The organism is Bacillus sp. FAU20 (genome assembly GCF_056033865.1).
In genome coordinates, this window is record NZ_JBVYHY010000011.1 from 1 (window position 1) to 57,671 (window position 57,671).

Below are 57,671 nucleotides of genomic sequence, written 5' to 3' on the forward strand. Positions count from 1 at the left end.
TTGCTGCGCCTGCTTTATTTGATATGCACCATCATTACTAACTATTTCAGCGGTCAGCTTATATAGGAAGTATAGAAAATGAAGGAATGTTAGCAATGTAAATTTTTTATGAAGAAAGTCTAAAGAAATGTTGAATGACCGACATTTCTTTTTTTATTTGTTGTATAATCAAAATGTAAATGAGATTCATTTTCAATTTCGTTCATTGCCTCTTTTGAAATTACCTGTAATTTTAGCCATAATTAGCTGTTTTTCATTATCGTTATTTGCATGATTTATTTTATTTAAAAGTTTTTCAGCATCATTTCCTTTTAATATCATAATCTGTTTTCTGTAATATTAAATTAATACCATGTTATTTTTTGTTATCCGATAATGAAACACCTTATCATCTAAACGATTGCGTTTATCGGTGTTTTTCATATTACATCTCCATTCTTTTTAGTATGTAACAAATGTTACAAAAGAATTTGAAATTATAGTGTAATGCATCCGATTGTATGTTGGAAATTTTGCAAGAAAGAAATACAATAGAGAGTAGTCAAAATTGAAAATGAGAAAAAGGAATCTAGTTTTAACAGAGTGAATATTAAATAATATTATAATATACTTGATAATTAAAAGATAGAATGGATATACGTTAAGTGAAACTAGATAAAAGAGGGTTCCTAGTATGTTAAAGAAATGGTTAATCATTTTCTTTATTTTTGCTGTTTTTTGTGGAAGTGTTGTTACACTAATACATGCAAATAAAGGAAAAAAATATGATGCAAAGGCATTTTCTAATGTAAATAGTAAGCAAAAAGATGTTAAGCAGGAAGTTGATGCGAATGAGAAAAAGCGTTATGAAATTGCAGCTGGAAAATTAGATCAGTATTTAAAAGATAAAGGATTTAATGGGAGTGTTCTTGTAGCAAGTAAAGATCATGTCATTTTACGAAAAGGCTACGGTTATGCGAATGTGAAAGATCAAGTATTAACAACGCCAAGAACGAAATATCGCATTGGTTCTATTACGAAAACAGTTGTTGCAATATCTATTATGCAATTAAAAGAAAAAGGGAAGTTGAACATTGAAGACAATGTAAATAAATATATCCCATCGTTTCCAGCAGATAAAAACATTACGTTACGAAACTTGTTAACACATACGTCTGGATTACCAGAACAGGGACAAGGTAGTGTTGACGCAGCATCACGGTTAAAATTAGTAACGTGGATTGGGGCACAAACGTTACAATTTCCAGCAGGGACAGGATGGAAATATACAGATTATAATTATATGGTGCTTGCATATATTGTAGAAAAAATATCGAATAAACCACTTGCTGAATATGTGAAAGAAAATATTTTGACTCCTGTTGGAATGCATGAATCTGGAATGGGCGCAACACTCCCAGAAGATATTTTCTTAGCAGAAGGGTATACGAAAAAAGATAATAAGTTAATAGCCACGCCTCGCTTAAAAATGAACTGGCTGTATGGTTGTGGTGAAATGTATACGACTGTTGAAGATATGAAAAAGTTAGATGAAGCTATTATGGATGGTAAACTACTTTCTAAACAAAGTATATTAGATATGTTTTCTGCATCACCTGCAAGAAAATATGGATTTAGTTTTTATATTTACCCAGATTATTATCATAACCACGGTGTATTAGCTGGCTGGAACACTTTTAATAATTTTAACTGGGATAAACGAACGTTCGTCATATTATTTTCTAACGTCCAAAATGGTATGAATGATGCATTTAATCAAGAATTTAGGAAAATGGCGAATGATTTAATAGAAGGAAAGGGAATATAAAAAAGAGCCTCTAGCGAGAGGCTCTTTTTTATAGAGCTGAAAACTCCTCAACAAGTTGAGTGAATTGTTTCAATGCACTTTCAATCGGTTCTCGCGTTGTTAAATCGACGCCAGCTTTTTTCAATAAGTTTAATGGGTAGTCTGAACTTCCGCCTTTAAGGAATTCAATATAATTTTTCTGAGCATTCGGATCACCACGTAATAGTTTATCAGCGATTTGAATGGCAGATGCGAATCCAGTTGCATATTTGTATACGTAAAACGGGCGGTAGAAATGAGGGATTCTAGCCCATCCGTATTTTACTTCTTCATCAAATACAAGTGAATCACCGTTATATTCTTTAAATAGCTTTTCATAAATTTCACTGAAGACTTGGGCATTTAATGGTTTACCTTGCTCAGCCATTTCATGTGTGATTTTTTCAAATTCTGCAAACATGATTTGTGTAAAGAAAGTACCTTTAAATTTCTCAATAAAATGGTTAACTAAATGGTTACGCACGTTCGTTTCTTTTGCTTCTTTTAATAAATAGTGAATTAATAACACTTCATTTACTGTAGAAGCGACTTCTGCGACAAAGATAGAATAATGTGCAGAAATTCTTGGTTGGTATCCATGTGAATAGTGCGTATGCATACCGTGCCCGCATTCATGAGTAAGAGTGAACAGGCTGTTTAAATCATCGTGATGATTTAAAAGAATGAAAGGATGAACACCGTATACACCAAAGTTATAAGCACCAGAACGTTTTCCTGGTGTTTCTCTTACGTCTATATATCGTTTATCTTTAAAACTTTTTAATGTCTCAATATATTCTTCTCCTAAAGGAGCTAGTGATGCAATCATAATGTCAAATGCTTCACTATATGGAATGTCTTGTTTTGCACCCTCTACTAAATCGACGCCTAGGTCGTATTGTCTTAGTTCATCTACGTTTAATTTTTCTTTTCGAATTTCATTGTATGTATGTAATGTTTGAATGTTTTTTTTCGTTGTATCAATTAGGTTTTCATATACTTCTTTCGGAACCATATCGCCAAATAATGATTTCTCTAACGCCGATGGATAGTGTCTTAGCTTCGAAACAGTAACATTATTTTTAATAGCAGCGGATAAAGTAGATGCGATGGAATTCTTTAACTGAACATATGGTTTGTAATATGCTTTATAAGCTTCTTTACGCTTTTCACGATTCGTATCTTCTATTAATTTTGCATACATTCCGCGTGTTAAGTTCACTTTCTCTCCATCGTCAGTCGTCACTTCACCAAATAATATATCTGCATTATTCAACATACCAAATGTGTGCTGTGGAGAGGAAAGAGCTTCACCCATTTGTGATAAAATTTCTTCTTGGTCCTTATTCAATACGTGTTTTTTATAACGATATAATTCAAACAAGTCTTCTTTATAATATTGTAAGCCTTCTGTTTCTTCTATGTAAGAATGTAATGTGTTTTCGTCTATGCTAAGTAAGAAGGGGGAAAAGAAAGATTTAGCTGCACTTACTTTCACGTGTAATTGTGATACTTTATCGACAAGAGATTGCGCGTCAGTATCGCGTGTATCAAGGTCAGATTGTAATCGTGCATAAGCGAACATTAAAGATATTATGCTAGAAATTTCTTCACTCTTCGTTAAATAAGCTAATAAACTATTGCCATCGTGAATATTTCCATTAAACTCGTGTAATTCCTTCGTTAATACTTCAATTTTATGAAAATCACTTTCCCAATCTTCAATTGTATGGTAAATGTCTGTTAAATCCCATTTTTCTATATCAGCTACTTGTAATCGATCTTTAAGTTCTGTCATAATCATTTCCTTTCTAAACATGTAGTTATATTTCTATATAACTATGAAATACAACAAATTGCAAAAAATCCCTGCTGAAAATTGAAAAGCCCTGCTAAAATAACAAGGCTTACTTACTTATAGTGTAATTCCGAATTTTGAATGTAAAAGGTTTGTATATTGCATGTCTGTAACGGTTTCTTTCGTTTTTTTACCATTTTTCGCTACTGTAAGGCTATCCTTCGTTAAAGAGGCATGCCCATCTTCAGTTAGTTTTACAATGAGAGGTACTTTATTAAAGGGTGATCCTTCATGTTCAACGATAATTTTTTGTGCTGTATTTGCTTTTTCTTCATCCACTTCTTCTATATAAAATGCATAGCCTAACGTCCAATCATCAGCAGAAGATTGATCCAAGAACTCATTGTTTTTCCGCATCTCTAAAATGTAGTTTCCCTTTTCGGTCATTTCTTTACGAATACGATAATCTCCTGTAACAGAGTGAATGACTTCACCTGAGAAAGGGACAGGGGCAAGAGGTAAGTATGATCCAAATCCTACTTCAATTAAATAAAGTTCATTATGATGTGTTAAAACGGTTGCGATATGGCCAGAATCAACAGCCCATATGGAGTTTGCAGCGTTATAAACTGTTCCTGAAACGAGATGAACATCGAATCCTGAATCTTTCAGGAAGTAATACATAGTAGGATTGAGTTCATAACAAAGACCGCCACGGTTATTTACTAAAATTTTCTCCTTCAAATTTTCTTTTGATATTTCTGTAAAATTCTTTTCGAGAATATTTAAGTTTTCAAAAGGAACAGTTTGTGCCATTGCGTACATAATGTTAGATAAATCTTCAAATAAAACTGTGTCTTTTTCTTCTATATGTAATCTTGAAAAAAAATGTTTTTGAAAGTCGGTCATAGAAATCCCTCCATTATGCTTATATAGGTAAATTGTAAACAATCTTAGATGGGATGTGAAATTAAAACTACGCTGAATATTTGAAGGGAAATTTAAAATAATGTGGGAGAGTGAGAGATTGATACTTTACTAACAGATGGGTGTAATATTATAATAATTCTGACAAACTATGCAAACGCTTTCTTGGAAAGGGATGGTGTACAGATGTTTAAAAGAATAACAATAGTCGGATTGTCGATTGTTATGTTTTTACCTAGTATATATGGAGGGAGTAGAGCATATGCAGATACAGTTAACAATGGAACGCTAATGCAGTATTTTGAGTGGTACGCTCCGAATGATGGGAATCATTGGAATCGTTTGCGTACTGATGCTGAAAATTTAGCGCAAAAAGGAATTACATCTGTTTGGATACCACCTGCATATAAAGGAACTACGCAAAATGACGTAGGATATGGAGCATATGATTTATATGATCTGGGGGAATTCAATCAAAAGGGCACAGTGCGGACGAAATATGGGACGAAAGCACAATTGAAATCTGCAATTGACGCTTTACATAAGAAAAACATCGATGTATACGGTGATGTAGTTATGAATCATAAAGGTGGGGCTGATTATACAGAAACTGTCACAGCAGTTGAGGTAGACCCGAGCAATCGGAATATTGAAGTATCAGGTGATTATGAAATTAGTGCGTGGACGGGATTTAACTTTCCAGGGCGTGGAGATTCTTATTCTAATTTCAAATGGAAATGGTATCATTTTGACGGAACGGATTGGGATGAAGGAAGGAAATTAAGCCGAATTTATAAATTTAGGGGCATAGGTAAAGCATGGGACTGGGAAGTGTCTAGCGAGAATGGGAATTATGATTATTTGATGTATGCGGATCTTGATTTTGATCATCCAGATGTTGCGAATGAAATGAAAAAATGGGGAACGTGGTATGCGAATGAATTAAATTTAGATGGTTTTCGTTTAGATGCTGTTAAACATATTGATCATGAATATTTGCGCGATTGGGTAAATCACGTTAGACAGCAAACAGGGAAAGAAATGTTTACAGTAGCTGAATATTGGCAAAATGATATCCAGACTTTAAATAATTATTTAGCGAAGGTTAATTATAATCAATCTGTGTTCGATGCACCACTTCATTATAATTTTCATTATGCTTCAACAGGAAATGGAAATTATGATATGAGAAATATTTTAAAAGGAACAGTAGTTGCGAATCATCCTACACTTGCGGTTACTCTAGTTGAAAATCATGATTCACAGCCTGGTCAGTCATTGGAATCTGTAGTGAGCCCTTGGTTCAAGCCGCTGGCATATGCATTTATTTTAACGCGTGCAGAGGGGTATCCTTCTGTTTTCTATGGTGATTACTATGGTACAAAAGGAAATAGTAACTATGAAATTCCAGCGTTAAAGGACAAAATTGATCCGATTTTGACGGCACGAAAAAACTTTGCATATGGTACGCAGCGTGATTATTTTGACCATCCAGATGTGATTGGCTGGACAAGAGAAGGTGATAGTGTACATGCTAATTCTGGTTTAGCAACATTAATCTCTGATGGACCAGGAGGGGCAAAGTGGATGGATGTTGGAAAGAATAACGCAGGGGAAGTATGGTACGATATTACGGGTAATCAAACAAATACTGTAACAATTAATAAGGATGGGTGGGGGCAGTTCCAAGTAAGTGGAGGATCAGTTTCCATATATGTTCAACAGTAATTTTGTGATGAAAAAGAAGAGGTAGACTGAAATATAAGTTTTCCTCTTCTTTTTATATTGTTATCATTCTTAAATTTTTATTTTCATAAACGAATTAGTCGACTTTTAAAACAACGAGAGATGCGTTGGAATAAATAATATCACCTGTGGCTTCTCTTATTCGTACTCGAAGAACATCCCCTTGATTTAAAGATAGTAAATCAGTTCTGGCAGATGTTGATCTTACCCCAGAACCACCACTAACTCGCGTTTCAATTGCGAATTGGATGGAATCGTTTATTGTAAGATTTAATATACTAGACGATATAGCTTGTATTACAAATACAATTGAAAAGGATACAGAGTACACGCCAGTGGTATCAATTGTAATAGAATTATTTAATGGATTTAGAGTAGTTCCATTAGCAGGTCCTGGGATTGTAAAATTAACATTTGTATTAACTACTGCTGAAAAACCGATTCCTACTTCAGAAGTTATTGTTCCAAATACGGGAAGAATCCCTAAACCAGTAACCCCAGTGGGACCAGTTATTCCAATTCCGGTAGGGCCAGTAACCCCAGTGGGACCAGTTATTCCAATTCCGGTAGGGCCAGTAACCCCAGTGGGGCCAGTTATTCCAATTCCGGTAGGACCAGTAACCCCGGTGGGACCAGTTATTCCGATTCCGGTAGGACCAGTAACCCCAGTGGGACCAGTTATTCCAATTCCGGTAAAACCTGTCGCACCGGTAGGGCCTGTGATTCCAGTAGGTCCAGTAGGTCCAGTAGGGAAAGTAAATGGTGGAATTGATGGTAGTGTGGGACCGATTAAATTTGGTTCCAGAGCAGGTCCATGTAAAATATTATATTCTTCATTCATATAGTAACCTCCTATCATTGCTTGTCATAATTATTAAATGTATTAGGGGAAGGAAATGACATTCGCAATAGCGGAGGCGCTTCTTATAATTTCTCCTCAGCGAATATAGGTCTAATTTAAGAAATATTGAAGTGTAGAGTTGCGTACTACTGAAGTATGGCACCTTTACTTCTCACGTAACATATAGTATGATGATTTCAATAAATTAGATTTCAATGACTATAATATAACTTAATGAGAGGTGCTTTTTGTGAGTGCGGTAGGTATTAAATAGGAAAAATTTAATGAAATAAATCGGATAAGACCAGGGGATTTTTATGTACATCATACCCCTAATTTTGTCATGCATTTATTTCAAAACCTATGAAGATACCTACAATACTTTATAAAGCGTGTAATAAGGGACTGCCATCTATTTTTTATGGCTTATTTCCTCATATGTTATTACACATGCCTTGTAAATGTAAAAGCTGCGGTATCCCCGCAGCTTTTTTGTATATGTTTTTATTGTATAATTATGGAATTTTATATATGGCTCATTGGAATCTAATGAGTAGGTATCTTCATTTATGATAAAAATCAATCATAGTGAGGAGAAACAAAATGAATACGATGACTTTTGAAAAGTTACAATATAACGAATTAAAGGATATAGTGAAATCTTATTGTGTAAGTGGATTAGGTAAGGAATTATTAAACAAATTAGAGCCTAGTACGAGTATAAAAGTAGTGAGAAATCGCTTGAATGAAACGACAGAAGCACGAGCTATATTAGATGCAGAAGGGCATGTTCCTTTCTTCGGCATTTCTAATATTGCTAGTACAATTCAAAAATTAGAAAAAGGGATGATTTTAGATCCAGAAGAATTAGTCAGTGTTTCAGACTTTTTACGCGGATGTAGAAAGATTAAAAAGTTTATGTTAGATAAAGAATTTTTTGCGCCAGTATTAGCTTCTTATGCAAATTCGATGACTGAATTTAAAAGTATTGAAGAGGAAATTAATTTTTCAATAAAAGGAAATAGCATTGATTCTGCTGCTAGTAAAGAGTTAAAACGAATTCGAAATAACATCGATTCGGTAGACGGGAAAATAAAAGAACGTTTAACGAAGTTTTTAAATAGTAGTGCAAATAAGAAGTATATTCAAGAATTCTTTATTAGTAAGAAGGATGATAAGTATACGATTCCAATTAAATCTTCTTATAAAAATCAAGTTGCGGGAAGTATAGTTGAAGCGTCTGCTAAAGGTTCTACTGTATTTATAGAACCACACACGGTTACAAAGTTAAATGTGGAACTCGCAAGTTTGAAAGCAGAAGAAGCGATGGAAGAGTATCAAATTTTAGCGACTTTATCAGGCATGGTAGTAGAAAATATTTATCATATAAAAATTAACATGGAATTGATTAGCCAATATGATATGGTATTTGCGAAAGCGAAGTTTAGTAAATCAATCGATGGAATAGAGCCGAAATTAAATGATCATGGCTACATGCATTTAGTAAATTGTAAGCATCCGCTTTTAAGTGGAAAAGTAGTACCGTTAAACTTTGAAATCGGTCAAAATTACCGTAGTTTAATTATTACAGGACCAAATGCAGGCGGGAAAACAATCGTGTTAAAAACAATTGGATTGTTAACATTAGCGACAATGTCAGGCTTGCACATTGCCGGAGATAAAGAAACAGAAATTGCTATTTTCGAAAATGTATTTGTAGATATTGGTGATAATCAAAGTATCGAAAATGCATTAAGTACATTTTCATCTCATATGAAAAATCTATCTGAGATTATGAGGATGTCAAATAATAATACGTTACTATTATTTGATGAAATAGGAAGCGGGACAGAACCGAATGAAGGGGCAGCACTTGCAATTTCTATTTTAGAGGAGTTTTATCTTGCAGGATGTATTACAGTTGCGAGTACGCATTACGGTGAAATTAAACGCTTCTCAGAAATGCATGATGATTTTATGAACGCAGCGATGCAATTTAATAGTGAGACACTAGAACCGCTTTATAAATTAGTGATTGGTAAATCAGGAGAAAGTAATGCACTTTGGATTGCGAATAAAATGAGCGTAAAAGAACATGTGCTGAAAAGAGCGAAAGAGTACATGGGAAATAAAGAGTACGCTTTAGAAAAAGTGAATGAAAGTAAAATTAGAAAACCGAAATTTGTACAAGAAAAAAGAGAATTTCATTATGAGTATAAAATCGGCGATCGTGTGAATTTATTAGATTATGATGATTTTGGTATTATCTATAAGGAAAAAGATAATTTTTATAACGTTGTTGTATATTATAACGGTGAATTTGTTGAAGTGAATATAAAACGTATTACGTTAGAGGTAGCAGCAAAGGAATTATACCCAGAGGGATATGATTTAAATACACTATTTGTCGATTATAAAGAAAGAAAAATGCAACACGATATTGAGCGCGGATCGAAAAAAGCGCTTCGTAAAATCCAAAAAGAAATAAGAAAGAATAGAGGATAATATAGAATGGTAACGATTAGACAAGAGCAAAAAAACGATTATAGAAAAACAGAAGAAGTGGTACAACAAGCATTTTTACATGAAGAATTTAGTGATAAAACAGAACATGCACTTGTAAAACGTATTAGAGAATGTGACGCGTTTGTTCCGGAGTTATCAATTGTTGCGGTAGATGAAGATATAGTTGGTCACATTATGTTATCGAAAATTACAATAGAACAAGGTGGAACTTCTGTAGAATCGTTAGCACTTGCACCAGTTTCAGTTGTTAGGGACCATCAGAAGAAAGGAATTGGTGGAAAACTGATTACGGTTGCTTTAGAAAAAGCGAAAGAACTTGGATACGGATCAGTTGTAGTGTTAGGACATCCAGGGTACTATCCGAAATTTGGCTTTAAGAAAGCAAGTGAGTGGAATATAAAAGCACCATTTGAAGTGCCAGATGAAGTGTTTATGGTGATTGAGCTAAGCGAGAACGCTCTGCAAGGTGTAGAAGGAGTTGTGCAATATTCGAGTGCTTTTGCTGAGTAAGAGTATCGGTTGAAAATATAATCATAAAAGATGCTATCTTTTTGTAGGGATATACAGAAAGATAGCTTTTTTTATTAAGTAAATCTACTTACGTATATTTTGCTCAATGAATAATTAAGGTGGTAAAATTGATATAGAAATGTAAAGGGAGAGAATTGAATGAAGAATCGAGAAACAGATAGCAATGAGAATGTAGTTACGTTATATGTTACAAGGCACGGTAAAACAATATTAAATACGAACCATCGCGCGCAAGGTTGGGCAGACTCTCCGTTAGTAGAAAAAGGTGTGGAAGTTGCCTCTAATTTAGGAACGGGATTAAAAGATGTTCATTTTGCGAATGCATATAGTAGTGATAGCGGCCGAGCGATTGAAACTGCTAATTTAGTATTAAAATATAGTGAGCAAACAAAGTTAAAACTTAAGAAAAGAAAAAATTTACGAGAATTAAATTTTGGTATTTTTGAAGGTGAAAAACTTGAAAACATGTGGGATGCGGTTGGAAAAGCAGCGGGCGTTGCATCACCAGAAGAACTTATGAAGTTTTCTATTCAAGAAGTGATTAATCTTATTAGAGCAGCGGACTCTACAAAACAGGCGGAAGATTGGGAATTATTTTCTACTCGTATAAAAGCAGAGATTGATAAAATTAGTGAAGAATCTGCTGCAAATGGTGGCGGTAACGTTTTAGTTGTCGTTCATGGGCTTTTGATTACTACCTTAATAGAAATGTTAGACAGTAGCAAAACAAAACTTGGAGTAGAAAATGCTAGTGTGACGAAGATTGTATATAAAGACGGAACATACACTGTCGAGTCGGTTGGAGATATGAGCTATGTTGCAAAAGGGAAAGAAAGTGTGGAAATATAAAAATAAGGAAAGGAAGGTAGAGAAATCTAGCTTCCTTTCCTTATTTTTTAATATATCATTTATTAATTCAAATCGGAATATTCCGTTAGAAATGAACTATGAAAATTATTGTAATGGTATAATTAGAGAGTAGGAACAACAAATTAGTTTGCAGTGTATTGGAGGGACATTAGCCTTACATTTCATCTCGGAATCTAAAGTAAGTATACGAGAAATAAAACAAAGTAAGGAATGTGTGAAGATGGATGGTACACGGTATGTGATTTATGTTCAATTCTAAGAAGAAAAGAATATTAACAATTATATGGAGAAGTGATTATGTTGATTAAATTCGTTCATTTGTTATTTGGAAAACCGTGTGAAAAAGGTGATTCGTTCCAAACTAAGTTTCCACGTTTTATTTATTGGAGTGCAATTGTATTTTATTTTTTTGGAATGCTATTATTTGGGATTCTTTCTTTTATTGATACTGTATTTATTGGATCGTTGATATCAGGAGGTTTGTTCTTTCCTTTAATATTTAGATTCGTTTATTATATAAACTTAAAAATGAGGGGCCTAGAAAGAGAAGCGTAGAGAAAAAATATAAATAACAGGGTTATTGAAAAGAAGCGAGATTGAACATAAATAACGTTAAAAAAGGAAGCAAAGAAATACATTCTAGCTTCCTTTTTTTATTGGAATAATTATGGGATTAATAAAATCTTCCCTGTGCTTTTTCTGTTCTCTAATAATTCATGAGCACGGGCACCATCTTGTAAAGAGAAGGTAGTAGGACTTGCGATCTTTAATTTTTCGGTCGTAATCCATTCGAATAATTGAGAGGAGCGTTCTTTTCTCTCTTCATAAGATGTAAGCACGTTCCAAAGGTCTCCGCCAGTTAATGTTTTTGAAGTATCCATAAGCATACGTGGATCAACGGGCGCAGGATTACCACCGGCCATTCCGTAAAATACGACAGTGCCACCAGTTTTAGTAGCGTTAAAACTTTCCTCTAGCGTAGAACCTACTGATTCATATACAACATTTACTCCATCACCGTTTGTTATTTCAAGTACTTTCACAGGCCATGCTACCTTATATAAAAATACGTGATCAGCACCAGCTAATGTAGCTATTTGTGCTTTTTCTTTTGATGACGTGAGGCCGATTACTTTTCCGCCTAGTAGTTTAATTATTTGGATAAGAAGTTGCCCAACACCTCCAGCAGCAGCGTGTACTAAAGCTATATCACCTTGTTTTATTTGATAGCTATCTTTCGTTAAATAATGTGCTGTTAATCCTTGTAATAAGACAGAAGCGGCTGTTTTAAAAGAGATAGAATCTGGAAGCTTAATTGCTTTCTTCGATGGAACGGAAACTAGTTCTGCATTTGCAAATGGAACGTCAGCAAATGCAATACGATCTCCAGGATTAATATTCGTAACGTCAGCTCCTACTTTTTCTACAATGCCAGCCCCTTCATAACCTAATATATACGGTGGGTTGCCAGCGAGATGATAATCACCGCGACGTCTATAAATGTCGGCGAAATTTAAACCGATTGCTTTCGTGCGGACAAGAATTTCATTTGGATTTATGATTGGATCATTTAGTTCTTTATATTGTAGTACATCCGGATTTCCGAACTGTTCGAAACAAAGTGCTTTCATATGGAATACCTCCATTTTTATTGTTTGTCGATGCTCTTTATCATACAATACAAATATCAATAGACAAAGAGGATTATTTCGATGAAATCAATCGGGAATATCGATTGAAAAGAGGGACGATAAATGGAGATAAAACAATTAATTACATTTAAAGTAGCGGCGGATACTTTGAACTTTACACAAACTGCGAAGAAATTAAACTTTGCTCAATCGAGTGTGACAGCGCAAATTAAAACGTTAGAAGCTGAGCTAGGTACGCCGTTATTTGAAAGATTAGGAAAACGTCTTTTCTTAACTGAAGCAGGTAGGAAGTTTCAACTATATGCCGACAAGATGATTGCGCTCAGCAACGAAGCAAAAATGGCTGTGAAAGATGATGAAGAAATAGCAGGTACGTTAATAATTGGTGCGCAAGAAAGCCAATGTACATATAGACTTCCTTCTATATTAAAGAGGTTTAAAGCACAATTTCCTCAAATAAAGCTTATATTTAAACCAGCGCATTCCAATAAAGATGCGAAGGAACAATTGATGGAGGGAAAAGTCGATCTTGCCTTTATTTTGGACGAATGTAAAACAGAAGATGCTTTACATGTGGAGCCGCTTATGAAAGAAGAATTAAAAGTAGTAGCTGCTTCAGGACATCACTTACTCGAGAAAGCTTCCGTTTTTACAAAAGATTTAGAAAGTGAGACGTTATTGCTAACAGAGCTAGGATGCTCGTACCGGACTTTATTTGAAGAGCTATTTCGTACAGAAGGTGTGTATCCAGCAAATAAAATTGAGTTCGTTAGTGTCGAAGCAATTAAACAATGTGTTATTGCAGATTTAGGAATAGCTGTGTTACCAGCAATAGTAGTAGAAAAAGATATACGAGAGGGGACGATAAAAGAGTTACATTTAGAAAATGAAATCTCACCGATTTATACACAAATTGCTTGGCATAAAGATAAATGGATGACAGCGCCACTGCAGCAATTTATTGATGTGACTAGGGAGTTTTTTACAACAGATTAAGTGGAGAAATATTTATTTTATATAAAAGAAAAAATGGCAATTTTGTATAAAGAACCGATGCTTGCATGTAACAAGTATCGGTTCTTTTATGTTTTAAATAAAGGATGCTATAACATGTGTATTTCTCAACTTTTTTTCTTAGACGGTTACGTAAATTTCTTCGTATATTCCAATAATCATAAGGAAATTTACAACGTTTATTCGTTTTTGTAAGATGCCTCTAGGAAGCATGAAAGGAGGGGCGTACATAGGGGATAGATTGTCATTATTATACGTACTTCTTTTGAGGGAGGAAATTGAAAATGTTTAAAAAGTTAATGAAAGTATGTGTATTAAGTGTAGCGAGTGTAGGGGTATTATTTAGTTTCCAAGGAAGTACATTTGCAGCTACTGATTTAAGTAGTTATTATGACGGGAAAAATCCAGCAACAACGAAAGTATACGGAGGAAGTACAACGTGTGATGCAGATGGATTTAATGCAAAGTCTACAGCGGTGTACGAAGGTAGTAAAAAAGTAGGGACAGTGTATTTACGTTACAGTAATAAATGTCATGCAGCTTGGGCTAAGTTTGTTTTAGATCAACCAGCACCAGCTGTTTCTGGAGGAGTGTATGCGTACGCTGTTGTGAATAAATATAAAAATGGTGTATTCCAAAAATCAGTCACTTCCAATCAGGGGAACGGGACAATAAAAACAGGTCAAACGAGTACGTATACAGGAATGGTATTTGATTTAACTGCTGATTTCGGATACACAGCAGATGCTGAAGCGGTTACTTTTAATAACGGTTATGGAAAAACTGGACGCTATTAAAAAGGAGCGGAGTGCTATGAAACTTTTAATAAAGGTAAGTACATGTTTCTGTCTATCATTGCTCGTTTTAACTAGTATGTTTAGCACGACGAATAATGATAAAGCATATGCAGAAGACCATTCATATGATGGGAAAAGTCCATATTACAATAGCTGCGATCAATCAGCAGTAACGAAAGAAAAGAAGTGGATTGATTCCAATTCTTATGTGGAATTAAAATTTAGCACAACGTGTAAGACAGCGTGGGCAAAAGTTACAGTAACTCGTGCAGCAGTATATAATAACGAAGCTGATGCAAGAATCGTAAGAAAAACAGATGGAAAGGCATATACTTGCGGGAGTGCTGGAGGAAATGGTGTTGTGAATAAAGGGCAAACATCATGCTATACACCAATGGTATATGATTTAGATCCAAGAAAGGCGCAAGCGCAAGGGAAACATGCTATTCCAAATAGTGATGCATATAATTATGCGGAGACTATTTGGTATTGATCATATTATAAAAAATTTAAGATAGCCTATTTAAAGAGCATGTTTTGATTAGGTTTCAAAGCATGCTCGATCTATATTCCTTCTAAGCTTTTAGGTAATCAACTAATAAGGTATGTATGAGGAGGAGTGTACCCAAGGTGACGAGCCATAGATACAATTTGCCCTTTATGATGAAACTCATGTGTTTCAGTATGAGTTAAAAGCCATAGCGGTGTTGTGCTCCAAGGTTCTTTTTGCCATTTCACTTCATTTGCTATATTTTCGAGCCAACGTTCATTGTATTCATCTAAAAAACGTTGTACAGTCTCATCGGCTAACTTAAATCTAGCACGGACTTTCTCGACATCAGCATGCTCAATCTCATCATCACTAGCAAATGAAAAATCTGCCCTTTTTTGCTTGAATGCAAATGATCCAAGCCAGTATCGATAGCAATCAGCTACATGAATATGTGTCTTTATAATGCTACCGCTCCCGAAGTTAGGAACAGCGTTATGTAACTTTTCTAATGGGATTTCTTCTAAAAACGAAAATAGAGTTTCTCTTGTAGAGCTAATAAGATTATATTGTTGTTTTAAAACATCAAACATGCAATTAACACTCCTCTTTTATTTATTTAACTATTTGTCTAGTAAGTAATTCTATATGTACGAGAGGTGAACCTTTTTATTATTTTTACTAGGCATATTAGGTGTATTTCTTCATTGTTTCTGATAGATTAAACAAGGTGAAACTTTAATAAGTTGAACATTCTTAGTTCATAATAAATGGTACATGAAGAAGGAGAACGATCAAATGAATAGACTAGTTGGCTTAAAACAATTTGAAATAACGCGTGGAGAATTGCTTAAATTTATGGAGACGTTAGACGATAAAACTGTAGATACACAGCCAGAGGGTTTTAACAATACAATTCGCTGGCATATCGGTCATGTATTAACGGCAGCAGAAGTTTTCATGTTTGGAAAAGAATTTAAACAATTACCAACTGAATATCCAGGTATGTTTGGGTATGGATCAAGACCGTCTAAATGGAAAACAGAAGGACCATCATTAGACGTGTTAATGGCTCAATTAAAAGAACAAGCAAAACGTATTAACGAAATTCCAGCAGAAGCATTTGAAAATAAACTGCCAGAGCCGTTCTTAGGACTAGAAACAGTTGGTGAGCTTTACGGTATGATGCTTTATCATGAAGCTGATCATATTGGGCAAATGAAGGCGATGGAACGTATTATTAAAGTTCTTTAGTTCTTAATTGCATATAACAAGCAATACAGGTGTAATGTTAAATAATATATACAAAAAAGGTAGATAAATTATTATCTACCTTTTTTGTATAACTTCTTGAAGGATTAGAGAATTTTATAATTTTTTATGTTGTGATTATTAATTATAGTATTCCTAAATATGGAATATACGTATAATAATAGAGAAGAACTAGAAATAGGGGTGAATACTATGATTACATTAGAACAAAAGTTGGAGCAATATAAACATACATATGTACAGTTAAAGGGAGAACTAAAATGGAAAACGAGTGATTCTCGAACAGGAATGATGATTGCTGCTATGTATGCAGGTAGTGATAAATTGTTTGATCTCGGACGTTTTTTAGAAATTAGTAGTTATATTAAGAATGAGGTAGGGATGTTTTCATACTTAAAGTCTTATCATCGTTTTGTAGTGGCTGCAACATTAGATATTCACTTTACAGATTACAAGGAAGCTTTTCGCACGTTTTTAGATTTATATGAACAATTGGTCACTGGTGGCTTTAGCCGGAGTATATTTACTTATCTCGCAGCAGCTGTGCTTTTAACAGAAGAAAATGAACAGCATGGCGCGCACATTCAGCGTTCGATGCAAGTATATAAACGCATGAAAAAGGATCACCTCTTTCTTACAAGTACAAATGATTATCCGCTCGCGGTTTTATTAGCAGGACAATCAGAGAATGTAGAAACACTTATGGACCGAGTGGAACGTCTTTATCAGAAACTAGCGACAGCTGGTTTACGTAAAGGGAATGATCTTCAATTTTTGAGTCATATTCTTTCATTAAAGAAGGATGTCAGGGAAGAACTATTAGTTGCAAAATGCACAAATATATGGAATTTGTTAAAGCAAGAAAAGGTAAAAGTAAAACAGATGCATTACCCAGCTATCGGGCTACTAGCGTTACTCGAGGACGGAGAAAAAGAGATTCATTCTATTCGAACATTTATTGAAAAATTGCAGGGGGATAAATTGTTCCGTTGGCATACAGATACAAATATTCTTATTGCTATTCAACTGTTCGTAAGTCAGAAAGGTGAGGAAAGTAAAGCTACTAACACAGGTTTACAAACAATGATAGAAGTCCTCATACAAGCACAACAGGCGGCCATGATGGCAACGATTGCCGCTTCATCTGTAGCAACATCTTCTGCTAGTAGCAGTTCATAATGTGTAATTGCTTATACTCTTGTAAATTATAACTCCCTTGATAAGGACGGTTTAAAAAATATTACTAAAAACAATTAGCTCATCACTCTCTAATGAGTGATGGGCTAACTGTTTTTACATAATCAGCATTATCTTTTTGATTCCTTCAAATGTTTGAGCTGCGTGACAATCATAATGCTAATAACAACGAGTAAAAACCATGAACTAATTTTGCTTAAGTGAACGAGACTCCATGCTTCCCGTTGATTTGGATATTGCCATGCTCCGAAAAATGTTGCGATGTTCTCTGCAATCCAAATGAAAAATCCGATAAGGAAAAAGGAGAGAACGAGTGGCATTTTATATGTAACGCCTTGTAATGAAAATTGTACAAATGTGCGAGAGAAAACAAGTAGCAAAGTAAAAAAATAGTTTGCTATTTAAAAAAAGTGGGGATATAATATCTAAATGAAAATGATAATTATTATCAATATTAATTATAAATAAAAAATAATTATAAAAAACAACTGAATATAAAGGATGAAATGAAACATGTTACATAAGTCTACTATACGTGCTGGCAATAACCGCTGGATACATATTAAGTTCATATGTTTTATGAGCTTAACAATTATATGTTTAATTGGATCTATATTTTTGGCCGTCGCATTTGGTGCAAAGGATATTCATTTGCAAACGGTGTGGACAGCGGTTTTTGATTACAATCCGAAATTAACGCAGCACCAAATTATTTATGAATTAAGGCTCCCGAGAGTAATTGGAGCAGCAGTTGTAGGGGCAGCTTTTGCGGTCGCTGGAGCGGTTATGCAAGGAGTAACACGAAATCCTTTAGCTGATGCAGGTGTACTTGGCATAAATGCAGGAGCGATGTTTGTAGTAGCACTTAGTTTTGCTTTTTTTCCGCATATGCCGTATTCCTATTTAATGATTGTTTCCTTTATTGGAGCAGTCTTAAGTACAGTACTTATTTTTGTTATTGGATCAGCAACATCAGGTGGGTTAACACCAATGAGGTTAACGATTGCTGGAGCTGTTATGGCAGCGCTTTTACATTCATTAAGTTCAGGTGTTGCGATTTATTATGATTTAAGCCAAGATTTAGCGTTTTGGTATGCTGGTGGTGTTGCAGGGGTTAAGTGGGAACACTTGAAATTTTTAGTCCCTATTATTCTTATAACGATTATTTTTGCAATAGTGTTAGGGAGATCTATTTCACTCATATCAATGGGGGATGATGTTGCTACAAATTTAGGAGTGAAAACGAACCGAACGAGAATACTAGGGATGATTATAGTAGTTATTCTAGCAGGTGTTTCTGTTTCAGCTGTTGGTTCTATTGGATTTGTAGGACTAGTTATCCCCCACATTGCTAGAAAATTAGTTGGTGTGAATTATAGACTCATTATTCCTATGTCAGCGTTATTAGGAGCTATGTTATTAGTTTTAGCTGATTTAGGGGCAAGAACAGTAAACCCTCCTAAAGAACTTGCGATAGGAATTATGGTAGCTCTTGTTGGAGTTCCGTTCTTCCTCTATATAGCACGTAAAGTTGGGAGGGAGCTATAAGTGAAGGGTCTTATTAACACAGATAAAAAAAGAGCCATTACTGTAACTACAATTTTTGGTTGTATTAGTATCGCTGTCATTTTACTTAGCTTAAATACAGGGACACTTAGCATTGCACCGCTCAAAGTAATTCAAACGCTTTTCGGTTATGGTGATTTTGAAAGTGCAACCGTGCTATACGATTATCGTATGCCAAGAATTATAATCACAATGTTAGCCGGTATTGGCCTTGGGATTTCCGGTGCGATTTTGCAAGGATTATCCCGTAATGCACTTGCAGACCCTGGTATTCTTGGACTGCATTCAGGTGCATCTTTCGGGCTAATTATATTCGTTACATTCTTTCATTCTATTAATGAAAGTGCATCTATTTTAATACCGTTATTTACATTTGGCGGAGGAGTATTAGCTGCATTTCTTATTATTTTACTTGCGAGTGATCGGTCAAATGGTTTACTTCCCATTAGACTTATTCTCGTTGGTATTGCAGTTTCAGCTGGTTTTAGTGCAATTTCGTTATTTTTCTCTCTCAAGTTAAATGATGAGACGTATACATTCGCTTCTAGATGGCTAGTTGGTAACGTGTGGGGAAGGGATTGGATTCATGTCCTTGCATTATTACCTTGGATTTTCATACTAACCCCTTATGCGTGGCTAAAATCTAAAACGTTAAATGCATTGTCACTAGGTGATAGTGTAGCGGCAGGACTTGGTGTTTCTGTTCAAAAAGAACGGTTATTACTTTTAGCTACAGCGGTTGGATTATCTTGCGCAAGTGTATCGATGGCAGGAGGGATTGGTTTTATCGGTTTAGTTGCTCCGCATATCGCAAGGAAGTTAGTAGGTACTACATATCAACACTTTCTTCCTTTAGCTAGCATTATCGGAATGATTATTTTAGTGCTAGCAGATACGATAGGTCGTTCTATATTTGAGCCAAACTCTATTCCAGCTGGTGTAGTAGTGGCGGCATTAGGAGCACCGTATTTTCTTTATTTACTTACAAAAACAAAATAAATACTTCAAAGAGGAGAACATATGAAAAAGAAACTTACTATTTTATTTAGCATGATGTGTATTTTAGTATTATCAGCATGTGGTCAAACTAAAGCTAATGAAGAGGCAACGAAAAAAACGGAAAAAAGTAATGATCCAAAAATCGCCTCTATGTCCATTCATTTAACAAATAATTTACTTGCATTAGGAATTACACCAGTAGGTTCTGTTATTGGCGGAGATTTAAAAGATTTCTTACCACACGCAAAAGAGCAGTTGAAAGATACGAAGAAACTTGGTGTTGTAACAGATCCGAATATGGAAGCGTTACTTCAATTGAAGCCAACTGACATTTATGTGGATGAAAAATACGCGGGCAAAGATTTAGCGAAATACGAAAAAATTGCAAAAACACATTCTTTCAACTTAGATGAAGGCACGTGGAGAGATCAGTTAAAACAAGTTGGTAAACTTGTAAACCGTGAGAAAGAAGCGGATAAATATATTCAAGATTACGAAGAGCAATCAAAACGAGTAAAAAGTTTAATAGATAAAGAATTAGGTAATAACGAAAAAGTAATGGCAATTCGCGTTACTGCAAAAGAATTACGAGTATTTAGTACGAAAAGACCGATGGGACCAATTTTATTCCAAGACTTAGGATTACAACCTGCAAATGGTGTAGAGAAAATTGATGGAAACCGTCCTTTCGAAGTCATTTCACAAGAAGTATTACCTGACTTTGATGCAGATGCTATTTTCGTTGTCGTTAACAGAGATGATAAAGCGAAAGCTGCATTTAAACAACTTCAAGAAACACCAATTTGGAAAGACTTAAAAGCTGTTAAAGGTAAGCACGTATACATTATTAATGACCAACCATGGCTTGACTATTCTGCTTTAGGTAACAAAATGGCAATGGATGAAGCGGAGAAAATGTTTACGAAATAATATAGTTTCGCTATTAGGAAAGGCCCTCTAAATTTGGAGGGCTTTTTATTATTGTTAGAATAAACGAAAAATTATACAATGAAGTTAATTTCGTGTAGAGGAGATGTGCCAATGTCAGCGCTTATTGTAAGTATCCCGTGTATAAAGCAGTTTATAGAATAAGGGGATAAATAGGCTAATAATTATCCCTGTTATTAAAAAAGGGGGAGTTTGAAATGACAATGAATCTTTTTCAAAATAAAACGATTAAATTATCAGCTATTAGAGAAGCAGATGCTGAAGTAATGGCTATGTGGCAAGAAGATAGTGAGTATTTAAGGAATGTAGATACAGATGTAGCATTCCCGCAATCGATACAAGAAATAGCAAGTGATGGGCTATTAAAGGGACGGAGATCGAATAGTGTTTCTTTTATGTTAAGGACAGTTCAAGATGATTGCTTAATTGGTTTTGTTGCAATTCATGGCATAGAGTGGAATAACAGAACGGGTTTATTAGCCATTGGTATAGGAGATGCAAATGATAGAGGAAAGGGATATGGAAGAGAAGCAATCCATCTTATCTTAAAATATGCTTTCTATGAATTGAATTTACACCGCGTCGGTCTGGATGTGATTTCTTATAATAAAGCAGCCATTGCGTTGTATAAAAAGATAGGTTTTCAGATGGAAGGGTGTATGAGAGAAGCGGTTCAAAGAGATGGGAAGTGTTTTGATCGTATCATTATGGGGATATTGCGGGATGAATGGATAGGGTTGCAAGATTAGCGAATACATTCAATATTATATATGTAGTATGCAGGAGATATAATGATAATTGGCGAAAATTTACAGTGAACTGATTGAATTTATAAGGAGTTATGTAAAATGAATTTAGAAAAAGCAAAACCAGTAAATGAAGAGGTCGCTGAATTAAAGGAACTAATTAAAGAGTTACACGGAAGTGTACATCAACTGCAAAGCGAAGTGCAGCAACTAAGGCACGAAAGACCAGTTGTTGAAGTGAGAAAAGGTGTTCAATTATCACCAACAATTGTCGGACAAATTGGTGGTATGATTTTAGGTGGGTTAGCAATTATCGGTATATTTTGGTGATGAAAAAAGGTTTGCAGCACGATGCTGCAAACCTTTTGTATTTGACGATATAATTTCATGCAATACAACTTTTACATTAAATAACGTAAATATATATAACCATGTGATAACAAGAGTGCAACAATAGTTAATGGTAAACCAATTTTTAAGAAGTCCATATAAGAGAAAGCATGTCCTTCACGTTTTGCAATACCAGCAACGACTACGTTTGCAGATGCTCCGATTAGCGTTCCATTTCCTCCTAAGCAAGCTCCAAGAGATAACGCCCACCATAGTACTTCGATTTGCGGAGAATCGACAGATAGTCCGAGTCCTGTAGCTAAGTCTTGAATAAGAGGAATCATCGTAGCGACAAATGGGATGTTGTCGATTGTCGCAGATGCGATGCCAGATACCCATAAAATAAGTATAGCTGCGAATCCGATGTCACCGTTTGTTACGCCAATTACTTCTTTTGCAAGTGAAGAGATAAGTCCGATATCAATTAACCCGCCAACGAGAACAAATAGTCCGGCGAAGAAGAAAATGGTTACCCATTCAACGTGGGCAAATACATCTTCAATATCATGTTCTTTCACGCCGATTAACATAAGAAGTGTAGCGCCTGTCATCGCGATAACAGCAGCGTCTACATGAATAATCGAATGAAGTACGAAGCCTAAAATAGTTAGTCCTAAAATCGAAATAGATTTTAAAAGGAGGCTTTGATCTTTAATGTAATCTTTTTCGTTTAATGCCATTAGTTTTTCGATTTGTTCAGGTGTTGTTTTTAGTTTGTTACGATACATGAAGTAAATAATGCCAAGTGTCACGATAGAAATAATAATTACGATTGGAGCTAAGTTAAGTAAAAAGGCGTTAAAGTCTAAATGCTTGTTTGCTGATCCAATCATAATATTAGGTGGATCACCGATTAATGTTGCTGTTCCGCCTATATTTGAAAACAGCACTTCTGAAATCAAATAAGGCACAGGATTTACTTTTAAAATACGTGTAATGGATAATGTAACAGGAACGATTAATAAAACAGTCGTTACATTGTCCAAAAATGCTGATCCGACAGCAGTTAATAGGGATAGTAATAATAAAATGCGAATCGGTTTTCCGCCAGCTGCTTTTGCCGCTTTAATGGCCACAAATTCAAAGACGCCTGATTGACTCGTAATATGTACGAGAATCATCATCCCAATTAAAAGGGTAATCGTTTCCCATTGAATATGTGATGTGAAAGCAGTATGTAAATCTACAACTCCAAAAATAATCATAATAGCAGCACCGAATAGTGCGATTACAGCACGATTCAATTTCTCAGAAATAATAAATCCGTACGTGATTAAAAATACGGCAATTGCAAAATAATATTGCCAATTTGCTACTTCATGTGCTGATTGTTCCAACCATGTCACCTTCTTTAAATTATGTATTCAATTGTCGAAATGTATCTCGCTGCAATAATGCGGGATAAAATATATTGTAGCAAATTCAAAAAAGAAAGAAAACTATTTAACAAAGTGAAGGAAAAAATGTATTTTTTACATATCATATAAAAAATATAAAAAACACAGTGCAAATTATTAGGAAAAGTGAGCGTTGTCCTCTAATATAGAGATAGCAATTTACATTATTTTTGCGTAAAATGGTTTAAAGAGGTGAATTCCGATGGAAATAGTAAAAGATAGTTCTCTTATTCAAAATGAAATTGAACGTTTTGTAAATAAAGATGTATATATTCATTTAGAAACGACAAACGGAGCGTATGCATCACACATAAATGAAAAGATGATGACAGTTGGTGCTTTCATTCGAAATGCAATTATCCGTTTTGAACGCGGGAAGATAACTGGAACAAATCCATACCGAGTTGGTCTAAAAATGGATCACGGTTGGGTATATGCTGAAGGTATTACGCACTGGGAAGTAGATGGTCAAGAGCGTTTATTACTAGCTGGACATGATAATTTAGGTCGTCTAGCAGTTGCACTTGAGTTAAGCTTAACACCATTTAAGTAAGAAGGAGGGAAACTTATGGAGAGACATGTACTTGTTGTATTTCCGCATCCAGATGATGAAGCATATGCTGCGGGAGGAACAATTCGCTTATTAACAGATCAAGGAGTACCTGTAACATATGCATGTGGTACTCTAGGACAAATGGGACGTAACATGGGTAAGAACGTATTCGCTAACCGTGAAACGATTCCAAATATCCGTGAGAAAGAATTGAAAGATGCTTGTGAAGCGATGGGCATTAAAGATTTAAGAATGCTTGGCTTCCATGATAAAACGTTAGAATTTGAAGATGTTGATTTCGTTGCTGACAAAATTGAAGCAATCATTCAAGAAGTAAATCCATCTCGAATTATTACATTTTATCCAGAGCACGGTGTACATCCAGATCATAATGCATTTGGCCGCGCTGTCGTTCGCGCTGTATCACGTATGCCAAAAGAAGAGCGCCCAGTTATCCATGCTGTTGCGATTACGAAAAATCGTGAAGCAGTATTAGGAGAACCGGATGTTGTAAATAACATTAGTGAAGTATTTGATCATAAATTAACTGCATTAGGTGCGCACCGTTCACAAACAGAAGCAATGCTGGAAGATACGCATGCAAAAATAAAAAACAAAGATGCAGCAACATTAAAATGGCTGCAACTTGAACAGTTTTGGACTTATAAATGGGAGTAGGCTAGAAGGATACCTTCTAGTTGCTCTTACATAGAAAAAGCGCCGTCACTTGTGATGGCGCTTTTTCTTGTTGAAGACTATATATTTTTTAGGGTGCTTCAAAATTTTTAAATTAACGTGCAGTATAGCCTCCATCAACAAGAAGTGTTGTACCGTTAACAAAACTAGCATCATCACTTGCTAAAAATAAGACAGCTTTAGCGACTTCTTCTGGTGTTCCAAGTCTGCCTTGCGGATGAAGTGAAGCTAAATATTCTTTCTGTTGAGGATTAACACTACCTAGTAAAGGGGTGTCAATATAACCAGGGCACACCGCATTAATACGTATTCCATATTTAGCGTAGGCAGTACATAAATTTTGAGTTAATAGTTTCACACCACCTTTTGCAGAGGAGTATGCTGTTGGGGTAGGTAATGAAACAAAACTATGAATCGAACCAGCGTTAACGATGACACCACCTGTACCTTGTTTAAGAAATTGTTCAATCGAATATTTATCAGAAAGGAATACCCCAGACAAATTAATATCAATAGTTCTTTTCCATTTTTCATAGGATAATTCGTTTGCCGGTGCATCATCAGCAACGCCGGCATTGGCATACATAATATCTAATTTACCGTATGTACTTACTGTCTCATGAATTAGCTGTTTAATATCTGCCTCTTTTGTTACATCAGTTTTAATAAATAACGTAGTATATCCATGTGCATTCAATTCATCTGATAGTTCTTTTCCACGTTCAGAAAAGTCAGCAATAATTACTTTTGCACCTTCTTCGATAAAAAGACGAACAGTAGATTTGCCAATTCCACTTGCACCACCAGTTATGATTGCTACTTTGTCTTTTAATTTCATATAAACCTCTCCATTCATCAATGAATTTAAGTCGAATTTTTAAATCTTGTTACTAAACTATTAACCTTAAATAGTAAGTTTATAGAAGAAAAAGCTCGCGTTTACTTAATCGTGAGAGTACTATTTGTGTCTTTATCCCGCTATTTGCCGGGCAGTAAGACCCGCACCTCAAAATTCAGCGGAAGCAAAGACGTTAGGTGGGGGCAGGTTACCTGTAAAAGCACGATTGATTAAAGTTTCACTTTATTGTACTTATTGATACAGTGATGCATGAAATTATTAATTTGGTCAATTTTATCATTAGATTGAATATTTGGTAAAGAGCCTTCGAACAGAGTGAGTGTGGATGCTGAAAAATTAAAATAAATATTCAGTATTATTTGTAGGGTAAGGAACAAAGGGGAGAGATAACTACTACGCTAGTTAAATAGGAGAAAGCCTTGCAGGGGGGCAAGGCTTTAAACAGGGTATTAAAAATTATTGATTTATTAAGAATAACTTCTTCTTGTGAATAAACTAATTTTAGCATGATAACTCATATATATGTGTTACGAATTTGTGAATAAAAACTCAATGATAAAAGTATGAGTGAAAGGAAATAAGGTATTTGGGATATGCATTATTACACAAAGTTCAGTTGAAATAGGGAGGAACATAAAAAAAGCGCAATGAGCAAAATAATTAAGAGACGAATTATACTAAAGATTAGTGGAACGCCTACTATTTAATTTCTTTTTGTATTTAATTCTTTAGAACTGATTGTTAATAATGTATGTAAGAAGCGTATATTTTGAATTATTTAATAGAATAATATATATTTATATTGATTTAATGATTTTAGTTTGTTAAAAATGGGGAAATCGATATGAAGGTTAAATTTGCCGTAATAAAAGATGAGAGCTTTGATTGTAGTTTATTGGAAACAAAATTATTGAAAACTTTTAAAGAAGTAGATTGTGAAGCAGATATTGTAAAGGTTGAGAATGAAATTTTTGAAAACAATGATGTACAAACGCATTTATCAGAAATAACCATTCATGTTACTGGAAAAAATATTGGATACAGATCCGTTTCAGCCAGTATATTTATTGTTCTAGAGAGTTTATCAATACAGCTATTTCGTATTCATATTAGTATATTTTAAGCAGTTCAAAAAGTGGATTCTTCAGAAAATCATACTGATTATATTAAGTTGTAAATATGAAAACAATAGAAATTATCGTAGGTGCTCCCGAATGTTGGATTGCACCTTGTTTGTTGTTAAATAAACAGGGGATTCCTTTTCTAATTTTAATGTATCTTAACGCTAATTCATAAATAGAAGAATGGAAACATGTGAGTGATTCAATTAGATTGTACAAATAATTTGGTACGCTGATATACGGAATGTATTCACAGGTAAGAGGGTTGTCTCATAATATATATAGATTTTTCTATAAAGATGAACAGAGGGTGTGAATATATGGAAGATGTTTACGCTAAAATTGACAGTCTCAAGGCGGAGCAAAAAGAAATTATGAGAGACATTCGAAATTTAGAAACGCGTACCACTATTAATGAGAAAGACATAGCAACAATCAATAAGCAATTAGAAAAAATAAGTACAAACACTACTTGGATTTTGCGAATTATTATTAGCGCGATAATAATGTCAGTTTTAGGATTGATATTAAAAGGGATGATTTAAAAGAAAGAGGGGAGCTCCCTCTTTCTTTTATGTAAATGAGAAACTATAAATTTTCCGTTTCCTTTTCGTCTGCATACTTATCCTCTAAGGAAATTAATAGAGGGATTGATATAGTTACAAGAATGATTAAAGTGGTGATAAAAGATTTAGAAAGAGAAAAAGAACCTTCAATTAAAGGTGATAAAAACTTGAATGAAAGTATACTTGTTATGAAGGAAATTACTAAAAAGCTAAAAAGAGATATATTTTTATTCTTTATAGATGTCTCTATAAAGTCTTTAACACAGGTTATTACGACAAATATAGTTAATATGATAAGAGAAACAAAATAATGTGTTAAATTCGTCATATTAATAGTAGGATCGTCTATTATGTAAGCAAGTAACTTAGATACTAATATTCCTCCAAACAATAAAATAATAAAAGCAAGTAATCCTTCCAATATATAAGTGCTGAAATTGTCTTTCTTGTTAAAGAGTTTATAGTTTAGAGTAGATTGGGTTATTTGAATTAGGAATAGGGTAATAATCCATACATAATATACAAATGGTAATTCTCCTGAGAATAGAGAAATTAGAAAGTTTACTACTGTCCTTAAAATTTCAATCATTACGAAAGTCCTCCTACTTGTTCAGCTTTATGACATTAGGAATATATGAGTATATCATTTTATAATTAGGTTTATAGATTCAAACTATTTCTAATTATTCCATAATAAGGTGGTTATATCAAGTAGTTATCTTCTATGGCGTGTATTAGTTGTTCACTAATATAAAAAGCACATTTGAACGTTAATACTAGAAAAATAAAAGTAATATGTAATATAATTGAAAAAGTATATTTAAAAATCGATGTTAATATTACCCTCCTATAAGTATTAACATACGTAATTGAGGTGTTTTCTTTGTTGTTTTATGACCGGATTTCTATAATGGCCCCTCCTGTTCCGTAGCTAAGGAAAGTCTTTTTATTTCTGAGATTTTCAAAGTTATAGGAGGGTATGAAAAATGAAAAAAGTCTCAGTACCATCACTTTTGTTAATGATTATTCTTGTCGCATTTCCGCAAATTAGTGAAACGATTTACACACCGTCTTTACCGGACATTTCAAAGGCGTTACATGTAAGTAATAATGAGGTGCAGTTAACGCTTAGTGTGTATTTTGCTGGATTTGCTTTAGGTGTATTTTTTATTGGATGGCTATCAGATATAATTGGCCGTCGCCGGGCAATGTTATTTGGAATTGTCGTATATGGCGCTGGGAGTTTCTTATGCTTTATTGCAAATTCCATTGAAGTTTTATTGGTAAGTCGTTTTATTCAAGCGTTTGGAGCAAGTGCAGGATCAGTTGTGACGCAAACGATTCTTCGTGAAAGTGTAGAAGGGCATAAGAGGCATGTTATGTTTGCTCAAATCTCGGCAGTCATTGCTTTTACACCAGCGATAGGACCGTTAATTGGTGGCTTTCTTGATCAAATGTTTGGATTTAAAATAGTATTTTTAAGTTTAGTAGTTATGAGTATCGGTATTTTTCTGTATACGTTTGTTTCTCTTCCTGAAACAAAAACGGGCTCAGTAACGAATAAAATAAATGTATTTTCAGTCTTGAAGAGGTTAATTACAAATCCGAAAGTGATAACATATGGGCTGTTAATTGGAGGAGCAAATGGTGTTTTATTTAGCTATTATGCAGAAGCACCGTTTATCTTTATTGAATACTTTCAGTTATTACCTAGTACGTATGGGTTTTTAGGAATTGTTGTTGCGTCTGCTTCTATTGTTGGAGCGAAAGTTTCAAAGCGTTTACTTGCTACTTATAAACCAGAGAAAATTATATATATCGGTTGTCTTGTAATGACAGGGGGAGCTATCCTTTTATCTGTTATTACGTTTGTTGGATCAAATCCGAATGTAATATATATGGTTGTATTTTTAATAGCGATGTTTATATTGCTATTAGGAATTGGCATAGCGTTACCTAACTGTTTAAGTTTAGCGTTAGTAGATTTTCAAGATGTCATTGGTACAGCAGGTGCATTGTTTAGCTTAGGGTACTATGTAATTGTAACGACGACAATTTGGGGAATGAGTCAGCTGCATACAGGCTCATTAATGGTGATGCCACTTTATTTTCTGGTTATTGTAGTTATAATGGCAGTGTTTACTAGGGTGTTTATCTTTGGTAAGCAAACTTCGAAATCGATTTAAATATGAAATCATAAAAGAGTCTCATTTTTTAATGAGATTCTTTTATATTTTATTCCGTTGTTTTGAGGCAGAAAGGTTTCTGCCTCAAAATTTGGCTGGGGTAAAGAAGTTAGTAGTTTATTAATATATTAAATTTCTCATTGGTATATAAATTGAATGTGTGGGAAATTACGTTATTAACAATAAAGGCTGAAGTATTTAAGATATGAAACTAAGGAAAAAATGTTCTCCTCGGTTATTTATATTGTAATAATATACATGCCGGAATCATATTGAATAGATGTATTTTATTGTTAATTTAGTTAAAAATTAATCAGACTTATGTATAATAATTTATTGAAAAAATAATTGAATTTTTCAGATTAATGAATTAATATAAGGTAAGTAATTTTAAGATTTATAGAATATTGGAAGATGAAAGGTTTTGAGAATTTTATTAGGAGCGCAAAACGATTTTAGGATAGCTTTAAAGCTAGTGTAAAATGACGTTTGCTTCATCATTTTCAGGGCCAAAGGGAATTAGGGGAAAGCATCTTGTTTTAAAATGCGACGACTATGAATCATCTAAGAGGGGGAAGTGAAGTGGCAAACAAAGAATTGAAAAGAGGTTTAGAAGCACGTCATATTCAAATGATTGCTTTAGGCGGAACAATTGGTGTTGGTTTGTTTATGGGTTCAGCCAGCACGATTAAATGGACAGGTCCGTCAGTAATGCTTGCTTATGCAATTGCAGGTATTTTCATCTTCTTCATCATGCGTGCCATGGGAGAAATGTTGTATATGGAGCCAAGTACAGGCTCATTTGCGACATTCGGTCATAAGTATATTCATCCACTAGCTGGTTATATGACAGCGTGGAGTAACTGGTTCCAGTGGGTTATCGTTGGGATGTCAGAAATTATCGCGGTTGGAGCGTATATGCAATATTGGTTCCCAGATTTACCAGCTTGGATACCAGGTATAATTGCAATGGTTATTCTTGGTGCAGCCAACTTAATTTCAGTTAAGTCATTTGGTGAATTCGAATTTTGGTTCGCGATGATTAAAATCGTTACGATTCTATTAATGATTATTGCGGGATTTGGTCTTATTTTCTTCGGAATTGGTAACGGTGGAGAAGCGATTGGTATATCTAATCTTTGGTCAAATGGCGGTTTCTTTACAGGTGGTTTTTCAGGATTCTTCTTTGCATTATCACTTGTAGTTGGAGCATATCAAGGTGTGGAATTAATCGGGATTACTGCTGGTGAAGCGAAAAATCCGAAGAAGACACTTACAAGAGCAATTCAAAGTACAATTTGGCGTATTTTAATATTCTATATTGGTGCTATTTTCGTTATTGTAACTGTGTATCCGTGGGATCAATTAAGTACAATTGGTAGCCCATTCGTAGCGACTTTTGCGAAAGTTGGTATTACGGCAGCAGCTGGACTTATTAACTTCGTTGTAATTACAGCGGCAATGTCTGGTTGTAATAGTGGTATTTATAGTGCTGGACGTATGCTTTATACGTTAGGGATAAATGGACAAGCACCAAAATATTTCACAAAACTTTCTGGAAATGGTGTACCTTTATTCGGTACAGTTGGTGTAATTATTGGTTTGGCGGTTGGTGTTGTATTAAGTTATATCGCACCGAAAAACTTATTCGTATATGTATACAGCGCAAGTGTACTTCCTGGTATGGTACCATGGTTCGTCATTTTAATTAGTCAAATTCGTTTTAGGAAAGAAAAGGGAGCAGAGATGAAAGATCATCCGTTCAAAATGCCATTTGCTCCTGTAACAAACTATTTAACGATTGCCTTTTTAATTATGGTATTAATCGGAATGTGGTTTAACGATGATACTCGTATTTCACTAGTTGTAGGTATTATTTTCTTAGCTATCGTTACAATTAGTTTCTATGCTTTTGGAATAGGGAAGCGAGCTCCGTTAGACGTTCAAAACAATAAAGAGATTTCAAGTAAATAAAGAAAAGGCTGTTCATCTGGAACAGCCTTTTCTTATTGTTGTTATTTGTCGATAAATCGGTACACCTTGTCGAATGGTTGATATAATTTGATTTGTGATAGATATATTTGAAAAATCGTTGATATATTGTACGTTATGATAGATATATTCGAAAAATCGTTAATATAATTTCACATACTATCTGTCACTATCATGATTAAAATTTCTCTAATACGATTTTCCCTATGGTGTGCCCGCTTTCAAGTAGTGCATGTGCTTTCTTTAAGTTTTCAGCGTTAATTGGTGTGAATGTTTCATTTAAAGTAGTCTTTAAAATGCCTTCATCTAGTAGTTCGCTTACTTTATTTAATAGTTCGTGCTGCGTAATCATATCGCCAGTTTCATACATCGCTTTTGTAAACATAAACTCCCAAACGAGTGTAGCACTTTTACTTTTTAAAATACCCATTTCAAGAGGGTGTTCATTTTCTACGATAGAGCAAATTTTGCCTTGTGGTTTAATAAGGTCACATATTGCTTGCCAATGTTGATCTGTATTGTTTAAGCAGAAAATATAATCTACATCGCTGAATCCAAGGCTTTGTAATTGCTCTTTTAAAGGGGTATGATGGTCAATTGTATGGTCAGCTCCAAGCTTTTTAACCCAGTCTATCGTTTCGCCGCGGGAAGCAGTTGCGATTACATTTAGTTCAGCCCATTTCGCAAGTTGAATTGCGATTGAACCGACACCACCAGCTCCGCCGATAATTAAAATGTTTTTAAATGAGTTCGTATCTTTTTTAGTATGATCAATGCCTAAACGTTCAAATAAACCTTCCCATGCTGTAATCGCTGTTAAAGGAATTGCGGCGGATTCAGCATCATGTAACGTTTTTGGTTTCTTACCGACAATTCTTTCATCAACTAAATGATATTCACTATATGTACCTTGTCTCGTAATGCTTCCAGCGTAAAATACTTCGTCTCCTTCTTTAAATAATGTACAACTTTCGCCAGTTTGTACAACAACACCACTAGCATCCCAGCCAAGTATTTTTGGTGCATCTTCTTTTTTATCTTTCGGAGAGCGGACCTTTGTATCAACTGGGTTAACGGAAATAGCGTTAATTTTCACGAGTATATCTCTTCCTGTGGCAACAGGTTTTTCAATTTCCAGATTAATTAAACTGTTTTCTTCTTCAATAGGTAAGTATTCATGTAAACCAATTGCTTTCATTTGTAATCCCTCCATTAAAGTAAGAATCATTTACCTCTATATTATAGATGGTGAAATACTGCTATGTAAAAAAATACCCTCTTTTTTATGTAAGCTGTACTGATAGTCTAGAAGGAGTTTATTTCTAAAAAGAAGAATTTTTTACGGTATTACTTTATCCAAAACTAAATGTAAAGGTGGATACATAATGACAGTAAAGAAACTTTATTTCATCTCAGCAGGTCGTTGCATGTTGGATCATTCGTCTGTTAACAGTGCGTTAACACCAGGGAAACTATTAAACTTGCCGGTGTGGTGTTATCTTCTGGAGACGGAAGAAGGTCCTATTTTAGTAGACACAGGTATGCCAGAAAGTGCAGTTAATAATGAAGGGCTTTTTAACGGTACATTTGTTGAAGGACAGATTTTACCGAAAATGACTGAAGAAGATAGAATCGTGAATATATTAAAGCGTGTAGGGTATGAGCCAGACGACCTTTTATATATTATTAGCTCTCACTTACATTTTGATCATGCAGGAGGAAACGGTGCTTTTACAAATACACCGATTATTGTGCAGCGAACGGAATATGAGGCAGCACTTCATAGAGAAGAATATATGAAAGAATGTATATTACCGCATTTGAACTACAAAATTATTGAAGGGGATTATGAAGTGGTACCAGGTGTTCAATTATTGTATACGCCAGGTCATTCTCCAGGCCATCAGTCGCTATTCATTGAGACGGAGCAATCCGGTTCAGTTTTATTAACGATTGATGCATCGTACACGAAAGAGAATTTTGAAGATGAAGTGCCGTTCGCAGGATTTGATCCAGAATTAGCTTTATCTTCAATTAAACGTTTAAAAGGAGTTGTGGCGAAAGAGAAACCAATTGTTTTCTTTGGTCATGATATAGAGCAGGAAAAGGGTTGTAGAGTGTTCCCGGAGTATATATAGTGCAAAAAGTCATGAGTTCGCGTGCTCATGACTTTTTCGTTTAAATAATTTTTTCAAATAAATTATAAACTTTTTTTGAACTATCTTCGTTTAACTGATAGTACGTAAGGTTTACATCATCAGGAGTATCTTGCTGAGCAATCATCACTTCGCTGCTGTGATGATCAACTACCCATATGAAATATTTTTTATAAGTTCCATCTTCGAAAGTAATCCACATATCACAATCTATTAAGTCTGATCCTTCTTCATCTAATGCTAATTTGCCTTTTTTTGCGGTATTCATACTGTTAATAAACGTTTTTAATTCATCTGTTTTTGTGAGAAAGATATCCTTTTTGGTTTTAATTGATTCGACATGTATATCTTTTATTTCCTGTTTTCCTAAAAAAACAGGAGGCTCATTTGGATCTCGCGAGCTTGAAATAATAGTAGCTTTCTTTTTCGGCTTATTTGCAGTATACAGATCTTGAATAGATTTTCCCGAGTTTACAAACCATACAATTCCAGAAATAATTAATACGCTACCTAACAATAAAATAATTTTTTTAATAGGATTTTCTCCTCTCTATTACTTTGTGTGAAGAGCTTTTCTATTAATATATGATAGGTAAGTGTAAAGTATTATAGTTGAACTTGGTTATGCTTCACAGTTTTTATCGGGCGATCTATGAGTAAATTGTAAGTGAGCCCAATTAATACGAAAATGCCACCGATAACTTTACCGATAGAGAGTTCATTTGTCAGGAAGAAATCAATAATAGTCCCCGCAAATAATTGTCCGATAAAGATGAGTAATGTTAAATAAAAGGCTGATATTTTAGGAGTAATATAGTTGGATAATGAAATAACGATAACGCCTACTAATCCGCCTAAGTACACGGCGATAGGAATAGATTGCAACGTATGAATAGGGATATACAATGAATCTGAACTGAAAATTAAAAATAACATAGAGAAAAATAATCCAGTAATATAATTGAAAAACGTGCCTTCCCAGTTTCCAATTTCCTTTGCTAAATTCGCGTTAATAATTCTAGCAACGACGATAGAAACACCAGCTAAAATAGCGATCGTAATATATAACATATTTTTGCCCCCATTAATAAATTGTCATGATTATAATTCCGGAAGAGATGAAACATAATCCAATTAGTTTTTTCTTTTCAAACTTTGCAACTTTCATTCCTAATAAGCCGAAATGATCAATAACGATGGAAGCGATAGATTGACCGAGTAAACTTAATGCGATCGTAATAGAGGCACCGAGGACGGAGAAACTTATATTATTAAAAAGAACAGTGAATACTCCAATCGCTCCAGCGCTATATAAAAAAAGCGGAATACCTTTATCAAAATGAATTTTATTTTTGTTTATGATTAAAATGAAGATAACTGCAATTAAACCGACAAGGTGAATGACAACGCTTGCTGTATACTTCCCAATTAACTCAGATAAAATCCCATTCAGTGGAAGCATAACGGCGATGAGCACACCAATAAAGACAGAAAGAAAGTTATACAATGTAATATCCCCTTTAATTTTCATATTTGTAATGACTGTATCATGCTGAAATTGTGTATTACTATGACATATGTCATAGTGGAAGAAGAAAATTTTGATTACAATGGGGATGAGTGGTAAAGGCGGGGGAACTATGAAGAAAGTATGTAATTCAATTAAATTAGCAAAGTATATGAAACAAAATAATATTGATTCATTTTTTAGTCATGATATGAAACCGTATATGGAACTTATATTTTTTAAAAAGAATGAGTTTATTTGTAGAGAAAATGAAGAGATAGATTATTTATATTTTTTCGTTGAAGGAAAAGCGAAAGCGTTTAATACATTAAGTAATGGGAAATCTGTATTATTATGCTTTTATGATAGTTTGCAGTTGTTAGGAGATGTGGAGTTAATTCATTCTCAAAAGACTGCTTCAAACGTACAAGTAATGGCAGATTCATATTGTGTTGGTTTACCTTTAGGAAAAGTGAGAAATCAACTATTTCATGATGCGAAATTTTTACGATGTATTTGCGGATCGTTAGCACATAAATTAAACCGACTTTCAAAAAATAGTACTATTAATTTACTATATCCACTTGAAAATAGACTTGCGAGTTACATGTTAGCAGCAGGAGAACGAGCAGTTCAGCATGAAAATAGAATTGTGTTTAGTGGGAATTTAACGGAAACAGCTGAATTGTTAGGAACGAGTTATCGGCACCTATTACGTACATTAAATATTTTTTGTGATAAAGAGATAATAAAGAAGAACGATGGATGCTATGAAGTAGTAAACGTGGATGTTTTGAGGGAATTGGCTGCGGATGTTTATAAATAGGAGATGAAGTTATAAATGATTACACCTATATTTAGAATTTTTGATATTGAAAAAGCAAAACTATTTTACATAGGTTTTTTAGGATTTAAACTGGATTGGGAACATCGGTATGAGGAAAATATGCCATTATATATACAAATTTCGTTAGATGATACTGTGATACATTTATCAGAACATCATGGTGATGCCTCACCAGGTGGTGCGATTCGGATCAAAATAGATGATGTAAAGGATTATCATTCTGTATTATTAAGTAAAGAATATGTTTATTCGAAGCCGAATATAGAAAAAACACCTTGGGGTACAATTGAATTAACTGTGATTGATCCGTTTTTAAATAGAATTATATTTTATGAGGAAAAATTGTCGGAGTAGAAAGGATTCATATACAAATATTCATGGGTTAAGTAGTGTAGTTACGTGGTAAATGGAATGAAGAGTAGTTCATAAAGTAGTGAACTGCTCTTTTTCATGTTGTTAAACAGATTGAATTATTGAAAAATAAATCGTATGATAAAATACATGAACAAATGAGCATATATTCATTTGTTGTAAGGAGGAGGGAAAAGATGTTAGATGCAATCATTGTTGGAGCTGGTCAAGCGGGATTGACAATAGGATACTACTTGAAGCAGGCAGGATATAATTTTTTATTACTCGAGGCAGGAAACCGAATTGGTGATTCATGGAGAAATAGATATGATTCTTTGCGGCTCTTTACACCGAGTGAATATAGTAGTTTACCAGGTAGGATATTAAAAGGAGCAAGGAATGAATTTCCACATAAAGATGAAATTGCAACTTATTTAGAAGAATATGCAAGACATTTTCAATTACCGGTACAATTACAAACGGAAGTTCTAAAAATAAAGAAAGAAAAAGAAATATTTGAATTACATACTCCTACAGAAATTTTACAAACGAAAAAAGTTATTATCGCATCAGGTGGTTTTCAGCATCCATTTATTCCCTCGTTTTCAGAAAATCTTTCACCACATATTTTTCAAATACATTCATCACAATATAGATCATCATCGCAAATTCCACAGGGGAAGGTACTTGTAGTAGGTGGCGGAAATTCAGGAATGCAAATCGCAGTAGAACTTGCAAAAACGCATGAAGTTACGGTGTCTATTAGTCATTCCTTAACGTTTTTACCGTTACAACTTTTTGGAAAAAGTATTTTTAATCTGCTAGAAAAAGTGGGTTTATTGTACGCTGAAATAAATACAAAGAGGGGAAGATGGTTTCAGAAGAGAAAGGACCCAATTTTCGGTTTTGAAGGTAAGAAACTTATTCGTAATGGAGCAATCAAACTACAAGAAAAAGTAGTAAGTGCATCAGGAAATAATATTATGTTTCAGAATGGTGATATTTATAGTGCAGAAAGCGTTATATGGTCAACTGGTTTTGTTCAAAATTATAATTGGATTGAAATTGAACAGGCAGTGAATGAGAAAGGGTTTCCTAATCATATAAAGGGAGTTAGTCCAGTAAGAGGATTGTATTATATCGGATTGCCGTGGCAATCTCAAAGAGGCTCTGCGCTTATTTGTGGTGTAGGAAAGGATGCAGTATATTTGCTTTCTGAAATCAAAAAAATAGATCAGTAGCAATAACTACTGATCATCCATATGTACATGAATTAGGAGAGGTCAAACATTTATTAACTTTATTATAATAGATTTTCATAGAATTAAAAACTGAAAATTCAAATTTCATATTGAGAAAGTTTTTTGTATCGAAATATATGAAAAAATAGGGATTTTCATCCCACATTAACGGACAGTAAGGCCTCCACTGATTAAAGTTTCACTTTATTAAAAGGAAAAATGATATTTATATTTTAGTAAATTATGATATAGTCTAAATAAGTGTGTTTTTCCATAAATGTAATTATTTTCATTGTAGTTTCGTTTATATAAGGGAAGGAGAAGTAATTATGAAGTTTGATGATCAACGCTTACTAGGAGTCCGATTAGGTTCTGTACTTGTGACAGAGGAAAATCAATATTTAGTAATTAAGAAAAAAGATCATTATGCACTATTAAATATACATAATTTAGAATGCACTCATGTTGAAGTGCAGTTAGAACATTTGGAAGAAATGTTACATGAAGATTTCCAGGAAAGTATAACGGAAATTATCGCACCAGAACATATAAAAATTGTTGCGAAAAATGTTATATAGATAAAGAAGCTGGAAGGAACAGCTTCTTTATTTTCATTATAAGGATAACGTTTTTACAACCTCACCAATGATCCCTTCCATTTGATGAACACCTAAATCGGAATTGGTCATAATAACAGCGCCATTCCCGCAGTATGGATAACAAACCATCATACATTGAAATCCGACGCCCCATCCGAGTGAATAAATCTGTAATTCTTCATTAGAATCATCTAGAAAAACACCTAATCCAGTCCATTTTGAGCAACCTTGAGGAGAAATCATGTCTAGTACTAATTTTTGAGAAAGTTTTAGTTTGCCCTTTCCTTGTAAGGAATGAATGATTTCAATGACTAAAGCTGATAAGTCAGTGAAATAAAACAAATGAAAGTTAGTAAGGGGGAACATTCATGGAATTCTGGATGGTTATACCGATAGTAGCCTTTGGTTTCATTTATATCGCTGAAAAATTAACTACAATTGAAAAGAAAAATGATGCGCGTTTAAAGAGAATTGAAGATAGATTACAATTAATTACGAAAGAATTGGGAATTGTAGAAAGAGAACCTGAAATTAATAAAGAACTACGCCAGCTTGTAGAAGAAGGCAAAAAAATTACAGCAGTTAAGAGAGTAAGAGAAGCTTTTGGTTTTTCCTTACTAGAAGCGAAGCAATATGTTGATAAATTATAAAAAAGATCACCCATTTGGGTGATCTTTTTCACTGCACCATGCGTGTATTTACATAAGCCGCGATTATAACGTGTCCAATTATAATGATAGGAAATAAGATTTTGGCATTAGGAGTAGTGAAGACACTACCGATTGTCGCAATGACACCAGCAATTAAATTATAAAGACCTACTATTTTTGATAGTGTCACTTTATCAAGCACGCGGCGTTCGTTGAATCCTGATAAGAGGCAAGTGTATTGTTTTACCCCGATGAAATAAGCTAGTGCAAATGAAATGATTGCTACTATGAATAATGATGGTGAAGCGAAGAGAGTCATTGCAAACACCTCCGTTAATGGGCTATAAATAAATTATAGTCTGAATGTTATAATTTAACAAAATACAATTTTGATTTTAAATGTAATAGAAAAATGGAGTATTTGTAATGAGGGGAGATTAAGTATGAATATTGTGGAGTTTCAGATTGAGACGACAAATTAACGAAGGAACTAATAGAAATGGTAGAAAAGAAATTTCAGAAGCGCGTAACGGATTTCATTATTACACATGCGCACGCTGATCGAATTGGCGGAATAAAAACGTTGAAAGAAAGAGGTATTAAAGCGCATAGTACAGCATTAACTGCAGAATTAGCAAAGAAAAATGGATATGAAGAGCCGCTTGGAGATTTACAAACAATTACGAGTTTGAAGTTTGGCAATACAAAAGTAGAAACGTTCCATCCAGGGAAAGGACGTACAGAAGATAATATTGTTGTTTGGTTGCCACAATATCAAATTTTAGCTGGAGGCTGTTTAGTGAAATCTGCGGAAGCAAAAGATTTAGGAAATGTTGCGGATGCATACGTAAATGAATGGTCTACATCGATTGAGAATGTGCTGAAGCGATATGGAAATATAAATTCGGTAGTACCTGGTCATGGAGAAGTAGGAGACAGAGGATTACTTTTACATACATTGGATTTATTAAAATAAGAAATTGTAGAAATACAAAAGAGAGGAGAAATAATTTTCTCCTCTCTTTCTTCTAACTATATTTAAATGCTGAATCTGTCGATTACGCCAGCATGTATTACTGAGATTTTAATTCCAAGTATACAAATACTAGAACTGTCATAATTGCTATAACAACGTAAGTAGCATCAAGCATTATAAGTGTTTTTAAAGTTTCAGTCATTCTAATTCACCCCTGTTATAAAAATATAACATGATCTTTTTATTGATTAGATAAGAGATCATAAAGATAAAATGTATATGAAATTTCTTAAGTAGTTTCTATATAAATATATCATATAAATAATGTAAGTAATGTTAAGATAGTGTAAATGTATTGTAAATAAAAAGCTTTACAATAAAGGCTTTAATAAAAAATGATAGTTTCTTAAAATAAAAAATACGCTATTCTTTCTATTGAATGATAGAAAAGGATGGCGTTTTTGTATGTCTATTTTCATATGTGATGAATTGCAACTATTTGTATAAGGATTCAAAAAATTTTCGTTGTATATATTTCTCCAAATTAATTATTTAGCTATTTAAAAGTATCGAAAGATGTGTGCACACTAATGTACATTTTTTAGTGTCAATAAAAATATTATGTCAACAATATGAACTGTCACAAATCTTTATATATTATTGTGATTGATATCACATCACTTTTTTTCAATGGGTATTATGCTTAAGGTGTAATGAATGATTGGGAGAGGGTGGGATGATATGTTTTGTTATCAATGTGAACAAACGCCAACAGGCGGATGTAAAGTCATGGGTGTTTGTGGTAAGAATGAAACGATTGCGAGTTTACAAGATACGATTGTGTTTGGGCTAAAAGGAATTGCAGCTTATCGCACACATGCTGCTCAGCTAGGGTATACGGATGCATTTGTAGATGCTACAACACAAGAAGCTTTATATATGACATTAACAAATTCTAATTTTAACGAACAAGAGCATATTGATATGGCTATGAAAGTTGGGAAATCAGCTTTACGGGTGATGGAGTTATTGGATGAGGCACATACGAATCATTTTGGTGTGCCAGAACCTGTACAAATTACACAAAATCGTGTAGAAGGTAAAGCAATTGTAGTTACGGGCCATAATTTAATTGCATTAGAAGAACTATTAAAGCAAACAGAAGGAAAAGACATTAATATTTATACGCATTCTGAAATGCTACCAGCACACGGATACCCGCAGCTGAAAAAATATAAACATTTAAAAGGAAACATCGGTAAGGCATGGTATGATCAAAGACGCCTTTTTGAAAAATTTACTGGTGCCATATTAGCTACAACGAACTGTGTTATGCCAATTAAAGGCTCGTACTCTGATCGATTCTTTTCATATGACATTGCAGGTTTAGAAGGTGTACAAAAAATTGAAAATGATGATTTTACAACGTTAATTCAAAAAACGCTAGAACTTCCAGAAGTACATATGGAGTCGGATGAACAGTTAGTGACAGGGTTTCATCATAATACAGTATTATCATTAGCTCCAGAAATTATTGACGCAGTAAAAAAAGGGAAAATAAAGCGTTTCTTTGTTATCGCCGGTTGTGATGCACCGGGAAAAGGCGGAGAATATTATCGTGAATTAGCAACGTCACTTCCGCCAGAAACGGTTATTTTAACAACTTCTTGCGGGAAATTCCGCTTTAATGATGTGGATTACGGTGTTGTACCTGGTACGGAAATTCCGCGTTACATTGATTTAGGACAGTGCAATAATTCAATTTCTACAGTGAAAATAGCGGCTGCTTTAGCTGATGCTTTTCAATGTGAAGTGAATGAATTGCCAGTAAGTATTGTCCTATCATGGTTTGAACAAAAAGCGGTTGCCATTTTACTAGGGCTATTTAGTCTTGGGATTCAAGATATTCGCATCGGTCCAAAGGCTCCTGAATTTATTTCAGCTGGCGTGCTTGATGTATTACAAGAAACATTTGGTTTAAAACTAATTACAAATGCAGCAGAAGATATGGCTATGATGTTATCGTAACAAAAAATGATCTGTCTTATTAAATAAGAAGAGCTAGCCATATTCATTAACTTTGGTATAGTATAGCGCCCCAAAACAAAAATGTAGAATTTTTATTTTGGGGTATTTTCTTTTCTTAGTGGGATAGGTATGGGGAAATTTAAAAAAAGAAAACAGACTGTATCGAATAGGTAATAGTTGATTTTAGAAAAAAATATAAAAATCGAGTTGACATTCATCGCTACTCAGTCATACAATGTACTTGTAATAAGCAATACTGAGTAGTGTTGTTTCTCAAAATATTTTCAGCAGACAATAGGTAATAGCGGATTTTAGAAAAAATTTGAAAATCAGTTGACATCTATCGCTACTTAGTCATACAATGTAGATGTAATAAGTGATACTGAATAGTTCGAATTCACAAAAACTGTTCAGTGAAAAATTCGCCTTAGTACTCTGTAATACTGAATATAAGTCAGACAGAATAGGGGGTAAAGGAGGATCAGAACATGGAAAATTTAACTGAAATGTTGAAAGGTTCACTGGAAGGGTGTGTGTTGGAAATCATTAGCCGCCGTGAAACGTATGGTTATGAGATTACTCGCCACTTGAATGATCTTGGGTTTACCGAAGTCGTGGAAGGAACGGTGTATACCATTCTCGTACGACTAGAGAAGAAAAAGCTTGTGAATATTGAAAAGAAACCATCAGATATGGGGCCGCCTCGTAAGTTTTATTCATTAAATGAAGCTGGTCGTCAGGAGCTTGAACTATTTTGGAGAAAATGGGATTTTGTATCGTCAAAAATTAACGTCTTGAAGTCAAACTAGCCTCATAATATAAAATGTTTCGGCTCATATTTGGAGAGTTTCTTGTTCTGCTTTATAAAAAGGAGGAAAATAACATGTTGGAAATATTCAAAAAATTAATCGGTGATAAAAAAGAGTACAGAATGATGATGGCACGTGTTGCAGCACTGCCAGAGGACTATCAGTTTGTGTTTAAGAAAATTCAAAACTATATGTGGAATTTTTCGACCGGAAACGGGATGGATATGCTGCACATTCAGTACGAATTAATCGATTTGTTTGAAGCCGGTGCAGCGGAAGGTAGACAAGTGCTAGATATTACTGGGGAAGATGTGGCATCTTTTGCTGACGAACTAGTGGCAAACGCTAAAACGTATGTCTCCAAATATCGTGAAGATTTGAATGAAAGTATTATGAAGAAATTGAGAAAAAAATAAATGCAATACGTAATACCGACTGATTAGCTGGTCATAAATGTGAACTACCGCCATCGCTATTCAGTTATATTTTTAACTCAGTACTAAGTGTTACAGAATATCAGTGGTACTAAATAGAGGGTATAGGTAATTTATTTTTGTAAGGGGGAAAAAGCATGAGCAATGCAGCGATTTCTATAAAAGGATTAAAAAAATTTTTTAAAGACAAAGAAGTGTTAAAGGGAGTGGATTTTGATGTACAGCGTGGCGAAATTTTCGCACTGCTAGGCTCAAATGGAGCGGGAAAGACAACAACGGTCAACATCCTTTCGACGCTAATGAAGCAAGATGGCGGTGAGGTAAGCATTTGTGGATTTGATGTACAGCGCCAACCAGATCAAGTTCGTCAAAGTATCAGTTTGACAGGACAGTTTGCAGCTTTAGACGGCATGTTGACGGGGAAAGAAAACTTGATAATGATCGCTAAGTTACGTGGTGTTTCCAATCCCGTTCAAGTCGCTGACAATTTGCTTGAAAGATTTAGCCTGACTGATGCGGCAAACCAAAGGGCAGATCAGTATTCAGGCGGGATGAAGCGCCGGCTTGATATCGCGATGAGTTTGATCGGGGCGCCAGCAGTTATTTTTCTTGACGAACCAACGACTGGACTTGATCCTGAAGCGCGAATCGAAGTGTGGGATACAGTCAAGGAACTTGCCGGTAGCGGCACAACGATCTTGCTTACGACCCAGTACTTGGAAGAAGCCGAACAACTAGCAGACCGTATCGCTATTTTGCATGGCGGAAAAATTATTACGACAGGTACTCTTACTGAACTGAAAGAGATGTTCCCACCGGCAAAAGTGGAGTATATCGAGAAGCAACCGACATTGGAAGAAATATTCCTTGCGATCATTGGCAAAAAGGAGGAGATGTAAATGAAAAGTAAAACAGGTGTATTATTAGGTCGTTTAATGCGTAACATTATGCGCAGCCCGGATACAATTATTACAGTAGCGATTACGCCGATTATGATGATGCTATTATTTGTTTACGTATTTGGCGGGGCTATAAAGACAGGAACAGATAACTACGTCAATTATTTATTGCCGGGAATTTTGCTAATGGCTATCGCATCCGGTGTAGCTTACACTTCTGTGCGACTCTTTACGGATGTAAAGAGTGGGCTGATGGCACGTTTCATTACGATGCCTATTAAGCGTTCATCGATATTGTGGGCTCATGTTTTAACCTCTCTTGTTGCTAATGTACTTACTATCGTGGTGGTTATTCTTGTTGCATTATTAATGGGTTTCCGTTCCAGTGCTAATATTCTAGAGTGGCTCGCGGTAGCTGGAATACTTGGGATGTTTACGCTGGCGCTAACATGGCTAGCTATCATTCCAGGATTGAAAGCGAAGTCTATGGAAGGGGCGACTGCTTACTCGTACCCGCTAGTTTTTCTTCCATTTATTAGTTCGGCCTTTGTGCCTACCGAAACGATGCCAAAAATTGTTCGTGCGTTTGCAGAGAATCAGCCTGTAACTTCAATCGTGAATGCGATTCGTGCTCTTTTATATGAAGGAACTGTGGGTAACGATATTTGGATTGCACTCTCTTGGTGCGTAGGTATAATGGTCATCTCTTACTTTTTCGCCAGTAAAGCATTTAAACGTCAGTTAGGGTAAGAAACGAGATAAACGAAACCTTCAGGAATAATATATATTTAGAAAAGCACGGGAGATTTTCCGTGCTTTTATTATTTATCATGCTCTCATTGTAGTAAATGAAATGGTATTTAAAAATAGGATAATTATCCAGTGATAAAGCTTAATATTTGAGGCTCACTGCTTATGGAATGTATAAGCACACTCGTTTTTGTAAATCTGCTAATACTTCATCGGGTATTTCTTTGATTTTAATATCCTTCCCTAGAAAAAGCAGCCAATTTATTATTTCCGTCACTTCATCGGGATTGTTAACATTGATAAAAGTTTTTAAAATGGCTGTGGATTGGTAAGGATTAGTATAAGATATTGCAATTTTTAAAGGATGGTATTTTTTGAACTGGGCAATTGCTGTCGGACCAAGTTCAAGTACAAGGTTAATTGCTTCAGCCTTCTTACTTAGTTTTTCTAAAATCTTTTTCTTATTGAGCCTTTTATTCGTCGTGTACGGTTCGATATTGATGAGAGCATCGACAGGAAACATTAACTTCTTTTCTTCTTTTAAGTCAAATCCTTCAATGATCCAATGGCTTTTTTCTTGATAAAGGTGTAATAGATAAATTGGATAAGACTTAATTTCTTCATCTTCTTTAATGGTAATCAATAAATGGTTATCCAAAAGAAGGATTTGAATGAGTTTTTCTAACATAGGATGGGGGAGATCAGAAAGCTCAAGTAGATCGGGATTATGAGGATTAGTTCCTTGGAACAGCAAGAGTTGATTTAAAAGAACGAGGTCATCTTGCTGGGTTTCTGAGATGAGTCCTAGTAGTTTTTCAGCTAAAGATTGACGACTTTTTAGATAGGGAAGTTGTTGATTCCTCGTAGCCATAAAGGCAATAAAAAGAGCTTTCACTTCATTATCAGTAAAGCGAACAACGGGCAGGATAGAATTATGCATAACAAAATATCCACCCGTTCTCCCAACTTCAGCGACAAGTGGCATTCCCATAGCTTCAATTTCTCTAATGTCTCTAATAGCTGTCGATCGTGATATGTTAAATTCTCGTATGATTTCAGAAATTGTAAAGTGGGAGCGGTTGTTAATATACCGCATAATTGTATTAATCCGTTCAACTTTTTTCATTTTGGTCTCCTAAACAGTATCATTTTTTGACATGGTTTAAAGATATTATAAACGTATCAGATGAAAAGATAAATCGTTTGATTAATAAAAAAAGAGGCAGGTTTTGTATATGAAAAATTATACTATAGAAGAAAAAGATAGCTTTATTGTGTTAGGTATTGGAACTGAAATTAAGAGTGAGTACACAGACTTTGCTGGAATAAATAAAGAAAAGGAAGACTTTTGGTCGGCTGTTAAAGAAGATGGAAGGCTGGACACTTTAAAAGCTTTAGCGACAAATGAATACATTTTTTCTGTGAGCGAAGCGGTGAATAACAAAATGATGTATTATGCGGGTGTCATGACAGAAGCACAAATAGAAGAAGAATCTAGAGTGATTCAGTTTCCGAGGGGAGAATACTTAGTAGTAAAAGGGGAAGACAAAACAGCTGAAGAGTTAAGTAATAAGTTGACTGGCATCGCCTTCGGTCAAGCTTTACCAGATGCAAATGAGTTTGCTTATGTTGGTGGACCAAATACGACGGTTGAGATGGGGAAAAGAAACGGCTTAGTGTTTGGTGAAATGTGGATTCCAGTTGTAAGGAAGTAAAGTGATAAAAGATACGAATATGGGAAGTAGAGGCTAACAATCTTGGATTGTTGGCCTTTTTAACATGAATATAATATTCATATGTTTATTGTATTTTTTGCGACAAGATTAAATAGCTTTTTTGTTACTTTACAATAAAGTATACTTAATATCAGTAATTCATATAATTAGGAGTGGTTTCTATATTTAGAGAAAATACAAAAAGGATACTTCTGTCATTAGTAACAAATCCAATACTAATAATTGTATACGGGATTTTTTGTTATGAGTTGGCCTTATACTGTAAGTACGGAAGAATGAATTATAATATTTACATTTTGTTATTATGTATAGTACTTTTTATATCCATAACTACATTTACTACAATGCGGGTGATAAAAAATAGAGAATATAAATCTAAAAAATTAACAAATTCAATAGCATGGAGATCCATTTCTATTATCGTTATTGTTGCAATTACATCATTTTATGGGATGCAGATTTATAAAAGTGCAATAAATTACAATGGCAAATTGGCATGGTTTATAGAAAAGTTAAAACATGAAAGGTCAGTTAAACTTAAACATAATAATATATATAAATCTGGAGTAGAAGGTATTTTTGAAGATATAAATAAAAAATATCCTTTGCCAAAGAAATTGTATATGGCAACTGATTTTGATCTTACGTTTCATTCAGATGGAACAATCACAGCGTTTGATACATTTGTTTATGGGAAAAATGTTGATGGGAAAGAAGAAACTTATTTAATCTCTTATAATAAGAAGAAATCAGAAGATATTACTATAATACGAGACGGATACGCAAAGCCTGATTATAATGATGATAAATTAGTAGAACCTTTAATTAAAACGGTTAAGGCGATCCCAGTTAAGCAAACGGTCAAAAAATGGAATGAAAGTAAGTATGGGTTGATTTATTATGGAAAAAGAAATTGGGGATCCAATACAGAGGGAATTATTAATATTACTGAGGATGGTAAGGAGCAGAGTCTTAAAGAAGCAGCTTCTGATATCATTGGATATACTGTATCTATATTTGTCCCTGGAAAAGAGAAAGAGCTAGTCCCTGCTAGATATAATTTAATAAGTGACGCAAGTTGGAGTAAATCAAAGACGCCTCCAAAAGAAGATAGGCTTAAAGAGAAGGAACAACAAGATTTAAAGAATGAAAAAGAACAGTTTTTCCTATCGAAAGAAGTTGGTTATAAACTAAATATGACAGATAAAGCATTAGGGAGCGCCTTTTATTCATTAAGCAAGACTAGTGATGAAGGGAAAACATGGGAGGTTATCAATCCAGACCCATTTAATGGGGGGATTGGTAGTGTATCAGGAATCACTTTTATAAATGATAAACTTGGGTTTTTAGGAGCAATCAGGCCTTCTGGTAATGAAGGAGAGTTATATCGTACAGATGATGGGGGAGTATCTTTCAAAAAGGTAGAATATCCGCCGCATGAAGTGAAATTAGATCATACACAGTCCACAATAAGTCCTTTTGATTCTCCCAGTATGCCATATGAGAAAGATGGGGTTTTTAATATGTTAGTTGGACAAGGGGCAGATGGAGACTACAATGGCGATAGTAGTGCACTTTATCAATCAAAAGATAACGGAGAGACATGGGAATTTGTAGAAGAAGTGAAAAAGAAATAACCAGAATGTCTTTTTGAAAAATAAGGTAACTACTCAGCTATACATTTCATTTAGAAATTTGGTAAGGAGTATAATTCCAGCCATGAAGATAAAAATGGACCTATACCTCGCTGCCTTTCTTTGTTTTATTTCTTATGCTTACTATCAACGCTATATTTATAGAAAGGTATTTTGGTGATAAACAAAAGTGGATTCGAAATATTACATGTTGCTTTGCTTTATTCGTAGTAGTTTTAGTAGCTCTACGGATAGGTTACTTTCGAATCCAAATATTTCCATTTTGTGTGTATCACTTCTACCTCAATTTTAAGATCCAGAGAAGGGATTGCTGCTTTTTCAAGGTGAAGTTTTGGGGCTTACGCAAATCACTGTTAGCTTTATAGTTAACCTTGTAATTGTATGTACAGCAAGTAAAATTGCAAAATGGTTTGGCACACGCCCGACGTGGCTACGAGTACAGCGTTGGCTTATGGCAAGTGTTTTAACGGTGCTTGCTGTACGTCTTGCTTTTGAACGTCGACAGTAAGAGCCTCTTTACCTTCAGTTTCTATAATATAACCTAATAAATATTAATATAATTTATGTATAGTAGATATTAACCTTATAAAATAAGGGGGGAATATTATGACTGAGACAAATGAATCTTCAGGAGTCAATTTGAAAAAAGATATGAAGTTTTCTATTATAATTCCTGCACACAATGAAGAAAAGTACATTAGAAAATGTTTAGATTCAATTGCAAAGGCATCAGAGGCATATAAAGAGCAAACGGAAGTTATAGTTGTTTTAAATCGTTGTACAGATAAAACAGAGGAAATAGCAAAATCTTATAATTGTATTACATTGAAAAATAACGATAAAAACTTATCTAAAATTCGAAATGCAGGGGCTAAAATAGCCAGTGGAGAAATAATCGTTACTATAGACGCTGATACGATAATGACAGAGTCTATGTTGTCTAATGTAGATAAATATTTAGCTTCAGGTAAATACATTGGTGGTGGGGTGAATGGGAAGTTTGAAAGAATATCTTTAGGAATATTTCTCTCCGCAATGTTAATCATAATCCCTTTACTTTTTAAGTACGGAGCTATATCTGTAGGGATTTTTTGGTGCTATAGAAAAGACTTTATGGCAATCAATGGATTTAATGAAAACATGCTTATGGCAGAAGATGCAGATTTCGCAAAACGTTTAAAAGAGTGGGGAAAGAAAAATAATAAGAAATTCGGTACTATTAAAAATGGAATGATAACTTCATGCAGAAGATTTGATACATATGGAGACTGGACTTTATTTAAAAATCCAAAAGTAATTTTAGCTTATCTAAAAGGAAATGATAGAAAATACGCAGATAAGACATATTATGATAACCAAGAAAGATAAAAGTGGAGAAAAGCGGCAGAGGATAGCTAGTACTTTTTTTAGATATGATGAGAATCCAACTTAATTTAATAGATATTATAAGAAAACCATCAATTTGATTATCCTTTTTCAAATTGATGGTTTTTATTTTTGAAATAAATATGTATTTTTTATAAAAATATTTTTTGACCCCCATAAAACTATGTATTCCTCCGAATATGTATAGTGAAGAAAATAAATAGAAGAAAAATGACTATGAAAGAATATAGAAGTATTAATAAAATTACTAGATTAAGTGGGCATCCAAAGTAAAAGGATGAAATTACCAATGATATAGAGGGGAGTTATTCAAGAATTGCAGATAAAATAGAAAAAGAATAAGCAAAACGAACGGTAGAAAATAAGAAAGTAGATAAAAATACAAACTTAACTTTAGTGCTGAGAGAAAAGGAAAATCATTAAGAAAACGTTGGGAAAAGTTAGACTCGAAAAATATAATTAACAGCAAGAAAACAAGACCGAAGAAAAGTACCAAGAAAATCTGGTTAAATGGTCACTTGTGCAGTGGCCATTTTGCTATTTGAAGGAGGTTGGGAGATTACAAGTGTTGAGTTTAGTAATGAAGATCTTAAGAAAACCGAAAATAGAAGATATCGTATGTAACATACAAAACAACGAAGAAGATAAAGAAGCGTTTATCGTACAGTATCAGCCTTTTATTAGAAAATCAATTTCATCTGTCTGCCGCCGATATATTACAGAACAGGATGATGAATATAGCATTGGATTGTTTGCGTTTAACGAAGCAATTGAACAGTATTCATATACAAAAGGAAAATCCTTTTTAGCGTTTGCTGATCTTCTTATAAAAAGAGATGTAATTGACTATATACGTAAGGAGTCTAAACATAACTTTGTCTTTTTAAAAGAAGATGAGCAAGAGGAAATGTTAGAAATGCAAGTGTCGCTTACGGAGTATATGAAAGAGATGGAAAATAGTAACCGTAAGGAGGAAATTCTTCATTTTCAAAGTGTGCTAGCTGAGTTTAAAATCACATTCTCAGAGCTTGCTAAAGAATCTCCTAAGCATCGTGATACACGTGAGCACTTAATAGAAATTGTGAAAATTATTATAAAAGAAGAGGAAATGATGGAAGAGCTGTTCCGAAAGAAAAAGTTACCGCTTAAACATATTGAACCACGTGTTAGGGTAAGTCGCAAAACATTGGAGCGTCATAGAAAATATATCATTGCAATGTGTATTATCTTTGCAAACAACTATACATACATTCTTGATTATATAAAGGGAGGGAAGCATGATGAATAAAGGAATTGTGATGGATATAAAAAAGCATAGCGTAGTTGTTTTAACACCAAATGGAGAGTTTATTACGTGTAAAAGAAAAGGGGATTCTTGCATAATCGGGGAAGAAATCTCATTTGATGAGCAAGAACAAAAAGCATCGTATTTTTCAATCCCTTCCTTTTTAAAGCCTGCATCAATACTTGTTGCTTGTTTTCTATTTGCAGTGCTGTTTTTCTACAACCAACCAGAAGAAAAAGTATTTGCTTACGTCTCAGTTGATATAAATCCAAGTTTAGAGGTGAGCGTAACAAAGGATTTTCGTGTTATAGATTTGCAGGCTTGTAATGATGATGGAAGGCGTATTTTAAAAGAATTGAAGCAATGGGAAAATAAACAATTGCAAGAAGTAATACGTACTATTATAAAGCAAAGTCAAGAGGATAAGTATTTAACGAATGATAAGCAAGTTATGCTAACAGCTGTTGCAAAGGACAAGGCACTAGAACCACTTTTGGAAAAGGCAATGAAAGAATTAAAGAAAGAATATGAGCTAAAACATATTACAGTTGAATATCAAAGTAGCACAATGCAAGTACGAGAGAATGCTAGAAAAGCTGGAATTGGCACAGGTGTCTATATAAAGCAAGAGAATGAGAAGAACAAATCGCTTACGCCTCCTGCCACGCCGTCTAATCCGGTGGAAAACGAAGAAGAGGTGCAATCGCAACCGGAGTCATCTCCTGATGCAACAATGGATTTGTCTCCCGTACAAGAAAAAAAGTATGAGAAGCAAGAGCATAAAGAACAAAAGAAAACAGAGGAACAGCCATCGAAGCAAATAAAAGAAAACAATGGAAGAGGATCTCAGCAAGAAAATAGAAGGAATCAACAGGAGAATAACAGTAGAGAAGCTCAACAAGGAAATAATGGGAATGAGCAAGGAAACAACGGAAGAGGACCTCAACAAGGAAATAATGGGAATGAGCAAGGAAACAACGGAAGAGGACCTCAACAAGGGAATAATGGGAATGAGCAAGGAAACAACGGAAGAGGTCCTCAACAAGGGAATAATGGGAATGGGCAAGGAAACAACGGAAGAGGACCTCAACAAGGAAATAATGGGAATGAGCAAGGAAACAACGGAAGAGGACCTCAACAAGGGAATAATGGGAATGAGCAAGGAAACAACGGAAGAGGACCTCAACAAGGAAATAATGGGAATGAGCAAGGGTACAACGGAAGAGGACCTCAACAAGGAAATAATGAGAATGAGCAAGGGTACAACGGAAGAGGACCTCAACAAGAGAATAGGGGCCACCAACAAGGCAATGAAAAAAAGAATCAATAGAATATGGAAGTGAGAGATTCAATTTAAAGCTAAAAGGATTTATCTCGCTATTGTGGGCAGTAAAACTCCCATCTCAAAATTTAGCTAAGGCAAAGAAGTTAGATGGGAGTTGGGCTGCTTATAAATGTTAGATTGGTGAGGCTAATTAAAGTTTCACTTTATTATTCTATAGTTCTATTAAGAAGGAGTATGTGAAAAATATAATGGAGAAAAACATTCAACAAGAGAAAGATAAAGAAAAACCTGTTTTTTATGATCCGAAAGGAAGGAGAAACATAGCCTTTATTTGGTTTCTATGTATCTCAATAGTTAGTGTAGGTGTTGTATTTTATTTTTTCTTTCAAAGTATTTTTTCAACACCAGAAATTCCAAACATGAATCCTACTGTAAAACAAGATACGAAACTTGTACCAATTAATCAAAAACTTAGTGAGGAGCAGTTAAAGAAGGAAGAATTCAAGCCAAATACCGAAATGAAGGATAATAAAAATTTGGTGAATTCGACAAACGATAGTAAACAACGTAAAGAAGTGTATGGTTTTTATGTAAACTGGGATGAAAATAGTACAGCGTCTTTAAAAGAAAATATCAATTCATTAACCACGTTAGTACCAGAATGGTATCATTTAAAAGAAGATTTAACGATTAGAAGTGAGATAAAACCTGAGATTGTAAAACTAGCAAAAAAAAATCATGTGAAAATTATGCCGTTACTTACTAACTATACAGAAAAAGCTTCTGGCCCTGATAGTGATCTTATCCATAAGTTACTGAATTCGCCGAATGATGTGAAGACGAAATTTATTAATGATTTAGTAAGCGAAGTTAAAAAGAGTCAGTTTTCAGGTATTAATATTGACTTTGAGGCCGTACCTGAAAGTGATAGAGAAAACTTAACAAATTTTATGAAAGAACTTACTACGGTCTTTCATAAACATGATTTGCTCGTTACACAAGATGTTCCAGCTAATGATAAGGCTTTTGATTATGGTGCATTAGCAAAAATAATAGATCGTATGATTGTAATGATGTACGATGAGCACTATGGAGCGGGGGAACCAGGACCAATTGCTTCAAATAAGTGGTTCCAACATACATTGAATGAACTGAATATTCCGTCTAATAAACTTATAGTTGCTTTCGGTAACTACGGATATGATTGGGAAATAAATAGTAAAAAACCTGCGAAGTCTTTAACTTTTTCAGAAGTTATGACAATGGCGAATGATTCCAATATGAAAATTCAATGGGATAACATGAGTGGAAATCCTTATTTTAGATATAAAACAGGAGAGAAAGAACATACTGCTTGGTTCTTAGACAGTGTTACTCTCTATAATCAAGTGAAAATCGCAATGGACAACAATGCAAAGGGGTTTGCGTTATGGAGATTAGGAGCAGAAGATCCTACAATATGGAAAGTTTTAAAAAATCCGATTGAGGCACAAAAAAATCCTGATGTATTACATAAAATCACTAGTTTAGATGAAGTGAATTATTCTGGACAAGGTGAAATTTTACAGATTGAGAATGAAAAGCAAAATGGATTGAGAGATTTTAAAGTAGGCAAAGATGGTTATCTTACAGATGAAGTATATCAATCTTTACCATCTGCATACGAAGTGCAACGATATGGAAAACCGAAAGGGAAACAAGTAGTATTAACATTTGATGATGGACCAGACCCGAAATATACGCCAGAAATTTTAGATATATTAAAAGAGAATAAAATAAAAGCTGCTTTTTTTGTCCTTGGTGAAAACGCACAACTAAATCCTAGTATTGTAAAAAGAATATACGATGAAGGGCATGAAATTGGCAATCATACTTTCAAGCATCCTAACGTAGCTGATACGTCTTTACTACGAACAAAAGTAGAACTTAATACGACGCAACGTCTGATCCAGGAAATAACTGGGCATTCTACAGTTTTGTTTAGGCCACCATACGAAGCGGATGCTAACCCGGATTCCTCAAATGAAATAGTGCCTATTTTACGGGCACAAAATATGAACTATACAATGGTAGCAGAAAAAGTGGATCCTGAGGACTGGGCAACACCATCAACTAATGAATTAGTAAAGCGTGCTCTTAATCCCGTTTATAAGGGAGAGGGAAATATTATTCTTCTCCATGATGCGGGAGGGAATCGTACCCATACGGTAGAGGCGTTGCCGATCATTATTAAAGAGCTTAAAAAGCATGGATATAGTTTTGTAACAATTTCAGATTTAATGAATAAAGAACGAGATGAAATTATGCCCCCAGTTTCTTCTGAGGGTGAGCAATATTTACTTTACAATAAAGCTGTCTTTTCAGGGGCGGGATACTTTAAACATATATTAACAACTATTTTTTATATTGCTATTGGATTAGGGATTTTTCGATTCTTATTCTTAATTTATTTTGCATGGAAGCAAAAAAGAAAAACGTTATCTCGCTCTATTAATTCGTCCTACCAACCTTTTGTTAGTGTTGTCATAGCAGCATATAATGAAGAAAAGGTGATAGCTAAGACAATTCGCTCAATTTTGGATAGTAAGTATGGAGAATTTGAAGTTATTGTTGTGGATGACGGATCGACAGATGGTACGTCAAAAGTAATGCAAGAAACATTTTATAAACACCCTAAAGTTCGTTTCATTCAGAAAGAAAACGGCGGGAAATCATCGGCAATGAACCTAGGGTTTCAACAATCTCGAGGAGAGATTATTGTCACTTTAGATGCGGATACTATTATTGCGCAAGACGCTATTTCTCTCATGATTAGACACTTTGAAAATCAGAATGTAGCGGCAGTTTCAGGTAATGTCAAAGTGGGAAATAGACGAAACTTGTTAACTACTTGGCAACATGTTGAGTATATTACCGGGTTTAATTTAGAACGTAGAGCTTTTGATGAGTTAAATTGTATTACAGTAGTTCCAGGAGCTATTGGAGCATGGCGTAAAAAAAATGTAGTTGAATCTGGATATTTAAGCGAAGATACATTAGCAGAAGATACGGATCTTACTATTACATTTTTACGTCAAGGATATAAAATTGTATATGAAGAAAAGGCCTATGCTTTTACAGAATCACCTGAAGATGTGAAAAGTCTCATTAAACAGCGATATCGTTGGTCATATGGTACACTCCAATGTCTTTGGAAACATCGAAAAGCAGTGTTTCATACAAAACATAAAACGTTAGGATTTATTGCATTGCCTAACATGTGGTTATTCCAATATGTTCTGCAATTCATTGCTCCTTTTGCAGATATTTTAATGATTATGGGGCTGTTTGGTAGCAATCCGCTAAAAGTGTTAGGGTTTTATCTTGTATTCTTTTTATTAGACCTTTTTGCATCTCTGTTTGCATTTAAATTAGAGAAAGAGGACCCTAAACCGTTAGTGTGGTTAATTTTACAACGCTTTATTTATCGTCAATTTATGACTTATGTTGTCATTAAATCTATATTCTCATCTATTCGAGGCGTAGCGGTAGGATGGAATAAACTAAAGAGAATGGGGAGTGTTAAACATTCCACGGAACATAAGGAGGCATCATAAGAGAGCAGACTATCTGCTCTTTTTTTCATTGATTTTAGTTAGTTGAATGTAGAGTTGTAGCATAAAAACTGGTGTTTCTATAACGAGATTCCTATTCATCATTAATAGTGAGACATTATGTTAAGCTAATCTTTTAGTTTCGGATTAAAGTTTTTTTATATTTTTTTAAAATGACGGACACAAAAACGCATATACCTTCGAATTATATATATGGATAACATAAATATGTATATAAAAGGGGAGAAATAAGATGAAAGAAAAAAAAGAAATGTTTCAAGAAATCGCTGAGGTGTTAAAGGTATTGGCGCATCCAGTTCGTCTATCTTTAGTAAAAATAATGCTTGCAAAAGGTCCTACTAATGTAACAACAATGTATGGGGATTTGGAAATGCCTCAAAGTACAATTAGTCAACATTTATCTAAACTAAAAGCTGCTAAAATGGTTACAGGTACTCGGAAAGGATTAGAAATTTATTATGAGGTAACTGACAATCGCACAAAATCAATATTAGCATGTTTAGTTTAAATGCTGATTTCTAGACGTCAAAATTAAGAAGAGGATAGGAAAGCAATTCTATGGAGAGAATTTTTAAGGTTTTTACACAAGTGAAGATCTGAAGTAAAGTTCCTTAATAAATAAAATAATTGTTTGAAAATATGGTATAAAATGGAATTTTTATACCATATTTTTTAATATCTGTAATAAAAGGAAGAATGTTTTGGTTTCAATTTATACGCTATCTTTATAAATTTTGATTACCTTAAACGTTTGACAAACTAGCAATAGGTCTGGAGTCAAAGTAAGTCCACACAGGCTTAATTCCTAAGTGGAAAGATCAACATGCTCAATATGCAAAAAAATATAACTTAAATCCTCTGCATCCTAGATTTTGCAAAATTACTTGTTACCTTATTTATTAAAAAAATCAATTAAGGAACTATTTAGTGAAAATAAATTGTTCAGTTAAAGGTGCATTTTATAGAATGTAAGAAAAGGTCTCAATTTCAGTAGACACGTGGATTCGCATACTGATAGAATAAGCGAAAATATAATAAAGGTGGAATGGATTTGAGAAAAAGGTTAGGATGCTTACATGCCCATTATTCAAATATAGAATATATAGAAAAGGCACTTACCTCATTTAACATTGAATTAATCCATTTTGTTGACCCGGCATTAATGTATCAGGTTACATCCAATGAAAAATTTCAAGAATCAGATGCTCAATTTAAAGTTAAAGAGCAAATAGAATGGATTGCTCAATGTAATGTTGATGCTATCCTTATTACTTGTACAAATTATATTGCAATTTTACATGAAGACCAAGACTTAATATCAGTGCCAATTATTAAAATTGATGTACCTTTCTTTGATTACATATGCAATATACAGCAACCTCAGACAATTGTTTTTACAAATCCTGCAACTGTTGAAGGCACAGTAGAACGTCTTAAACATCATGCTAATAGCCTTCAAAAATCTTTAGATTTAGAGGTTGTTGTCATAAATAGTGTTTTTGAATTGATAATGAAAGGATTAAAAAAAGAATACAACCAAGAAGTTACAAAGTTCTTAAATCAAATCATTAAAGATGAAAAGAAATTTATCTCTGTTGCTCAATTATCTATGGTTGATGCATCTAAGCAAGTTGAGTATAAAACATCTAAGACTATTATTACTCCATTGAATACATTGGTATCTTACATTGTTAATAAATTAAAATTAGAGAAGAAAAATTAGTGGTAGAAGACAGAGGATTTGGAATTATATATGGCTTTCTATCAATTTTCCTTGGGTTAGGTACTGTTATCCTACATAATGTTTGGACACTTAATTGGCAGGGACTCATTACACTTATTGCATGGCTCGCACTATTAAAAGGGATTTATGTAATTGCATATCCTGAACCATCCAAGAAAACCGATTTCGAAGTAAGGGTACTATCTACTCGTATAGTGCTTGCTATCCTTTGTGC

56 protein-coding genes and 6 pseudogenes (1 of these 62 running past the window's edge) are annotated in these 57,671 nt (G+C 34.2%); 45 read left to right on the forward strand and 17 right to left on the reverse strand.

Annotated features, from left to right (window positions below; all coding sequences use genetic code 11):
• Positions 1-192 precede the first annotated feature (192 nt).
• The gene (locus AC0OM3_RS08385) at positions 193-321 is read right to left on the reverse strand and encodes a hypothetical protein (protein ID WP_000600991.1); all 129 of its coding nucleotides are present in this window, start codon (positions 319-321) and stop codon (positions 193-195) included.
• 352 nt (positions 322-673) lie between these two features.
• On the opposite strand from AC0OM3_RS08385, the gene AC0OM3_RS08390 reads away from it, so the two are divergent.
• Complete coding sequence (locus AC0OM3_RS08390; protein ID WP_000915170.1) at positions 674-1,807, forward strand: serine hydrolase domain-containing protein; 1,134 nt, start codon at positions 674-676, stop codon at positions 1,805-1,807.
• 28 nt (positions 1,808-1,835) lie between these two features.
• Here the strand turns inward: AC0OM3_RS08390 and pepF are convergent, their stop codons facing one another.
• Together pepF and AC0OM3_RS08400 are read right to left on the reverse strand one after the other, a co-directional pair.
• Positions 1,836-3,623, reverse strand: coding sequence for an oligoendopeptidase F (gene pepF / locus AC0OM3_RS08395; RefSeq protein WP_000137529.1), 1,788 nt, complete (start codon positions 3,621-3,623; stop codon positions 1,836-1,838).
• A 117-nt stretch (positions 3,624-3,740) separates the two neighbouring features.
• Complete coding sequence (locus AC0OM3_RS08400; RefSeq protein ID WP_000129172.1) at positions 3,741-4,532, reverse strand: arylamine N-acetyltransferase family protein; 792 nt, start codon at positions 4,530-4,532, stop codon at positions 3,741-3,743.
• A 204-nt stretch (positions 4,533-4,736) separates the two neighbouring features.
• On the opposite strand from AC0OM3_RS08400, the gene amyS reads away from it, so the two are divergent.
• Positions 4,737-6,278 carry an alpha-amylase gene (amyS, locus tag AC0OM3_RS08405; protein WP_061884442.1) on the forward strand — a complete coding sequence of 514 codons (1,542 nt, stop codon included), beginning with the start codon at positions 4,737-4,739 and terminating at the stop codon, positions 6,276-6,278.
• A 94-nt stretch (positions 6,279-6,372) separates the two neighbouring features.
• On the opposite strand, the gene AC0OM3_RS08410 is transcribed toward amyS, so the two are convergent.
• The gene (locus AC0OM3_RS08410) at positions 6,373-7,137 is read right to left on the reverse strand and encodes an exosporium leader peptide-containing protein (RefSeq protein WP_474211419.1); all 765 of its coding nucleotides are present in this window, start codon (positions 7,135-7,137) and stop codon (positions 6,373-6,375) included.
• A 603-nt stretch (positions 7,138-7,740) separates the two neighbouring features.
• On the opposite strand from AC0OM3_RS08410, the gene AC0OM3_RS08415 reads away from it, so the two are divergent.
• The 4 genes from AC0OM3_RS08415 (at position 7,741) to AC0OM3_RS08430 (ending at position 11,619) form a co-directional block, all read left to right on the forward strand.
• Complete coding sequence (locus AC0OM3_RS08415; RefSeq protein WP_151522756.1) at positions 7,741-9,642, forward strand: endonuclease MutS2; 1,902 nt, start codon at positions 7,741-7,743, stop codon at positions 9,640-9,642.
• Positions 9,643-9,648: 6 nt separating this feature from the next.
• Complete coding sequence (locus AC0OM3_RS08420; protein WP_000256483.1) at positions 9,649-10,173, forward strand: GNAT family N-acetyltransferase; 525 nt, start codon at positions 9,649-9,651, stop codon at positions 10,171-10,173.
• 159 nt (positions 10,174-10,332) lie between these two features.
• Positions 10,333-11,043: a histidine phosphatase family protein gene (locus AC0OM3_RS08425; RefSeq protein ID WP_000797114.1), complete on the forward strand. Its 711-nt coding sequence runs from the start codon at positions 10,333-10,335 to the stop codon at positions 11,041-11,043.
• Positions 11,044-11,361: 318 nt separating this feature from the next.
• The gene (locus AC0OM3_RS08430; protein WP_000905654.1) at positions 11,362-11,619 is read left to right on the forward strand and encodes a hypothetical protein; all 258 of its coding nucleotides are present in this window, start codon (positions 11,362-11,364) and stop codon (positions 11,617-11,619) included.
• Between the two features lie 110 nt (positions 11,620-11,729).
• Here the strand turns inward: AC0OM3_RS08430 and AC0OM3_RS08435 are convergent, their stop codons facing one another.
• Positions 11,730-12,695, reverse strand: a complete 966-nt coding sequence (locus tag AC0OM3_RS08435; protein WP_474211422.1) for a quinone oxidoreductase family protein — start codon at positions 12,693-12,695, stop codon at positions 11,730-11,732.
• 123 nt (positions 12,696-12,818) lie between these two features.
• On the opposite strand from AC0OM3_RS08435, the gene AC0OM3_RS08440 reads away from it, so the two are divergent.
• From AC0OM3_RS08440 to AC0OM3_RS08450, 3 genes are all read left to right on the forward strand, one after another.
• Positions 12,819-13,712, forward strand: a complete 894-nt coding sequence (locus tag AC0OM3_RS08440; protein WP_046945716.1) for a LysR family transcriptional regulator — start codon at positions 12,819-12,821, stop codon at positions 13,710-13,712.
• Between the two features lie 302 nt (positions 13,713-14,014).
• Positions 14,015-14,527, forward strand: a complete 513-nt coding sequence (locus tag AC0OM3_RS08445) for a YjfA family protein (RefSeq protein ID WP_000473750.1) — start codon at positions 14,015-14,017, stop codon at positions 14,525-14,527.
• 16 nt (positions 14,528-14,543) lie between these two features.
• A complete protein-coding gene (locus AC0OM3_RS08450; RefSeq protein WP_000770759.1) occupies positions 14,544-15,020 on the forward strand; it encodes a DUF2690 domain-containing protein in 477 nt (158 codons plus the stop codon).
• Between the two features lie 98 nt (positions 15,021-15,118).
• On the opposite strand, the gene AC0OM3_RS08455 is transcribed toward AC0OM3_RS08450, so the two are convergent.
• A complete protein-coding gene (locus tag AC0OM3_RS08455) occupies positions 15,119-15,610 on the reverse strand; it encodes a DinB family protein (protein WP_474211425.1) in 492 nt (163 codons plus the stop codon).
• 184 nt (positions 15,611-15,794) lie between these two features.
• Here AC0OM3_RS08455 and AC0OM3_RS08460 point away from each other — a divergent pair, with 184 nt between their 5' ends.
• Together AC0OM3_RS08460 and AC0OM3_RS08465 are read left to right on the forward strand one after the other, a co-directional pair.
• Positions 15,795-16,271, forward strand: coding sequence for a DinB family protein (locus AC0OM3_RS08460; RefSeq protein ID WP_003302183.1), 477 nt, complete (start codon positions 15,795-15,797; stop codon positions 16,269-16,271).
• A 159-nt stretch (positions 16,272-16,430) separates the two neighbouring features.
• Positions 16,431-17,468, forward strand: coding sequence for a DUF4003 domain-containing protein (locus AC0OM3_RS08465; protein ID WP_474211427.1), 1,038 nt, complete (start codon positions 16,431-16,433; stop codon positions 17,466-17,468).
• A 128-nt stretch (positions 17,469-17,596) separates the two neighbouring features.
• On the opposite strand, the pseudogene AC0OM3_RS08470 reads toward AC0OM3_RS08465, so the two are convergent.
• Positions 17,597-17,866, reverse strand: a pseudogene (locus AC0OM3_RS08470) (DUF817 family protein); the annotation flags it as partial.
• Between the two features lie 133 nt (positions 17,867-17,999).
• Between AC0OM3_RS08470 and AC0OM3_RS08475 the strand changes: the two are divergent.
• From AC0OM3_RS08475 to AC0OM3_RS08495, 5 genes are all read left to right on the forward strand, one after another.
• Positions 18,000-19,034, forward strand: a complete 1,035-nt coding sequence (locus AC0OM3_RS08475; protein WP_046945719.1) for a FecCD family ABC transporter permease — start codon at positions 18,000-18,002, stop codon at positions 19,032-19,034.
• The gene (locus AC0OM3_RS08480; protein WP_000677271.1) at positions 19,035-20,051 is read left to right on the forward strand and encodes a FecCD family ABC transporter permease; all 1,017 of its coding nucleotides are present in this window, start codon (positions 19,035-19,037) and stop codon (positions 20,049-20,051) included.
• Between the two features lie 21 nt (positions 20,052-20,072).
• The gene (locus AC0OM3_RS08485; protein WP_000728233.1) at positions 20,073-20,981 is read left to right on the forward strand and encodes an iron-hydroxamate ABC transporter substrate-binding protein; all 909 of its coding nucleotides are present in this window, start codon (positions 20,073-20,075) and stop codon (positions 20,979-20,981) included.
• A gap of 215 nt (positions 20,982-21,196) precedes the next feature.
• Positions 21,197-21,748: a GNAT family N-acetyltransferase gene (locus tag AC0OM3_RS08490; RefSeq protein WP_000178470.1), complete on the forward strand. Its 552-nt coding sequence runs from the start codon at positions 21,197-21,199 to the stop codon at positions 21,746-21,748.
• A gap of 99 nt (positions 21,749-21,847) precedes the next feature.
• The gene (locus AC0OM3_RS08495; protein WP_001047304.1) at positions 21,848-22,075 is read left to right on the forward strand and encodes a coiled-coil domain-containing protein; all 228 of its coding nucleotides are present in this window, start codon (positions 21,848-21,850) and stop codon (positions 22,073-22,075) included.
• 71 nt (positions 22,076-22,146) lie between these two features.
• On the opposite strand, the gene AC0OM3_RS08500 is transcribed toward AC0OM3_RS08495, so the two are convergent.
• Positions 22,147-23,472, reverse strand: coding sequence for an ArsB/NhaD family transporter (locus AC0OM3_RS08500; protein ID WP_000437989.1), 1,326 nt, complete (start codon positions 23,470-23,472; stop codon positions 22,147-22,149).
• 262 nt (positions 23,473-23,734) lie between these two features.
• Between AC0OM3_RS08500 and AC0OM3_RS08505 the strand changes: the two genes are divergently transcribed.
• Positions 23,735-24,085: a YojF family protein gene (locus AC0OM3_RS08505; protein ID WP_000407046.1), complete on the forward strand. Its 351-nt coding sequence runs from the start codon at positions 23,735-23,737 to the stop codon at positions 24,083-24,085.
• Positions 24,086-24,100: 15 nt separating this feature from the next.
• Positions 24,101-24,763: a bacillithiol biosynthesis deacetylase BshB2 gene (bshB2, locus tag AC0OM3_RS08510; protein WP_000439487.1), complete on the forward strand. Its 663-nt coding sequence runs from the start codon at positions 24,101-24,103 to the stop codon at positions 24,761-24,763.
• A 112-nt stretch (positions 24,764-24,875) separates the two neighbouring features.
• Here the strand turns inward: bshB2 and AC0OM3_RS08515 are convergent, their stop codons facing one another.
• Positions 24,876-25,619 carry an SDR family NAD(P)-dependent oxidoreductase gene (locus AC0OM3_RS08515; protein ID WP_061884434.1) on the reverse strand — a complete coding sequence of 248 codons (744 nt, stop codon included), beginning with the start codon at positions 25,617-25,619 and terminating at the stop codon, positions 24,876-24,878.
• An 865-nt stretch (positions 25,620-26,484) separates the two neighbouring features.
• Between AC0OM3_RS08515 and AC0OM3_RS08520 the strand changes: the two genes are divergently transcribed.
• Both AC0OM3_RS08520 and AC0OM3_RS08525 read left to right on the forward strand, forming a co-directional pair.
• Entirely contained in the window at positions 26,485-26,763 is a 279-nt protein-coding gene (locus AC0OM3_RS08520) for a hypothetical protein (RefSeq protein ID WP_000865020.1), read from the forward strand.
• 318 nt (positions 26,764-27,081) lie between these two features.
• Entirely contained in the window at positions 27,082-27,306 is a 225-nt protein-coding gene (locus AC0OM3_RS08525; RefSeq protein WP_000390462.1) for a hemolysin XhlA family protein, read from the forward strand.
• Positions 27,307-27,349: 43 nt separating this feature from the next.
• On the opposite strand, the gene AC0OM3_RS08530 is transcribed toward AC0OM3_RS08525, so the two are convergent.
• Complete coding sequence (locus tag AC0OM3_RS08530; RefSeq protein WP_000570039.1) at positions 27,350-27,916, reverse strand: DUF5823 family protein; 567 nt, start codon at positions 27,914-27,916, stop codon at positions 27,350-27,352.
• Positions 27,917-28,313: 397 nt separating this feature from the next.
• On the opposite strand from AC0OM3_RS08530, the gene AC0OM3_RS08535 reads away from it, so the two are divergent.
• Together AC0OM3_RS08535 and AC0OM3_RS08540 are read left to right on the forward strand one after the other, a co-directional pair.
• On the forward strand, positions 28,314-29,513 hold the full coding sequence (locus tag AC0OM3_RS08535) for a multidrug effflux MFS transporter (protein ID WP_061884433.1): 1,200 nt from the start codon (positions 28,314-28,316) through the stop codon (positions 29,511-29,513).
• Positions 29,514-30,095: 582 nt separating this feature from the next.
• Positions 30,096-31,487 (forward strand): amino acid permease, encoded by a 1,392-nt coding sequence (locus AC0OM3_RS08540; RefSeq protein ID WP_001284408.1) that lies wholly within the window; start codon positions 30,096-30,098, stop codon positions 31,485-31,487.
• Positions 31,488-31,683: 196 nt separating this feature from the next.
• On the opposite strand, the gene AC0OM3_RS08545 is transcribed toward AC0OM3_RS08540, so the two are convergent.
• Positions 31,684-32,703, reverse strand: coding sequence for a zinc-binding alcohol dehydrogenase family protein (locus AC0OM3_RS08545; RefSeq protein ID WP_061884432.1), 1,020 nt, complete (start codon positions 32,701-32,703; stop codon positions 31,684-31,686).
• Between the two features lie 187 nt (positions 32,704-32,890).
• Here AC0OM3_RS08545 and aiiA point away from each other — a divergent pair, with 187 nt between their 5' ends.
• Complete coding sequence (gene aiiA / locus AC0OM3_RS08550) at positions 32,891-33,643, forward strand: quorum-quenching N-acyl homoserine lactonase AiiA (protein ID WP_474211434.1); 753 nt, start codon at positions 32,891-32,893, stop codon at positions 33,641-33,643.
• A 40-nt stretch (positions 33,644-33,683) separates the two neighbouring features.
• Here the strand turns inward: aiiA and AC0OM3_RS08555 are convergent, their stop codons facing one another.
• From AC0OM3_RS08555 to AC0OM3_RS08565, 3 genes are all read right to left on the reverse strand, one after another.
• A complete protein-coding gene (locus tag AC0OM3_RS08555; protein WP_151522763.1) occupies positions 33,684-34,178 on the reverse strand; it encodes a YhfM domain-containing protein in 495 nt (164 codons plus the stop codon).
• An 89-nt stretch (positions 34,179-34,267) separates the two neighbouring features.
• Positions 34,268-34,732, reverse strand: coding sequence for a DMT family transporter (locus tag AC0OM3_RS08560; protein ID WP_000965812.1), 465 nt, complete (start codon positions 34,730-34,732; stop codon positions 34,268-34,270).
• 13 nt (positions 34,733-34,745) lie between these two features.
• The gene (locus AC0OM3_RS08565; RefSeq protein ID WP_046945728.1) at positions 34,746-35,192 is read right to left on the reverse strand and encodes a DMT family transporter; all 447 of its coding nucleotides are present in this window, start codon (positions 35,190-35,192) and stop codon (positions 34,746-34,748) included.
• A 109-nt stretch (positions 35,193-35,301) separates the two neighbouring features.
• Here AC0OM3_RS08565 and yeiL point away from each other — a divergent pair, with 109 nt between their 5' ends.
• The 4 genes from yeiL (at position 35,302) to AC0OM3_RS08585 (ending at position 38,185) form a co-directional block, all read left to right on the forward strand.
• The gene (gene yeiL / locus AC0OM3_RS08570) at positions 35,302-35,994 is read left to right on the forward strand and encodes a transcriptional regulator YeiL (RefSeq protein ID WP_151522765.1); all 693 of its coding nucleotides are present in this window, start codon (positions 35,302-35,304) and stop codon (positions 35,992-35,994) included.
• Between the two features lie 15 nt (positions 35,995-36,009).
• Positions 36,010-36,369, forward strand: a complete 360-nt coding sequence (locus AC0OM3_RS08575) for a glyoxalase superfamily protein (RefSeq protein WP_000632389.1) — start codon at positions 36,010-36,012, stop codon at positions 36,367-36,369.
• Between the two features lie 194 nt (positions 36,370-36,563).
• Positions 36,564-37,607 carry a flavin-containing monooxygenase gene (locus tag AC0OM3_RS08580; protein ID WP_474211437.1) on the forward strand — a complete coding sequence of 348 codons (1,044 nt, stop codon included), beginning with the start codon at positions 36,564-36,566 and terminating at the stop codon, positions 37,605-37,607.
• 329 nt (positions 37,608-37,936) lie between these two features.
• Positions 37,937-38,185 (forward strand): hypothetical protein, encoded by a 249-nt coding sequence (locus AC0OM3_RS08585; RefSeq protein ID WP_000666947.1) that lies wholly within the window; start codon positions 37,937-37,939, stop codon positions 38,183-38,185.
• A 36-nt stretch (positions 38,186-38,221) separates the two neighbouring features.
• On the opposite strand, the pseudogene AC0OM3_RS08590 reads toward AC0OM3_RS08585, so the two are convergent.
• Positions 38,222-38,536 (reverse strand): annotated as a pseudogene (locus AC0OM3_RS08590) (serine hydrolase domain-containing protein); the annotation flags it as partial.
• 38 nt (positions 38,537-38,574) lie between these two features.
• Between AC0OM3_RS08590 and AC0OM3_RS08595 the strand changes: the two are divergent.
• Positions 38,575-38,856, forward strand: coding sequence for a hypothetical protein (locus AC0OM3_RS08595; RefSeq protein ID WP_000397727.1), 282 nt, complete (start codon positions 38,575-38,577; stop codon positions 38,854-38,856).
• Between the two features lie 28 nt (positions 38,857-38,884).
• Here the strand turns inward: AC0OM3_RS08595 and AC0OM3_RS08600 are convergent, their stop codons facing one another.
• Positions 38,885-39,175 carry a DUF3784 domain-containing protein gene (locus AC0OM3_RS08600; protein WP_000171767.1) on the reverse strand — a complete coding sequence of 97 codons (291 nt, stop codon included), beginning with the start codon at positions 39,173-39,175 and terminating at the stop codon, positions 38,885-38,887.
• A 150-nt stretch (positions 39,176-39,325) separates the two neighbouring features.
• On the opposite strand from AC0OM3_RS08600, the pseudogene bla reads away from it, so the two are divergent.
• The 6 genes and pseudogenes from bla to AC0OM3_RS08630 form a co-directional block, all read left to right on the forward strand.
• A pseudogene (gene bla / locus AC0OM3_RS08605) lies at positions 39,326-39,832 on the forward strand (subclass B1 metallo-beta-lactamase); the annotation flags it as partial.
• A 741-nt stretch (positions 39,833-40,573) separates the two neighbouring features.
• The gene (gene hcp / locus AC0OM3_RS08610; protein ID WP_474211440.1) at positions 40,574-41,860 is read left to right on the forward strand and encodes a hydroxylamine reductase; all 1,287 of its coding nucleotides are present in this window, start codon (positions 40,574-40,576) and stop codon (positions 41,858-41,860) included.
• A 488-nt stretch (positions 41,861-42,348) separates the two neighbouring features.
• Positions 42,349-42,669, forward strand: a complete 321-nt coding sequence (locus tag AC0OM3_RS08615) for a PadR family transcriptional regulator (protein WP_000429484.1) — start codon at positions 42,349-42,351, stop codon at positions 42,667-42,669.
• Between the two features lie 74 nt (positions 42,670-42,743).
• Positions 42,744-43,085: a DUF1048 domain-containing protein gene (locus AC0OM3_RS08620; protein WP_000889650.1), complete on the forward strand. Its 342-nt coding sequence runs from the start codon at positions 42,744-42,746 to the stop codon at positions 43,083-43,085.
• A gap of 155 nt (positions 43,086-43,240) precedes the next feature.
• Positions 43,241-44,002 carry an ABC transporter ATP-binding protein gene (locus AC0OM3_RS08625; protein WP_474211446.1) on the forward strand — a complete coding sequence of 254 codons (762 nt, stop codon included), beginning with the start codon at positions 43,241-43,243 and terminating at the stop codon, positions 44,000-44,002.
• On the forward strand, positions 44,003-44,752 hold the full coding sequence (locus AC0OM3_RS08630) for an ABC transporter permease (RefSeq protein ID WP_474211449.1): 750 nt from the start codon (positions 44,003-44,005) through the stop codon (positions 44,750-44,752). It abuts the gene before it with no gap.
• 163 nt (positions 44,753-44,915) lie between these two features.
• On the opposite strand, the gene AC0OM3_RS08635 is transcribed toward AC0OM3_RS08630, so the two are convergent.
• Entirely contained in the window at positions 44,916-45,878 is a 963-nt protein-coding gene (locus AC0OM3_RS08635; RefSeq protein ID WP_000755056.1) for a helix-turn-helix transcriptional regulator, read from the reverse strand.
• A 109-nt stretch (positions 45,879-45,987) separates the two neighbouring features.
• Between AC0OM3_RS08635 and AC0OM3_RS08640 the strand changes: the two genes are divergently transcribed.
• The 11 genes and pseudogenes from AC0OM3_RS08640 to AC0OM3_RS08690 all read left to right on the forward strand — a co-directional run.
• On the forward strand, positions 45,988-46,467 hold the full coding sequence (locus AC0OM3_RS08640) for a GyrI-like domain-containing protein (protein WP_000801038.1): 480 nt from the start codon (positions 45,988-45,990) through the stop codon (positions 46,465-46,467).
• Positions 46,468-46,640: 173 nt separating this feature from the next.
• Positions 46,641-48,125 (forward strand): WD40/YVTN/BNR-like repeat-containing protein, encoded by a 1,485-nt coding sequence (locus AC0OM3_RS08645; RefSeq protein WP_074593070.1) that lies wholly within the window; start codon positions 46,641-46,643, stop codon positions 48,123-48,125.
• A gap of 107 nt (positions 48,126-48,232) precedes the next feature.
• Positions 48,233-48,385 (forward strand): annotated as a pseudogene (locus tag AC0OM3_RS08650) (DUF3963 domain-containing protein); the annotation flags it as partial.
• Positions 48,382-48,651, forward strand: a pseudogene (locus tag AC0OM3_RS08655) (LysE family translocator); the annotation flags it as partial. The pseudogenes AC0OM3_RS08650 and AC0OM3_RS08655, both read left to right, overlap by 4 nt.
• Before the next feature lie 98 nt (positions 48,652-48,749).
• On the forward strand, positions 48,750-49,511 hold the full coding sequence (locus AC0OM3_RS08660; RefSeq protein ID WP_000141001.1) for a glycosyltransferase family 2 protein: 762 nt from the start codon (positions 48,750-48,752) through the stop codon (positions 49,509-49,511).
• Positions 49,512-50,094: 583 nt separating this feature from the next.
• Positions 50,095-50,817 (forward strand): RNA polymerase sigma factor SigI, encoded by a 723-nt coding sequence (sigI, locus tag AC0OM3_RS08665; protein WP_002181307.1) that lies wholly within the window; start codon positions 50,095-50,097, stop codon positions 50,815-50,817.
• Positions 50,807-52,144: an anti-sigma factor domain-containing protein gene (locus AC0OM3_RS08670; protein ID WP_131250814.1), complete on the forward strand. Its 1,338-nt coding sequence runs from the start codon at positions 50,807-50,809 to the stop codon at positions 52,142-52,144. Before sigI ends, AC0OM3_RS08670 begins: the two co-directional genes overlap by 11 nt.
• A 203-nt stretch (positions 52,145-52,347) precedes the next feature.
• On the forward strand, positions 52,348-55,695 hold the full coding sequence (locus tag AC0OM3_RS08675) for a trifunctional glycoside hydrolase family 18/polysaccharide deacetylase/glycosyltransferase family 2 protein (protein WP_061884429.1): 3,348 nt from the start codon (positions 52,348-52,350) through the stop codon (positions 55,693-55,695).
• 250 nt (positions 55,696-55,945) lie between these two features.
• Complete coding sequence (locus AC0OM3_RS08680) at positions 55,946-56,221, forward strand: ArsR/SmtB family transcription factor (protein WP_000660065.1); 276 nt, start codon at positions 55,946-55,948, stop codon at positions 56,219-56,221.
• Positions 56,222-56,758: 537 nt separating this feature from the next.
• Positions 56,759-57,436 (forward strand): hypothetical protein, encoded by a 678-nt coding sequence (locus tag AC0OM3_RS08685; protein ID WP_003302066.1) that lies wholly within the window; start codon positions 56,759-56,761, stop codon positions 57,434-57,436.
• Positions 57,427-57,671: pseudogene (locus AC0OM3_RS08690) on the forward strand (hypothetical protein); its annotated part runs 40 nt beyond the window's last position; the annotation flags it as partial. The gene AC0OM3_RS08685 and the pseudogene AC0OM3_RS08690, both read left to right, overlap by 10 nt.

Excerpts from the sequence above, each read along its gene's own strand:
- AC0OM3_RS08385 (WP_000600991.1), bottom strand. The coding sequence starts at position 321 with ATGATATTAAAAGGAAATGATGCTGAAAAACTTTTAAATAAAATAAAT.
- AC0OM3_RS08390 (WP_000915170.1), top strand. The coding sequence starts at position 674 with ATGTTAAAGAAATGGTTAATCATTTTCTTTATTTTTGCTGTTTTTTGT.
- pepF (WP_000137529.1), bottom strand. The coding sequence starts at position 3,623 with ATGACAGAACTTAAAGATCGATTACAAGTAGCTGATATAGAAAAATGG.
- AC0OM3_RS08400 (WP_000129172.1), bottom strand. The coding sequence starts at position 4,532 with ATGACCGACTTTCAAAAACATTTTTTTTCAAGATTACATATAGAAGAA.
- amyS (WP_061884442.1), top strand. The coding sequence starts at position 4,737 with ATGTTTAAAAGAATAACAATAGTCGGATTGTCGATTGTTATGTTTTTA.
- AC0OM3_RS08410 (WP_474211419.1), bottom strand. The coding sequence starts at position 7,137 with ATGAATGAAGAATATAATATTTTACATGGACCTGCTCTGGAACCAAAT.
- AC0OM3_RS08415 (WP_151522756.1), top strand. The coding sequence starts at position 7,741 with ATGAATACGATGACTTTTGAAAAGTTACAATATAACGAATTAAAGGAT.
- AC0OM3_RS08420 (WP_000256483.1), top strand. The coding sequence starts at position 9,649 with ATGGTAACGATTAGACAAGAGCAAAAAAACGATTATAGAAAAACAGAA.
- AC0OM3_RS08425 (WP_000797114.1), top strand. The coding sequence starts at position 10,333 with ATGAAGAATCGAGAAACAGATAGCAATGAGAATGTAGTTACGTTATAT.
- AC0OM3_RS08430 (WP_000905654.1), top strand. The coding sequence starts at position 11,362 with ATGTTGATTAAATTCGTTCATTTGTTATTTGGAAAACCGTGTGAAAAA.
- AC0OM3_RS08435 (WP_474211422.1), bottom strand. The coding sequence starts at position 12,695 with ATGAAAGCACTTTGTTTCGAACAGTTCGGAAATCCGGATGTACTACAA.
- AC0OM3_RS08440 (WP_046945716.1), top strand. The coding sequence starts at position 12,819 with ATGGAGATAAAACAATTAATTACATTTAAAGTAGCGGCGGATACTTTG.
- AC0OM3_RS08445 (WP_000473750.1), top strand. The coding sequence starts at position 14,015 with ATGTTTAAAAAGTTAATGAAAGTATGTGTATTAAGTGTAGCGAGTGTA.
- AC0OM3_RS08450 (WP_000770759.1), top strand. The coding sequence starts at position 14,544 with ATGAAACTTTTAATAAAGGTAAGTACATGTTTCTGTCTATCATTGCTC.
- AC0OM3_RS08455 (WP_474211425.1), bottom strand. The coding sequence starts at position 15,610 with ATGTTTGATGTTTTAAAACAACAATATAATCTTATTAGCTCTACAAGA.
- AC0OM3_RS08460 (WP_003302183.1), top strand. The coding sequence starts at position 15,795 with ATGAAGAAGGAGAACGATCAAATGAATAGACTAGTTGGCTTAAAACAA.
- AC0OM3_RS08465 (WP_474211427.1), top strand. The coding sequence starts at position 16,431 with ATGGAATATACGTATAATAATAGAGAAGAACTAGAAATAGGGGTGAAT.
- AC0OM3_RS08475 (WP_046945719.1), top strand. The coding sequence starts at position 18,000 with ATGTTACATAAGTCTACTATACGTGCTGGCAATAACCGCTGGATACAT.
- AC0OM3_RS08485 (WP_000728233.1), top strand. The coding sequence starts at position 20,073 with ATGAAAAAGAAACTTACTATTTTATTTAGCATGATGTGTATTTTAGTA.
- AC0OM3_RS08490 (WP_000178470.1), top strand. The coding sequence starts at position 21,197 with ATGACAATGAATCTTTTTCAAAATAAAACGATTAAATTATCAGCTATT.
- AC0OM3_RS08495 (WP_001047304.1), top strand. The coding sequence starts at position 21,848 with ATGAATTTAGAAAAAGCAAAACCAGTAAATGAAGAGGTCGCTGAATTA.
- AC0OM3_RS08505 (WP_000407046.1), top strand. The coding sequence starts at position 23,735 with ATGGAAATAGTAAAAGATAGTTCTCTTATTCAAAATGAAATTGAACGT.
- bshB2 (WP_000439487.1), top strand. The coding sequence starts at position 24,101 with ATGGAGAGACATGTACTTGTTGTATTTCCGCATCCAGATGATGAAGCA.
- AC0OM3_RS08515 (WP_061884434.1), bottom strand. The coding sequence starts at position 25,619 with ATGAAATTAAAAGACAAAGTAGCAATCATAACTGGTGGTGCAAGTGGA.
- AC0OM3_RS08520 (WP_000865020.1), top strand. The coding sequence starts at position 26,485 with ATGAAGGTTAAATTTGCCGTAATAAAAGATGAGAGCTTTGATTGTAGT.
- AC0OM3_RS08525 (WP_000390462.1), top strand. The coding sequence starts at position 27,082 with ATGGAAGATGTTTACGCTAAAATTGACAGTCTCAAGGCGGAGCAAAAA.
- AC0OM3_RS08530 (WP_000570039.1), bottom strand. The coding sequence starts at position 27,916 with ATGATTGAAATTTTAAGGACAGTAGTAAACTTTCTAATTTCTCTATTC.
- AC0OM3_RS08535 (WP_061884433.1), top strand. The coding sequence starts at position 28,314 with ATGAAAAAAGTCTCAGTACCATCACTTTTGTTAATGATTATTCTTGTC.
- AC0OM3_RS08545 (WP_061884432.1), bottom strand. The coding sequence starts at position 32,703 with ATGAAAGCAATTGGTTTACATGAATACTTACCTATTGAAGAAGAAAAC.
- aiiA (WP_474211434.1), top strand. The coding sequence starts at position 32,891 with ATGACAGTAAAGAAACTTTATTTCATCTCAGCAGGTCGTTGCATGTTG.
- AC0OM3_RS08560 (WP_000965812.1), bottom strand. The coding sequence starts at position 34,732 with ATGTTATATATTACGATCGCTATTTTAGCTGGTGTTTCTATCGTCGTT.
- AC0OM3_RS08565 (WP_046945728.1), bottom strand. The coding sequence starts at position 35,192 with ATGAAAATTAAAGGGGATATTACATTGTATAACTTTCTTTCTGTCTTT.
- yeiL (WP_151522765.1), top strand. The coding sequence starts at position 35,302 with ATGAAGAAAGTATGTAATTCAATTAAATTAGCAAAGTATATGAAACAA.
- AC0OM3_RS08575 (WP_000632389.1), top strand. The coding sequence starts at position 36,010 with ATGATTACACCTATATTTAGAATTTTTGATATTGAAAAAGCAAAACTA.
- AC0OM3_RS08580 (WP_474211437.1), top strand. The coding sequence starts at position 36,564 with ATGTTAGATGCAATCATTGTTGGAGCTGGTCAAGCGGGATTGACAATA.
- AC0OM3_RS08585 (WP_000666947.1), top strand. The coding sequence starts at position 37,937 with ATGAAGTTTGATGATCAACGCTTACTAGGAGTCCGATTAGGTTCTGTA.
- AC0OM3_RS08595 (WP_000397727.1), top strand. The coding sequence starts at position 38,575 with ATGGAATTCTGGATGGTTATACCGATAGTAGCCTTTGGTTTCATTTAT.
- AC0OM3_RS08600 (WP_000171767.1), bottom strand. The coding sequence starts at position 39,175 with ATGACTCTCTTCGCTTCACCATCATTATTCATAGTAGCAATCATTTCA.
- hcp (WP_474211440.1), top strand. The coding sequence starts at position 40,574 with ATGTTTTGTTATCAATGTGAACAAACGCCAACAGGCGGATGTAAAGTC.
- AC0OM3_RS08615 (WP_000429484.1), top strand. The coding sequence starts at position 42,349 with ATGGAAAATTTAACTGAAATGTTGAAAGGTTCACTGGAAGGGTGTGTG.
- AC0OM3_RS08620 (WP_000889650.1), top strand. The coding sequence starts at position 42,744 with ATGTTGGAAATATTCAAAAAATTAATCGGTGATAAAAAAGAGTACAGA.
- AC0OM3_RS08625 (WP_474211446.1), top strand. The coding sequence starts at position 43,241 with ATGAGCAATGCAGCGATTTCTATAAAAGGATTAAAAAAATTTTTTAAA.
- AC0OM3_RS08630 (WP_474211449.1), top strand. The coding sequence starts at position 44,003 with ATGAAAAGTAAAACAGGTGTATTATTAGGTCGTTTAATGCGTAACATT.
- AC0OM3_RS08635 (WP_000755056.1), bottom strand. The coding sequence starts at position 45,878 with ATGAAAAAAGTTGAACGGATTAATACAATTATGCGGTATATTAACAAC.
- AC0OM3_RS08640 (WP_000801038.1), top strand. The coding sequence starts at position 45,988 with ATGAAAAATTATACTATAGAAGAAAAAGATAGCTTTATTGTGTTAGGT.
- AC0OM3_RS08660 (WP_000141001.1), top strand. The coding sequence starts at position 48,750 with ATGACTGAGACAAATGAATCTTCAGGAGTCAATTTGAAAAAAGATATG.
- AC0OM3_RS08670 (WP_131250814.1), top strand. The coding sequence starts at position 50,807 with ATGATGAATAAAGGAATTGTGATGGATATAAAAAAGCATAGCGTAGTT.
- AC0OM3_RS08675 (WP_061884429.1), top strand. The coding sequence starts at position 52,348 with ATGGAGAAAAACATTCAACAAGAGAAAGATAAAGAAAAACCTGTTTTT.
- AC0OM3_RS08680 (WP_000660065.1), top strand. The coding sequence starts at position 55,946 with ATGAAAGAAAAAAAAGAAATGTTTCAAGAAATCGCTGAGGTGTTAAAG.
- AC0OM3_RS08685 (WP_003302066.1), top strand. The coding sequence starts at position 56,759 with ATGGATTTGAGAAAAAGGTTAGGATGCTTACATGCCCATTATTCAAAT.